The following is a 57,671-nucleotide window of genomic DNA, read 5'->3' as shown; positions in this document are numbered from 1 at the left end:
CCGCGGACGCAGTCGGACCCGGCCGAAGGCCTCCTCGTTGGCGGCGAGGGTCCGTTCCCGTCCCGCGCCCCCCTCGATGAAGTCCCAGACGTCGGGGGCCAGTTCCGCGCGGGCCAGGGCCGCGTAGTCAGCCAGGGTGTGCGGTTCCCGTACGCCGCCGTCCGCCGGCCGGCCGCTCACCCGGCGGCCAGCCGGTCGCGTTCGACGGCCTCGTACAGGGCCCGGATGTTGGCGCTGCCGAAGCCACGGGAGCCCTGGCGCTGGATGAGTTCGAAGAAGAGGGTGTTGCGCTCGTAGGGCGAGCGGCTGAACAACTGCAGCAGGTAACCCCATTCGTCGCGGTCGGCGAGGATCTGGGTGGCCCGCAGCTCCTCGATCTTCTCCCGCATACCGGTGAACCGGTCGGCGAGCATGTCGTAGTAGGTGCCCGGGGTACTGAGGAACTCCACGCCCCGGTCGCGGAGTTCGCGTACCGACGGGATGATCTCGTCGACCAGGAAGGCCAGGTGCTGGACACCGGGCCCGCCGTTGCGGTCGAGGAACGCGTCGAGCTGTCCGGGGCTCTTCGTCGGGTCCGGCGCGACCAGGGTGAAGGTGACGCGCCCCGACTCGCTGCGTACGACGATCGAGTCCATCGCCTGATCGCCGACGGCGACGTACTCGGAGGAGTACCGGGACATCCCGAAAGCGGCGTCGTAGTAGTCGGCGTAGTCCCTGAGCGCGCTGCCCTCGACGCAAACCGCGATGTGGTCGAGCAACCGTATCCGGCCCGGGGTGTCGCCCGTCTCCTGCCCCTGGGGCGCGGTCTCCCAGGCGCGTCCGGGGGGCCGGGACTCGGGGTCGAAGGGGCGCGGCAGCAGCGTGTGGGTGACGCCCCCGAACGCCGAGACCACCGGGTTGCCGTGGGCGGGAGCGAAGGACTCACCGCCCGCCGCGACGGCCGCATCCCGGGTCTTCGTCACGTCGTCACAGGTCAGCGCGATGTCGGCGATACCGTCCCCGTGCTGGTCGAGGAATTTCCAGATCCCCCTGCCCGACGTGACGATCACCCGGCTCTCGCCCTGCCGCAGCAGGATGGAGCTCCGGTCGGCCTCCACGCGGTCGGCGACCCGGGTGAAGCCCATTCCCGAGACGAAGTAGTCGATGGTGGACGGCGCATGACTCGTGTAAAGCTCGACGTGCGCCGTGTCGTGCACTGTCATGGAGGTGCCTCCTCAGGAACCGGGGACCGGGGACCGGGTCGGGAGGACCGACGGCCCGGCTGTCGTGGGACTACCAGCGCCATTCCTGCTGGCCATAGAGGTGCCCGGCCTTGATCCCGCGGTCCTTGCACCAGGTCATGAACTCGTCGATCTGCTTGATCTGGTACGTGTCCTCGGTGTACGTGGTCGCCATGACGTGGCCCAGCCAGGGCTCCTCGCCCATGGCGTACACGTACGCCTCCTTGGCGCCGAGTTCGACCATGATGTCGGCGGCCTGCGCGGCGTTGGAGCCGGACAGCTTGCGGGAGTTGCTCATCTTCTTCGTGACCGGTTTGGTGAGCAGCGCCTGGTAGAGCCAGGTGAGGGGGGCGCCGTCGCACTCCATGCCCAGGAAGGCGATGTCGGCGGTGCCCAGGTGCCGCTTCACATAGCGGTAGAGCAGCGGGTCGATGCCTGAGGAGTCCGCTCCGATGAAGACCTTCTTGCCGGCGAACTCGGCCCAGTACGTGGACTTGCCGCGGATGTCGAGGTCGCAGTGCTCACCGAGGAACGGGGTGGCGGTGACCTTGCCGCCGGGGAACTCCACCTCGTCGAAGTCGTCGACCTCGACGACCGGGAAGCCCTGGTGCTTGAGCATCAGGGCCATGGACGGGTCGGCGAGGTTGCCGCGCGAGGCGCGCGGGACGACGACCGCGCCGACTCGGCCGCGCAGCTGGAGCAGCGTCTCCAGGACGATGTGGTCCTGGTGGCCGTGCGTGATCACCACGAGGTCGATGAAGTCGGGCAGGTCGTCCAGGGTGTACCGGTCCCCGGCGGTGTTGTCCGCGCTGATGAACGGGTCGGTCACGATGGCGGCTTCGGGTGTCTGCAGGACCAGGCAGGCGTGTCCGAAGTAGCGGATCCGGCCGCCGGCGTCGATGTGCCGGTCCTCGGCCAGGCTCGGCCGGTCGCTCAGCATCCCGGACAGCCTGGTGCTCTGGGCGTCGTCGAGTTCCAGGGCGTCGCGCAGATGGGACAGCGTGGTGGGCCGTACCCGGGACTTGAACAGCTCTTCCAGGCCCGCGTGGCGGAAGGGGATGTCCAGCTCCAGCACGTCCGGGGAGGGCAGACGCGGGGTGCTGAGGATGAAGGGGCGCTCGATGCCGGTCTCGAAGGACAGCTGCACCGACTGGCGTTCCTCCTGGTAGATGTCGCTGTGATAGGCCAGCGGTTCCAGGAAGCGGATCTGTGCCTGGTTGTCGGTGTCGTACGCCAGCTCCACCAGGCCGCCCAGCTCCTGCGGCAGCTTGGGGTACAGCGGAGTCAGGTCGAAGCCGGTCGCGTTGCCCCGCAGCAGCTCCTGGCCCTCGGCGATGGCCTCGGCGAACCGCAGCATCCCGGCGCGCTCGCGCTTGATGGTGGCCAGCAGGTCGCGCACCTCGTCGGCGCGTTCCTCGGGGATGTTGATGAAGTAGCCGCCCCGCAGTTCGGGGTTGTGGCTGGCCGCGACGTGCACCTTCGGGGACTGGAGGTAGGACTCCAGCAGCGGCACCTGCAGGAATGCCAGGTTCATCGCCGCCTGGATCGGGGCCAGCGTGTGCGGCCAGACGTAGAACCTGTCCACGAGTGGTTCGACTATGACCTTCGGCCGCAGGTACAACTGCTCATCAGCCATCAGACTTCCGCCCCTCCAGGCATTACGAACGACAAAGGGTTTCCGGTACGTGCTGGTTTCCTGGAATTGCCGGCGCGCCGGTCACGGCCGCGTGGGCCCGCCGTCCCCGGCGACCCGCTCCAGGACCGCCATGGCACTGGTGAGTTTCATCCTGGCCTGGGCCCAGGCGATGGACCGCGGCCCCTCCAGGACGGCGCCCGAGACCTCCTCGCCGCGGTGTGCGGGCAGGTCGTGCATGAACTTCGCGTCGGGCCAGCGGCTCAGCAGCCGTTCGTCGACGTGGAACGGCCGGAACCTCTCCCGCCAGTCGGGGTCGGCCTTGACCGTGCCGGTGGTCTGCCAGCGGGTCGTGTAGACGACGTGCGCCTCGGCCGGCAGGTCGTCGAGGTCATGGGTCTGCCGGACCGTGCCGCCCACCGCCGCGGCCCGTTTCGCGGCGTCGTCCAGGACCTGCGCGTCCAGCCCGTAGCCGGACGGGGTGGCAAAGGTGAGACGGCAGTTCGGCATACGGGAGAGTCCGTACGCCAGTGCCGACGCCGTGTTGTTGCCCTCGCCGAGGTAGAGCAGCGACAGTCCGTCGAGCGAGCCGAATTCCATGAGCATCGTCGCGAGGTCACAGATGCCCTGCGTCGGGTGTTCTTCCGCGGCCATCGCGTTGATGACGGGCAGCTCGCCCGCCCGGGACATCTCCCGCAGTTCGTCGAGGGGCCCCGCGGTGCGGACGACGAGCGCGTCCAGCATGGAGCCGAGGATGCGCCCGGTGTCCTGAAGGGACTCCCCCGTCGCCGTCTGCAGGTCGTCCGGCCCGTACATCAGGGGGAAGCCGCCCAGTCGTACGGTGCCGGCGCCGAAAGCGGTTCTGGTCCTGGTCGACGTCCTGGTGAAGAGGACTCCGACGACTTTGTCCCGCAGGGGCCGCTCGTGCGCGCTCTGGTCGTGGTACAGGTCACGGGACCGGGCCGCCAGGCGTTCCAGGTCCTCCCTGGTCAGGTCGGACAGCGTCAGCAGCCCGCGCTGTGGTGCGAACATGGTTCCCCGTTCTTGTTCGGAGAGTGCGCTTGCCGTGCTGTTCGGCGGGATCACGGCCGCGTGCCCACTCGACGCCCGCGTCGATGCCGACGCCCGCGATGCCGTGGGCCGCCCGCCAGTCGGCCCGGTAGATCGTGCTGCGGTAGCGGTCGGCGCCGTCGGGACACAGGCAGACCAGTTCGGCCGTCCGCGGGTCCTGCCGGAACATGCGCAGCGCGGCGGCAACGGTCGCGCCGGAGCTGCCGCCGACACCGATACCGGCCTGCTCCGACAGCCACAGACAGGCCGAGACGGCTTCGGTCACCTCGACGTGCAGCGCCTCGGTCGTGGCCGGATCGAGGAAGTTGGACGGGCAGCTGGCGCCGATCCCGGACAGGAGCCGCCGGCCGGGGTCCCCGCCGAGTGCCGCCGAGCCGTGCACGTCGACGCCGACGAGCCGCCAGGCCGCACCCGTCGCCTCGACGAACCTCGACAGTCCTGCGAGGGTGCCGCCGGTGGAGACCGGCACCAGGACCGTCGCGGGACCCGGCACCTGGGCACGCAGTTCGGGCGCCGTGGTGACGAAGTGTGCGTTGGGGTTCGCCTCGCTCCGGTACTGGTTCGTCCAGACAAGACCGGGGCGGGCGAGCAGTTGTGCCCGCACGTACCGGATGCGGTTCAGCAGAAAACCCCCGGAGGAATCCGGTTCGTCGACGACCGTCACCCGGGCGCCCAGCCCGTGCATACGGTCGATGAAGAACGAGCTCGTCCGGGGGTCGACGACAGCGTTCAGGGGAATTCCGCGGGTCTCGCACTCGGCCGCCATCGCGACTCCGAGATTTCCGGAGGTCGATTCGATGATACCGGCTTCGCTGTCGATCGAGTCCGCCACATGGTCGATGAGGGAGGCGGCGATCCGGTCCTTCAACGAGCCGTAGGGATTGGCCGATTCGAGTTTCAGCCGCAGCCGTCTTTCGATTCCGTCGACTTTGATGTACAGGTCGACGATCGGGGTGCGGTCGACGACCCCGTTCTCTCTGACGGGCGGTTTTCGTATCGGTCCTGGAGAGCCTGCAGCTCCCATGCGACAGTCACATCCGATCTTCTTGAGTGCTCGTGACGGGTCTCCTCACGGCCCCCGAAGCGCCGGATGGAAATCGGTCAGGCGACGACCTCGGACATTTCCACGACGACCAGGCGGCCCGTGCCCCGGAGCGTCGCCAGATCGATGTCGGCGACACAGCGGACCGGGTCGTCGTTGAGGACCAGCGTGCCCTCGACGTGGACCGTCCCGCTGCCTCCCTCGAAGTCGGCGCCGGCGTAGTCGGATGCCTCGCGGTCCAGGCGTATGCCCAGGTCGGTGCCGCCACGGGTCTCGGTGAACTTCACGAACACCGTCCCGATGTCCTCCAGCCGGACGCGCAGCTCCTCCAGTGTGGGCTTGGGGCCGCCGACCGCCACCGGCTGTTCGTCGCTCAGCCGCTGCGTCAGTTCATCCATGGGTCACCTCTCGGGGGCTCAGTTCTGCTCGGACTCGGCATAGGCGAAAGCCAGGTCCTCAGGTATTCGGAACTTCAGCGTGGTCTCGCAGAATTCACGCCACTCCGGAGTGTCCTCCGTGAACAGTCTCTTGTCCTTGTCGACTCCGACAGGGCTGATCATGACGGTGAATTCGTCACAGAGGAACACCGTCGTGTCGTCGGTCATTTCACGCTCTTCCGCTCGCACGCCGGCCGACCAGCCCGGAAAGCGACGCAATTCACCCAGCAGGTAGGACTTGCAGTACTTCCTCACCGGAACCTCCGAAAGCGGGCCGACGGCGAACTCTCCCACGTGCGGCGCCGGGTGAACCGAGCGAAGTCGGTCCTTCGGGAAACCGCGGAACGTGGTGTCGCGTTATTAGGCGCTCTCAGCGTACGACAAGCGTTCCGGCCGATCTATAAGTGCGGGGTGACAGGAACGGCGGTCTGAACGTTCAACTGCGCGTGTGCGCCGGTTGAACGCCCAGACCGCCGAATCCCGCCCGGGGGGGCTGTGTGCGGAGGTCGGTGTGCGGAAGTCCGTGTGCGGTTGGGTCCGCCCTTACGCGTCCCGGGCGCGGAGCAGCCAGCCGCCGGCGGTCATCGCGCCGACCGCCCACAGGGCCAGCACGCCGAGGCCCTGCCAGGGCCCGATGGGCAGGTCGCCGACGTCGACGGTGGTCTGGACGGCGAGGCCGGCCGTCATCGGGGAGATCTGCTGGAGGTGGCGCTGCCAGTCGGGGTCGGCGACCACCTGGGCGAGGATCGGGAAGACGAACAGCAGGGCGAGGACGATGCCGATGGCGGTCGCCGAGTTCCGTACCACCAGGGCGATGCCGAGGCTGAGCAGGCCGATCAGCACGAGGTAGAGGACCGAGCCCACCGCGGCCCGCAGCGTCGCCCCGTCGGTCAACGACAGGGGCGGGAAGCCGTGTTCCTCGGTGAAGCCGCGGCCGGGCTGCACGAGGCCACCGACCAGCAGGGAGCCGAGGACGGCGACCGTCCCGGCCACCAGCATCACCGCGGTGAGTACGGCGGACTTCGAGAAGAGGACCGTGAGCCGGCGCGGTACCGCCGTGAGCGTGGTGTGCATCATGCCGGTGCTGTACTCGTTGCCGACCATCAGCACGGCCACGATCGCGACGACGACCTGGCCGACCAGCACACCGGTGAGGCTGAGCCGCGTCGGGTCCCCGCCGCAGCCGTCGGCGTCGCACCGGGAGGTCATGGCCACCGCGGCACCGACCGCGAGGGTCAGCGCGACCACGGCGAGCGTCAGCCAGCTGTTGCTCGCGTCGGTCCGCAGCTTCGTCCATTCGGCCCGTCCGGCGGATTTCATACGTCCCTCCGGCGGAGCAGGACCACGGCGGCGGCGAACGACGCCGCGGCGTAGGCGCACAGGACGGCGAGCCCGGCCCAGGGGGCCAGCGGGAAGTACCCGGACGAGGGCGAGTAGACGGTGACGACCTGGTCGTAGCGCTCGATGCTCTGCTGGATGGCGAATCCGGCGGCGGGAGTGACCCTCAGCAGCCACTGCGAGGCGCCGTCGGGCAGTACGGACGCCGTCGCGAGGAGGTAGGGCAGCACCATGCCGACGACGACCACGGTGATGGCCACGGCGCTGCGCCGCAGGATGGCGCCGACGGCGAGGGCGAAGACGCTCGCGGCGGCGAGCAGCAGGCCCGTACCGACGATGACGCGCAGTTCGGTGGCGGCCGGGACCGTCAGTACGGGGAAGCCGTTGGATTCCGAGCGCTGTCCGCCGAAGGGGACCATCACCGCGGCGGAGACCACGCCGACGACGAAGGCGAGGGAGCCGATCACCAGGCCCTTGGCGACCAGGACGCGGCCCCGGCGCGGGCTGGCGGCGAGGGTGAGGCCGATCATGCCCCGCCGGTATTCGACGGTGATGTAGCCCGCGCCCACGACGACCATGATGATCAGTCCGGCGAACGCGCCGACGAGGAAGTTCTCGATGGTCCGTACGCCGCTGGTGGCGGGGCCGCCGACGACGGGGGCGATGTCGCCCGCGCCGGTCACCTTGAAACCGCTGCCCTCGGGGGTGGCTTGGCCCTTGGTGTCCTGGCTGTAGCTGGCGGAGGTGCCCGCGTCCTTGCCGACCTGGTCGCTCGCCCAGGAGCCGCCGGTCCACTGGCCGCCGAGGGCGATCCGGTCGAAGGTGCCGGTGGCGACGGCCGGGGCGAATCCCGTGCCGGTTCCGGTCTCGTCCTTGATGGACGGGGAGGTCACGAACAGTCCGACCTCCGGTGTCCGCGACAGCCCGGTCAGATCCGCGTGGCCCACCTCGGTCCACTTGGACCCGTCGGCCGACTCGTAGCCGGTGAGGGTGTCGCCGGTGCGCTGGAGGCGCAGCCAGCGCGGTGCCTCCTGGGAGGCCGCGCCGGCCGCCCCGGCGGTGTCGTGCGTGTAGTCGTACTGCATCCGCACGCCGTGGCTGCCGGTGACCATCATCGCCGCGTACGACGATCCCTGGTCCAGGCCGTCCTTCACGATGATGCCGGCCTTGGCCCAGGGGGCGAGGCCGCTCCTGCTGTCGTTCGGGTTCGTCGAGACGACACCGGCCAGTGAGGAGACCGCGACCGTGATGCTGCCGTCGCCCTGGAGCTTCTGGTGGACGAAGTAGAAGCTGTCGTTGACGGCCTCGCCGCCGGGGCCGACGGGGAGCGCGGAGCTGCCGTCGGGGTCGGACTTGTTGCCCGCCGCCGTGGCGAGCAGGCCCACCAGGCAGATGATCAGCACCGCCCCGACAGTGCTCCGCACCCAGCCCCGCACCGTGCGGAACTTGGTCCATTCCGAGTGGAGGAGCTGCGCGAAGCCGCCCCGGCCCGGCCGGGTGGCCGTGCGCGGCGGTGTCAGCGTGGAGGTCATCGGCCGGCCTCCTCGGGCACGACCCCGCGGTACTGCACGGCGTCCCGGGTGAGCTCCATGTAGGCCTCTTCCAGCGAGGCGCGGTTCTCGGAGATCTCCGAGAACGGCACCGCGTTCTGGCTGAGCAGCGACACCACGTTCTCCGCGGGCAGGCCGGTCACGCTGACCGTGTCGGCCCCGGTGGAGCTGACGGTGGCACCCGAGCGGGCCAGGACCGTCATGGCCTGGTTGAGCGCGGACGTCCGCAGGGTGACCCTCCCCTGGGACATCGACGCCAGCAGCTCGCGCACGCTCATGTCGGCGACGACCTTGCCGCGTCCGACGACCACCACGTGGTCCGCGCTGTCCTGCAGTTCGCTCATCAGGTGGCTGGAGACCAGCACGGCCCGCCCCTGTTCGGCCAGTGAGGCGAGGAAGCCGCGCATCCACATGAACCCCTCGGGGTCCAGGCCGTTGAAGGGCTCGTCCAGCATGATCACCGGGGGGTTGCCGAGGAGGGCCGCCGCGATGCCGAGGCGCTGCCGCATGCCCAGGGAGAAGCCGCCCGCCTTGCGCTGGGCCACGTCCTGGAGGCCGACCTGCCGGATCACCTCGTCGACCCGCTCGGCGCCCAGCCCCTGGGAGTGGGCCAGCCACAGCAGGTGGTGGCGGGCGGTCCGGCTCGGCTGCACGGCCGCCGCGTCCAGCAGCGCCCCGATGTGGGTGAGCGGGGTGCGCAGGTCCTGGTAGCGGCGCCCGCCGACCAGTGCGGTTCCTCTGTCGGGTTTGTCCAGGCCGAGGATGACGCGCATGGTCGTGGACTTGCCGGCGCCGTTCGGACCGACGAAGCCGGTGACCTGCCCCGGCCTGACGGCGAACGTCATTCCGTCCAGCGCCTGGGTGCTCCCGAAGCGCTTGCGCACGTCCGTGACTTCGATCGTCGCGTCCGACCCATCGATCGTTTTCTCCATACCCGCAGACTAGGGAGCGGGAGGTGGTCAGGTCGTCACGGCCGGGAGCCATGTTCGGTGCCACTCACAGGAGCCAGTACGAGGACCGCCCGTCCCCCACAGGAGGGACGGGCGGAGTCATACCTCAGGAGGACGCCTACAGTTCGAACGCCTCGTACTCTCCGCCGTCGTCGGCTCCGACGGCCGCCGCGATCGCAGCGATGGTGGGCTCCTCGAAGACCGTGGCGAGCGTCAGGTCCACGCCGAAGACGTCACGGATGCGGGAGACCAGCTGGGTGGCCAGCAGGGAATGCCCGCCGAGGTCGAAGAAGCTGTCCTCGACACCGACGCGTGCCACGCCCAGGAGTTCGGTCCATGTCTCGGCGAGGATCCGCTCGGTCCCGGTGCGTGGTGCGACGTACGCCCGCGCCGTCGCCGCCCGGGCCCCGTCGGCGGGCTCCGGGAGCGCCGCCCGGTCCACCTTGCCGTTCGTGGTGAGGGGCAGCTCGGCCAGTTCGACGAAGACCGACGGGACCATGTACGTCGGCAGCCGGTCGCCCGCGTAGGCCCTCAGTTCCTCGACGGAGGGAATCCCGTCGGCCTGGTCGGCCGGCACCAGGTAGGCGAGCAGCCGCCGGTCGGTGTCGCGACCGCTCGCGGTGACCACGGCCGTCCGCACCATCGGGTGGGTGGTGAGCAGCGCCTCGACCTCCCCGGGCTCGATCCGGAAGCCGCGCACCTTGACCTGGTCGTCGGTGCGGCCGAGGAACTCGAGCTGTCCGTCCGGCAGCCACCGCACCCGGTCGCCCGAGCGGTACATCCGTGTTCCGTCGCCTGTGAAGGGGTCGGGCAGGAAGCGTTCGGCGGTGAGCGCGGCCCGGCCGAGATAGCCGCGCGCCAGTTGCGCACCCGCGATGAACAGCTCTCCCGCGACACCGACCGGCACCGGCCGCAGCCGCTGATCCAGCACGTACACCCGGGTGTTGGCGACCGGGCCGCCGATCGGCGGTGCCTGCCCGCGGTCCGGCGCACAGCCGGCGACCGTGGCGCAGACCGTCGTCTCGGTCGGACCGTACGCGTTGAACAGGCGTCGCCCGACGGACCACTGGGCGGCAAGCCGTCCGTCGAGCCGTTCACCCGCCGTGATCAGGGTGGACACCCCGCTGAACCCGTCCGGGCCCAGGGCGTCCAGCAGGGACGGCGGCACGGTGGCCACACTCACTCCGGTACGGGCGGCGAGCGCTGCCAGGCGGCCGGGTTCGGCGCGGTCCGCCGCCTCGGCGACGACCAGGGTGCCCCCGGACGCCAGGGCCATCAGCAGCTCCCACACCGAGGCGTCGAACCCGAACGGCGCGAACTGCAGGACCACATCGCCCGGGCCCGTCCCGAGTGCCTCGCGCTGGGCGGTGACCAGACTGACCGCTCCCCCATGGGTGACCTGCACGCCCTTGGGCCGTCCTGTGGATCCGGACGTGTAGATCACGTACGCCGACTGGTGCGGGTGCACGGGTACTTCGGGCGGGGCCGAAGGCATGGCGAGCAGAGAACTCCGCACCGCGGGATCGTCCATGACGATCGTCCGCGTCCTGCCGACGGGCAGCTCCTCGATCACCTCGTCGGTGCCGAGCAGCACACCCGCGCCGCTGTCGGCGAGCATGAACTCCAGTCGGTCCACCGGGTATTCGGGGTCGAGCGGCAGATAGGCGCCACCGGCCAGCCAGACCGCGAGGACGGCCACGATCATGTCGACCCCGCGCGGCAGGCACACCGCCACCACGGTCTCGTCGCCGACGCCCGCGCCGCGCAGAACATGCGCCAGCCGCCCCGACCTGTCCAGCAGCTCGCCGTATCCGACCGACGTCTCCCCGCACCTCACGGCGGTCGCACCGGGCTCCCGCGCCGCGGCGGCCACGATCAGTTCGTGCACGCCGCCCACCGCGGGCAGCGCCCGAGCGGTGTCGTTCCAGCCGTGGACCAGTACGTCGTGCGTGTCCTCGTCCAGCAACGGCAGCTCGCCGAGACGCCGCTCGGCGTCCTGGGCCACCGCGTCCAGCAGCGTGCCGAACTGTGCGGCCGTCCGCCCGACCGTGCCGGGGTCGAACAGCGCGGTGCTGTACTCGATCTGCCCGTTCAGCGCACCGCCCGCGTCCGTCAGCACCAGCCGCAGGTCGAAGCGGGTGGTCATACCACTGCCGGTGTCGCCGAGGAAGGAGTCGGCGCCAGGACTGTCGTCCGGACCCGGGTCGAGAGACGCCCGTCCGTCCTCGACCGGTCCGCCCTCTGCGGCCCGACCTCCCCCGCCGGCCCTTCCATCCTCGGTGAAGTAGTTGAACAACACCTGGAACAGCGGGCTTCTGGACCGGTCCCGCTCGACGACCAGGTCGTCGACCAGCTGCTCGAACGGAAGGTCCTGGTGCGCGTACGCGTCGAGCGCCATGGAGCGGACCCGCCCGAGCAGTTCCGTGAATGTCGGATCGCCGGACAGGTCGGCCCGCATGACGAGGGTGTTGACGAAGAACCCGATCAGTTCCTCGGTCTCGGCCCGGTTCCGGTTGGCCACCGGAGTACCCACGACCACGTCGTCCGTGCCGGCCTGGCGGCTCAGCAGGACGTCGAAGGCGGCCAGCAGCGTCATGAACATCGTCGTGCCGCTGCGCCGGGCCAGCGCCCGCAGTGACTCCATCGTCTCCGCGCCGACGGTGAACCGGGTGGACGCGCCGGCCGGTGACCACACCGCCGGGCGCGGACGGTCCGTGGGCAGTTCCAGCACCGGCGCGCCGCCCAATTGACCGCGCCAATACGCCAGTTGCCCGTCCAGCACCTCGCCGGTCAGCCACTGCCGCTGCCAAACCGCGAAGTCCGCGTACTGCACGGCGGGCGCGGGCAGCGACGGCGTACGCCCCGCACGCAACTCGTCGTACAGATAAGCCAGTTCGCGCTGGAAGATCCGCGTGGACCATTCGTCGGACACGACATGGTGCATCGACAGCGCCAGGACGTGCTCGTCGGGCGCCACCCGGATGAGCATGGCGCGGATCAGCGGGCCGTCCGCCAGGTCGAACGGCGTCGCCTCGTCGGCCGCGACCAGTTTCCCGGCCGCGTGCAGCGGGTCGCCCTCGGTCGAGACGTCGATCAGCGGAAGCGGGAAGGCCGACGGCGGGTCGATCAGCTGGTGGGGTACGCCGTCCGGGCCGGCCACCAGCCGGGTCCGCAGCACCTCGTGCCGGGCGACGACCGCGCCCAGGGTGGCCTGCAGGGCGGGGACGTCGAGGTCAGGGCCCATCCGCACCCGCATCGGGAGGCTGTACTCCAGCGACCCGGGCTCCAGTTGGTCCAGGAACCACAGCCGCTGCTGGGCGAACGACAGCGGCAGTTCGCGGTCCCGGCCGACCGGCGTCACCGGCCGCACCTCCACCTGCCCGGCCGATTCGGCGATCGCCGTCGCCAGTCCGCGTACCGTCGGGTGGTCGAACAGCGTGGCGAGCGGGATCTCCGCTCCGATGACGTCCCGGACGCGGGAGACGATCTGGGTGGCCAGCAGCGAGTGCCCGCCCAGCTCGAAGAAGTTGTCCTCGGCGCCGACGCGGTCCACGGGCAGCAGACCGTGCCAGATCCCCGCGAGCAGCTCCTCCACCGCGCCCGAGGGAGCGACGAACCCGTCCACGTCGGTGCGGCCGGTCTCCGGTGCCGGCAGGGCGGCCCGGTCCAGCTTCCCGTTGGGTGTCAGCGGCAGTGCCGCCACCTCGACGAAGACCGACGGCACCATGAACTCGGGGACGCTGCGCCGGACATGCTCGCGCAGTTCGGCGGTCGCCGGGATGCCCTCCGCCGGGTTGTCGGGGACCAGGTGGGCGACCAGCGCCCGGTCCGCCGCCTCGCCCCATGTCGTCACGACCGCCGACCGCACGGCCGGGTGTCCGGCGAGGACCGCCTCGACCTCACCGGGCTCGATGCGGAATCCGCGTACCTTCACCTGGTGGTCGACGCGGCTCAGGAACTCCAGACGTCCGTCGGCCCGCCAGCGCACCTGGTCGCCGGACCGGTACGCCCGGGACCCGTCACCGGCGTACCGATCCGCCACGAACCGCTCCGCCGTCAGCGCGGGTCGGCCCCCGTAGGCGCGGGCCAGGCTCGCCCCGGCGATGAACAGCTCACCCGCGACGCCGACCGGCACCGGGTTCAGCCGGTCGTCCAGCACCAGCAGCCACACGTTGGTGAGGGGCTCGCCGATGGGGACCAGACCGCCCGGCGACCAGTCCGCCGTACCCCCCGGGCCGTCGTCCGGCCGCCGGCACACCGTGCTGGCCGCGTCGATGGTGTTCTCCGTCGGGCCGTACAGGTTCGCCACGACGGCCGTGGCGTTCCTCGTGTGGAAGTGGGCCACATCGGACGCGGACAGCGCCTCGCCGCCGCAGAACACGGCACGCAGCGACGGCAGCGACGAGGGCCAGGTGTGCGACACGAACAGTTTGAACAGCGAGGGCACGAACTGGACCACCGCGATCTGCCGGGACTCCAGCAGCCCCACCAAATAGTCCAGGTCTCCGTGCCGCCCCGGCTCGGCGATCACCAGCTCGGCGCCGTTCGACAGGGGCCAGAACAGCTCCCACACCGATGCGTCGAACGTCAGCGGCGTCTTGTGCAGCACCCGCTCCGACGCGCCCAGCTCATGGCGGTCCTGCATCCACGAGACACGGTTGAGGACACCCCGGTGGGTGATCTGAACGCCCTTCGGACGTCCGGTGGAGCCCGAGGTGTAGATGACGTACGCGAGTTGCTGCGGGTGCGCCTCCACACCCGGTGACGTGGCCGGCAGCAGCGCGAGTTCCGCGCGCGTGTCCGGGTCGTCCAGCCACACGACCGCGTCCATTGCGCCGCCCGCGGCCAGGCCGGCGGCCACCGCCCGGTGTCCGACCAGGGTCGACGCGCCGCTGTCGGCGAGCATGAACTCCAGGCGCTCCCGCGGGTAGTCCGGGTCCAGCGGGAGGTAGGCGCCGCCCGCCTGCCACACGGCCAGCACCGCCGCGACCATGTCCGGGCCGCGCTCCAGGCACAGCGCCACCACCGACTCGGCACCCACACCCACGCCACGCAGGTGGTGCGAGAGCCGATTCGCCCGCGCCATCAACTGGCTGTAGGTGAGCGTGAGTTCGCCGGACACGACGGCCACCGCGTCCGGGGTGGCGGCTGCCCGTCCCGCGATCAGCTCGTGCATACCGGCCACCGCGGGCAGTTCCGCGACGGTGTCGGTCCACTCGTGCAGCAACAGGTCCCGCTCGGCGGCCGTCAGCAGCGGCAGCTCGCCCACTCTGCGGTCCGCGTCGACGGTGACGGCCTGGAGCAGCGTGACCAGGTGCCCCGCCATCCGCTCGATCGTGCCGGCGTCGAACAGGGCGGTGCTGTACTGGATCTCACCGGCCAGCGCGCCCTCGTCCTCACCGAGGTTCACCATCAGGTCGAACTTCACCGGCCGGGACCCGGGAACGGACGGACCGCCTCTGCCTTCGGTGGTGTAGCCGAAGAGCGCCTGGAAGAGCGGTGTACGGGACCGGTCGCGCTCCACGACCAGATCGTCCACCAGTTGCTCGAACGGCAGGTCCTGATGGGCGTAGGCCCCCAGCGCGGTCTCGCGCACCCGGCGCAGCACCTCCGTGAAGGACGGGTCGCCCGACAGGTCCGTGCGCATGACCAGGGTGTTGACGAAGAACCCGATCAGGTCCTCGGTCTCGGCCCGGTTCCTGTTCGCCACCGGGGTGCCGACCGCGACGTCCTCCGTGTCGGCATAGCGGGCCAGGAGGACGTCGAAGGCGGCGAGGAGCGTCATGAACATCGTCGTACCGTGCTCACGGGACAGCCTGCGCAGGGCGTCCGCGGTCTCCGCCGGGACGCTGAACCTCGCCACCGATCCGTCGGTGGAGCGCACGGGCCGGCGGGGCCGGTCCGTAGGCAGGTCCAGAACCGGCACGCCCGCCAAATTCGCCCGCCAGTAGTCGACTTGACTGTCGAGGACCTCCCCGGTGAGCCAGTTCCGCTGCCAGGCGGCGAAGTCCGCGTACTGAAGGGCGAGAGGCGGCAACGGGTCAGGCTCCCCGGCCCTGAACGCCTCGTACAGCGCCAGCAGCTCGCGCTGCAGGACACGGTCCGACCACTCGTCGAAAGCGACGTGATGCATCGAAAGGGCCAGTACGTGCTCGTCCGGGGCCAGCCGGACGAGGGTGGCTCGGACGAGGGGCCCCTGGGCGAGGTCGAAGGGCGTCAGGGCCTCCTCGATGATCAGGGCCTCCGCGTCACCCCGGGGATCGTCGCCGTCCGACACGTCCAGCCGCCGGAGAGGGAGCGGGGCCGGCGGGTCTACGAGCTGGTGCGGTACGCCCTCGGCGTCGGCCACCAGCCGGGTACGCAGGACCTCGTGCCGGACGACCACCGCGTCCAGCGCCGCCCGCAGGGCCGTGACATCGACGTCCCCGGTCAGGCGCAGCCGGGTCGACATGTTGTACTCGGGCGATCCCGGCTCCAGCTGGTCGAGGAACCACAGCCGCTGCTGCGCGAACGACAGCGGCAGCGGGAGCGCGCTGTCGCGGGCGACGGCCGTCATCGGGGGCGCCGCGTCCCGGGCTGAACGGTCGAGGACCGAAGCGAGGCCGCGGACGGTGGGGGCGTCGAACAACGCGGCGAGGGACACCTCGACACCGAAGGCCTCCCTGATGCGGGAGACGGCCAGGGTGGCAAGGAGGGAGTGCCCGCCGAGGTCGAAGAAGCCGTCCGTGGCACCGACCCGCTCCACGCCCAGAACCTGCGCCCAGATTCCGGCGAGCAGTTCCTCGGTCGCCCCGGACGGCTCCGAGAACCCATCGAGGCCCGCGCGGGAGGCGTCCGGTGCCGGGAGAGCCGCCCGGTCGATCTTTCCGTTCGGGGTCAGGGGCAGCGCGGCCAGCTCGACGAACAAGGACGGGTCCATGTAATCCGGCAGAACCCGGCGAACGTGCTCACGCAGCACGTCCGGGGCAGGAATGCCCTGACCGGGGTCGGCAGGGACCAGGTAGGCGACCAGCCGGCGTTCGGCTCCCTCACCATGCCCGGTGACCACGGCCGCGCTCACCTGTGCCAGGCCGGTCAGCACGGTCTCGATCTCACCCGGCTCGATCCGGAAACCCCGCACCTTCAACTGGTCATCTGCCCGGCCCAGGAACTCCAGACGACCATCCGCCAGCCACCGCACCCGGTCACCCGTCCGATACAACCGGCCCCCGCCAGCGGTGAACGGGTCGGACACGAACCGCTCGGCCGTCAACGCCGGGCGCCCCAGATAACCGCGGGTCACCCCGCCACCACCGATGAACAGCTCGCCCGCCACCCCGATCGGGACCGGGGCGAGTCGCTGATCCAGCACATACACCTGCGTGCCAGCGATCGGCGACCCGATCGCCGGAACACCGCCCCCGACGGGATCACACACCGACCAGATCGTGGTCTCGGTCGGCCCGTACATGTTCCACACCCCGGCCGTCCGCTCCACCAACGCCCCCGCCAAGGAGAGTGGCAGCGCCTCACCACCACACAACGCCCGCAGACCCGGCACACCCTCCCAGCCGTCCGACACCAGCATCTGCCACGTCGCCGGCGTCGCCTGCATCACCGTCACCCCGGCCCGCACCAACTCCCCCGCCAACGCGCCCGGCATACCTGCCATCTGCCCATCGGCGACCACCACCCGGGCGCCCGACACCAGCGGCAACCACAACTCAAGCCCCGCGATGTCGAAGCCCGGCGTCGTCACCGCCAGCAGCACATCCCCGGCGCCCAGCCCCGGACGCTCAGCCATCGCCGACAGGAAACTCGCCAGGTTGCCGTGCGTGACCTGCACACCCTTCGGCCGACCCGTCGACCCCGACGTATACAACACATACGCCAACTGGTCACCAGAAACGGCGACTTCAGGAGCTGATGAGCTACAGGCGGCCAGCGTCTCCACCGTCTGCGGATCGTCCAGCCACACTGCCGACCCGACCCGCCCACTCACCGGCAGATGCCCCGCCACCGCCCGATGACCCACCAGCACCGACGCACCACTGTCCGCCAGCATGAACTCCAACCGCTCCACCGGAAAATCAGGATCCAACGGCAGATACGCGGCCCCCGCCTGCCACACCCCCAGCGCGGCGACCACCATGTCCACCCCGCGAGGCAGGCACAGCGCCACCACCGACTCGGCACCCACACCCATCTGGCGGAGATGATGCGCCAGCCGGCTCGCCCGCGCCAGCAACCCGCCATACGTCACCGACACACCACCCGACACCACCGCCACCACATCCGGCGACACCACCGCCCGCCCCGCAATCCACTCATGCACCCCCGCCACCGACACCGGCACCGGCAAAGCCGCCGCCGAGTCGTTCCACCCACCCGTCAGCTCAACCCACTCCGACTCCTCCAACAACGGCAGCTCACCCACCCGCCGATCCGCGTCACCAGCCACAGCCCCCAACAGCGTCACCAGATGCGCCGCCATCCGCTCCACCGTCACCGCATCGAACAACGCCGTACTGAACTGGATCCCTGCCTTGAGCGTGCCGTCGCCGGCCTCCTCGACCATCACTCACAGGTCGAACGGCACGGCAACCTCACCCGCCTGTGTGCCAGGTTCCTGATCGACCTCGGCGGCGCCTCGAACGGCCTCACCCTCTCCGGCGCCGTAGCTGAAGAAGACCTGGAACAGCGGCGTTCGGGACCGGTCCCGCTCGGTGACCAGTTCGTCGACGAGTTGCTCGAACGGCAGATCCTGATGCGCATACGCGCCCAACGCCGTCTCCCGGACCCGCCCCAGCAACTCACGGAACGACGGATCACCGGACAGGTCCGCCCGCATCACCAGCGTGTTGACGAAGAACCCGATCAGGTCCTCCGTCTCGGCACGGTTCCGGTTCGCCACCGGCGTGCCCACCACCACATCCTCCGACCCCGCGTACCGCCCCAGCAGGACATCGAGCGCGGCAAGCAGCGTCATGAACATCGTCGTGCCGCGCTCCCGGGACAGCGCCCGCAGCGCGTCGGCCGTCTCCGCCGGGACGACGAACGGAGCCATCGCTCCTTCGGCGGACCGTACCGGCGGACGCGGCCGGTCGGTGGGCAGTTCCAGTACGGGCGCGTCGGCCAACGTCGCTTTCCAGTAGGCCCGTTGAGCCTCCAGCACCTCTCCGTCCAACCACCGCCGCTGCCATGCCGCGAAGTCCGCGTACTGCACCGGCAGCGGCGGCAACGGATCCGGCTCACCCGCACGGAACGCCTCGTACAACGCGGACACCTCACGTCGCAGGATGCGCGCCGACCATTCGTCGGACACCACGTGGTGTGTCAGCAGTACGAGCAGGTGCTGATCCTCGTCGAGGCGAATCAGCGCGCCCCGGATCAGGGGTCCTGCCGCCAGATCGAACGGTGCCGCCGCATCGGCCAGCGCCAGCCGCTCGGCCTCTCGCACGGGATCGAAGGAATCGGAGACGTCGACCACCGGCAACGGGAACGTATTCGCCGGGTCGATCACCTGGTACGGCGTTCCGTCGGTACCAGCCACGAGCCGGGTCCGCAGCACCTCGTGCCGAGCCACCACCGCGTCCAGGGCCGCTCCCAGGGCGACCACGTCCAGGTCCCCGTCCCCGTCCCCGTCCCACGGCATGTACAACGGCAGGTTGTATTCGACCGAGCCGGGTTCGAGCTGGTCCAGGAACCACAGACGCTGCTGGGCGAACGACAGCGGCAACGGCTCGTCCCTGCTGACGACCGTCCACTGCGGCTCCGCCCCGCTCGGTGCCACGGAGTCGAGCGCGGCCCCCAGCCCCGCGATCGTCGGACGATCGAAGAGGGTGGCCAGGGCCAGCTCGACGCCGAACACCTCCCTGATCCGGGAGACCACCTGGGTGGCGAGCAGCGAATGCCCACCCAGCTCGAAGAAGTTGTCCGTGGCCCCGACCCGGTCCACACCGAGAAGGTGCTGCCAGATGCCCGCCAGTAGCTCTTCGGAAGCCGTGGCAGGGGGTACGAAACCGTCCAGCTCCGGCCGCACACCGTCCGGCGCCGGCAACGCGGATCGATCCAGCTTGCCGTTGGGGGTGAGAGGGAGGGCCGGCAGCCTCCGCTGGACATGCTCCCGCAGCTCATTGACCGCCGGAATGCCCTGCGCGGCGTCCTCCGGAACCAGGTAGGCGGCCAGGCGTCGATCCTCGGTGTCACCGAAGGCCGTCACGACGGCTGTGCGGACCTGGGGATGCGCGGTGAGTACGGCTTCGATCTCACCGGGTTCGATACGGAACCCACGCACCTTGACCTGGTCGTCGGCGCGTCCGATGAAGTCGAGGGTGCCGTCGGCCAGCCAGCGGGCCCGGTCATCCGAGCGGTACATACGCGTGCCGTCGGCAGCGAACGGGTCGGGAAGGAAACGTTCGGCGGTCAAGGTGGGCTGGGCGCGGTAGCCGCGGGCGACCTGCGGGCCCGCGATGAACACCTCACCGGCCACGCCGACCGGCACGGGATTCAGCCGCGCGTCCAGGACGTAGAGGCGAGCATTGGCGACGGGGGCACCAATGGGCGGGGCTGTCAGAAGATCCGGGGTGACTGCGCCGGTGGTGACCATCACGGTCGCCTCGGTGGGACCGTACGTGTTCACCAACGTGCGCCCCGAAGCCCACGCCTGCGCCACCGGCTGAGTCAGCCGCTCCGCACCCAGCAACAGCGTCCGGATGCCAGACACCTCATCCGGGTCCAGGACCGCGAGCAGCGAGGGCACCACGCTCGCCGCGCTGACCCCCTGCGCGCCGATCATCCCTGTCAGAACTTCAGGAGCCGTGCGCTCGGCACTGCCGGCCACCACCAGCGTGCCACCCGAGGCGAGGGTGACGGCCACGTCCAACACCGCCGCGTCGAAGCTGAACGACGCGAACTGCAACACCCGTACACCCGGCTCCGCGCACAGCACCGGAGCCAGGGCAATCACCATGCCCACCACACTGCGATGCGCGACCTGCACACCCTTCGGCCGACCCGTCGAACCAGACGTATAAATCACATACGCCAACTGATCCGGCCGCACAGGAACCTCGGGCACGGTGACCGGCAGGTCCTCGGTGGTGGTCGGCTCATCCAGCCAGACCACCGACTCCACCGACAGACCACCGGCCGCCCCGCGACGTCCGACCAGCACCGTCACACCGCTGTCGGCAAGCATGAACTCCAGCCGCTCAGCCGGGTAATCGGGGTCCAGTGGCAGATACGCGGCCCCCGCCTGCCACACCCCCACCATCGCCACGACCATGTCGACCCCACGCGGCAGACACAGCCCCACCACCGACTCGGCCCCGACTCCCAGCCCTCGCAGACGACGCGCCAACCGCCCGGCGCGCGCCATCAAGCCGTCATACGTCAGCACGGCCCCATCAGCGACCACAGCCACCGCGTCCGGACCGGCCAGCGCCCGCGAAGCGATCAGCTCATGCACCCCACCCACACCCGGCAGCGGCACACCGCCAGCATTCCACTCCTCGACCACCCGCAGCCGCTCATCCCCGCCCAGCACCGGCAGCTCACCGACACGCCGACCCGCGTCCTCCGCGATGCTCTTCAGCAGGTTGAGGACATGCCCCACCATGCGTTCCACCGTCACCGCGTCGAACAGCGCGGTGCTGTACTCGATCTGCCCCGCGAGTCCCCCGCCCTCCCTGTCGCCGAGTCGCAGCGTCAGGTCGAACTGGACCGTGCGTGAGACATGCGCGAGAGGGCTCGTGGAGGGGCCGTTCGACTCCGGAGCTCCCCCTGTGTCATAGCTGAAGAACGTCTGGAACAGCGGTGTACGGGACCGGTCCCGTTCCGTGACCAGGCCGTCCACCAGTTGCTCGAAGGGCACGTCCTGGTGCGCGTACGCACCCAGCGCCGACTCCCGCACCCGGCCCAGCAACTCCGTGAACGACGGATCACCGGACAGATCAGTCCGCAGCACCAGCGTGTTGACGAAGAAACCGATCAGCTCCTCCGTCTCGGCACGGTTCCGGTTCGCCACCGGCGTGCCCACCACCACATCCTCCGACCCCGCATACCGGCTCAACAGCACGTCGAAGGCCGCCAGCAACGTCATGAACATCGTGGAGCCATGTGCGCGCGAGAGCACCCGCAGCGCCTCGGCCGTCTCCTCCGGGACGGTGAACGCGGCCATGGCTCCCGCTGACGTTCGGGTCGGCGGGTGGGGCCGGTCCGTGGGCAACTCCAGTAGCGGCAGGTCGGCCAAAGTGTCGCGCCAGTAGGAGAGTTGGCCCTCCAGTACGTCTCCGGTCAGCCACTCCCGCTGCCAGACCGCGAAGTCCGCGTACTGCACCGGCAGCGGCGCCAGCGGGTTCGGCTCGCCGGCGCGGAACGCCTCGTACAGGGCGGACAGCTCACGCCGGAAGAGACGCTCCGACCATTCATCGGTGACGATGTGGTGCATCGCGAGTGCCAGCACATGTTCGTCGGACGCGAGCCGGATCAGGGTGGCACGGACGAGGGGCCCATGGGTGAGGTCGAAGGGTGTGGCGGCGTCCGACGTCATCAGGGCTTGCGCGGTCGCGACCGGGTCGACGGCGCCGGACACGTCGACGACGGGCAGCGGGAAGGGGGCGGGCGGGTCGATGATCTGATGCGGTACGCCGTCGGTGTCCGCCACCAGCCGGGTCCGCAGGACTTCGTGGCGGGCCACCACCGCGCTCAGTCCCGCGCCGAGGATCGCCACGTCCAGGTCTCCGGGCCAGGGCAGGGGGGACGGCAGGACATAGCCCGTGGATCCCGGGTCCAACTGGTCGAGGAACCAGAGCCGTTGCTGCGCGAACGACAACGGTGACGGCAGGGACAGTTCTTCGTGCCGGGTCCGGTCGACGGGGGTGATCGGCGGTGGCGTGACTCCCGTGCCGAAACCGTCAGTGCCCCTCCCCGAGGCGTCCATCGCCGTGGCCAGGCCCCGTACCGTGGGGTGGTCGAACAGCGCCGACAGCGGCACCTCCAGCCCGAACACCTCTCGGATGCGGGAGACCACCTGGGTGGCGAGCAACGAGTGGCCGCCGATCCCGAAGAAGTCGTCGGCAACTCCGATCGCGTCCGCCCCGAGGACATGTGCCCAGATCTCCGTGAGCAGTTCTTCCGTCGCACCCGAGGGAGCCACGTATGCGTGCGTCTCGGAGCGCGTGGCGACGGGACCGGGCTGCGGCAGTGCGGCGCGGTCGAGCTTGCCGTTGCGGGTGAGGGGCAGCTCGGTCAGCTCGACGAACGCCGCCGGGACCATGAAGTCAGGCAGGCTCTGCCGCAGAAGGTCACGCAGCTCGGCCACCTCCGGCATACCTTCGGCCGGGTCGGCGGGGACCAGGTGCGCCACCAGGCGACGGTCCGTACCGTCCCCGAACGCCGTCACGACGGCCGACCGTACCTCCGCGTGGGCAGCCAGAACGGCCTCGATCTCGCCGGGCTCGATGCGCACACCACGTACCTTGACCTGCTGGTCCGCGCGGCCCAGGAACTCCAGCTGGCCGGCTGCCGACCAGCGCACCCGGTCGCCGGAGCGGTACATCCGCGAGCCGTCGCCCGCGAACGGGTCGGCGACGAATCGGTCGGCTGTGAGCGCGGGACGGCGTCCGTAGCCGCGCGCGATACCCGCGCCGCCGATGAACAGCTCGCCCGGGACACCGACCGGCACCGGCTTGAACCGGTCGTCGAGCACGTAGACCCTCGTGCCCGCGATCGGCAGGCCGATCGGCGGTACGGACGATGTCACCGGCTCCCTCAACAGGGCGGCGACGCTGGTGATGGTCGCCTCCGTCGGTCCGTACACGTTGTAGACGGGCACCGAGGTGTGTGCGAACCATGCGGCGAGCGTCCGTGCGGGCATCGCCTCGCCGCCCATGATGAGCAGGCGGAAGTCCGGTCCGAGGGTTCCCTCAGCGAGGCCGGGGATGAGCATCTCCCACAGCGCGGGGGTGATGTCGACCGAGGTCACAGCCTGTGCGCGGATCTCCCGCAGCACGCGTTCCGGTGTCCACTGCTCCGCCCCGCCCAGCAGCAGGCGTCCGCCGTGCACCAGCGTGGCGAAGAGCTGTTCCTGGGCCGCGTCGAAGGTGAGGGACGCCAGCTGAAGGGTGACGTCCGCCGGTGTCAGTTCGTAGCGGCGGCCCATCTCCTGGAGTTCCCGGCTCCATGAACTGTGCTGCACCAGCACACCCTTGGGCCTACCGGTCGAGCCGGAGGTGAAGATGACGTACGCCAGGTTCTGCGGTGTGACTCCCGTCCGCGGGTTCTCGACGCCATACGTGTCGATCGTCGGCCAGTCGGCGTCGATGAGCAGTTGCGGGGCGGGTACGGATTCCAACCGCTCCGCGGACGTGGCCCGGGTGATCAGCAGCGAGGCACCGGACGACTCGACCATGTGGGCGAGCCGCTGGAGGGGCTGGCCGGCGTCGAGGGGCAGGTAGGCCGCGCCGGCCTTCATGATGCCGAGCAGCGCGACAAGGGCCTCGGGGCCGCGCGCCAGGCATACACCCACCACGTCCTCCCGTCGGATACCCAATGCCTTTATCCGGTGCGCGAGTTGATTGGCCTTCGCGTTCAGTCGGCCGTATGTGAGGTGGTGGCCGCTCTGCAGAACAGCGACGGCGTCGGGGGTGCGGTGCGCCTGCTCCTCGAAGAGTGTGGGCACGGGGCGCTCTTCGGTGTGGGTCTCCGCTCCCGTGCCGAGGGCGCGCAGATTCTCGTGCTCCGTCGCGGAGAGCAGATCGAGCGTGCCGATCCGACGCGCGGGGTCCAGCACGGACCGCAAAACGACAACGAGGTGATCGGCCATTCGCCGCACCGTGGTCGCGTCGAACAGCGCCGTGCTGTACTCGAACTCTCCGGTCAGCGCTCCGTCACCGGTATCCCTGAAGGTCAGCGCCAGGTCGGAGAGGGCGAGGTCCCGTGACATCGTCACTTCACTGTGGTGACCGTCCTGAACGTCGTCCGGGCTGCCGTGCGCGTTGCGGTTCGGGTTGCCGTGCGGGCCGGCGTGCGGGCCGGCGTCGCCGTCTTTCGCGTCGGGCGCCGTGCCTCCCGCCGCCTCACCGTCCCGCACGTAGTTGAAGTACACCTGGAACAGGGCCGTGCGGGAGCGGTCGCGGTCGGTGACCAGGTCGTCGACGAGCTGCTCGAAGGGCAGGTCCTGGTGCGCGTACGCGTCGAGCGCCATGTCCCGTACGCGTCCGAGCAGTTCGGTGAACGTGGGGTCGCCGGACAGGTCGCTGCGCAGTACGAGCGTGTTGACGAAGAAGCCGATCAGGGCCTCGGTCTCGGCCCGGTTCCGGTTCGCGACCGCCGTGCCGACCGCGACGTCCTCGGTGTCGCAGTAGTGGCCCAGCAGGATGTCGAGGGCGGTCAGTAGCGTCATGAACATCGTGGAGCCGTGCGCACGCGACAGCGCCCGCAGCTCCTGAGCGGTCTCCGCAGGAACCGTGAACTGTGTCGTCGCCCCGACCGAAGAACGGATCGGCGGCCTGGGCCGGTCGAGCGGCAGTTCCAGCTCTGTCGAGCCCGCCAACTGGGTTCGCCAATAGTCCAGTTGCCGTTCCAGCACTTCCCCGGTCAACCACTCACGCTGCCAGACCGCGAAGTCCGCGTACTGCACCGGCAGCGGCGGCAACGGATCCGGCTCACCCGCGCGGAACGCATCGTAGAGCGCCGCCACCTCCTGGCTGAGAATCCGGGCCGACCACTCGTCGGAGACGACGTGGTGCATGGCCAGCGCCAGTACGTGCTCGCCGAGACCCAGCCGGAGCAGTGCGGCGCGCAACAGCGGCCCGGCCTCAAGGTCGAACGACTCGGCCATGTCCCTGGTGACCAGCCGCTCGGCCTCACCCAGCGGATCGTCGCTGCCTGACACGTCGATCACCGGCAAGGGGTGGGGCGCCGGCACGTCGATCACCTGGTGCGCCACTCCGTCGGCCCCGGCCACCAGCCGGGTCCGCAACACCTCGTGCCGTGCCACCACGGCGTCTAGCGCGGCGCCGAGTGCGGCGACGTCCAGCACACCGTCCAGCCGGACGGGCAGCGCGACGTTGTACTCCGTCGAACCGGGGTCCAGCTGATGCAGGAACCACAACCGCTGCTGGGCGAACGACAGAGGCAGCGGCCGGCTCCGGTCCGTCGCCGTCATCGGCGGGACGCCTCCCTGCGCGGCACCCTCGACGGCTGCGGCCAGCGCCCGTACGGTCCTCCGCTCGAAGAGGACGGCGAGCGGCAACTCGACGCCGAACACTTCCCTGATACGCGACATCACCTGCGTGGCCAGCAACGAGTGACCACCGAGATCGAAGAAGCCGTCCTCGACCCCGACCCGCTCCACACCGAGAACCTGCGCCCAGATCCCTGCGAGCAACTCCTCGGTCTCGCCGGCCGGGGCCACGAAGCCGTCCAGTTCCGGCGGTGCGGAGGGGTCGGGGGCGGGGAGAGCGGAGCGGTCGAGTTTGCCGTTGGGGGTGAGGGGGAGGGTGGCGAGTTCGATGAAGGTCGCCGGGACCATGAAGGCCGGCAGCCGCTCACCGGCGAACTCCCGCAACACAGCGATGGAAGGAATGCCGTCGGCCTGGCCGGTGGGAACCAGGTAGGCGGCCAGGCGTCGCTCCTCGGTGTCCCCGAAGGCCGTCACGACGGCGGTGCGGATCTGCGGATGCGCGGTGAGTACGGCTTCGATCTCGCCGGGTTCGATACGGAACCCACGCACCTTGACCTGGTCGTCGGCGCGCCCGATGAAGTCGAGGGTGCCGTCGGCCAGCCAGCGGGCCCGGTCACCCGACCGGTACATACGCGTGCCGTCGGCGGTGAACGGGTCGGGAAGGAAGCGTTCGGCGGTCAAGGTGGGCTGGGCACGGTAGCCGCGGGCGACCTGCGGGCCCGCGATGTACAGCTCACCGGCCACGCCGACCGGCACGGGATTCAGCCGCGCGTCCAGGACGTGGAGGCGAGCGTTGGGAACCGGGCGGCCGATGGGCGGGGCTTCGCGCACGTCCGGGGACACCTCGCCCGTGGTGACCATCACGGTCGCCTCGGTGGGCCCGTAGGTATTCACCAGCGTACGGTCCTGTGCCCAGGCCTGCGCCACAGGGTGAGTCAGGCGTTCCGCACCCAGCAGCAATGTCTGGATACCGGACACCTCGCCCGGGTCCAGGACACCGAGCAGGGAGGGCACCACGCTCGCTGCCCCGACTCCCTGCGCGCCGATCATCCCCGTGAGAACTTCAGGGGCCGTGCGCTCGGCACTGGTGGCCACCACCAGCGTGCCACCCGAGGCGAGCGTCACCGCCACATCCAGCACAGCCGCGTCGAAGCTGAACGAGGCGAACTGCAGCACGCGTACACCTGGCTCCGCTCCCAGCACCGGGCTCAGGGCGGTCACCATGCCCACCACACTGCGGTGCGCGACCTGCACACCCTTCGGCCGACCCGTCGAACCAGACGTGTAGATCACATACGCCAACTGATCCGGTCGCACAGGAACCTCGGGTGTGGTGACCGGCAGGTCCTCGGTGGCGGTCGGCTCATCCAGCCAGACCACCGACTCCACCGACAGGCCACCGGTCAATCCTTGATGTCCGACCAGCACCTTCACACCGCTGTCGGCGAGCATGAACTCCAGGCGCTCCGACGGGTAATCAGGGTCCAGCGGCAGATACGCCGCCCCCGCCTGCCACACGGCCAGCATCGCCACGACCATGTCGACCCCGCGGGGCAGGCACAGCCCCACCACCGACTCGGTGCCCACCCCGAGGCCCCGCAGACGATGCGCCAACCGGCCGGCACGCGCCATCAAGCCGCCGTACGTCAGCACCTCACCGTCCGACACCACCGCCACCGCGTCCGGACCCGCCAGCGCCCGCGCAGCGATCAGCTCATGCGCTCCACCCACACCCGGCAGCGGTACGGCATCGGCGTTCCACTCCTCGACCACCCGCCGTCGCTCGACGTCAGGCAGCACCGCCACCTCGCTGACGCGTCGACCGGCGTCCGTCGCCACGGCCTCCAGCACTGACACCAGATGCCCGGCCAGCCGTTCCATGGTCGCCGCGTCGAACAGTGCGGTGCTGTACTCGATCGCACCTGCGAGCCCGCCGTCGCGGTCTCCCAGCATCAGCGACAGGTCGAAGTTCACCGGGGTCGTGGGCGGCGTGGCCGGCCCGGATCCGTCGGTACCAGTACGAGCACCGGTGCCAGTGCTGGTGCCAGTGCCGATGCCGTTACCTGCGTCGTCGGGGGTGTAGTTGAAGAAGACCTGGAAGAGTGCCGTACGGGACCGGTCCCGTTCCACGCCCAGGTCGTCCACGAGATGTTCGAAGGGCAGGTCCTGATGGGCGTAGGCGGCCAGGGCAACGCTTCTCACCCGGCCGAGCAACTCCTTGAAGGAGGGGTCACCTGACAGGTCCGCCCGTATCACCAGCGTATTGACGAAGAACCCGATCAGGTCCTCCGTCTCGGCGCGGTTCCGGTTGGCGACCGGCGTGCCCACCACCACGTCGTCCGTGTCGGCGTACCAGCCCAGGAGGACGTCGAAGGCGGCCAGGAGCGTCATGGACATCGTCGTACCGTTCTTGCGCGACAACCTCCGTAAGGCATCCGCCGTGTGCGCGGAGACAGCGAACTCGGTGACCGCTCCCTCGGTGGACCGGACGGCCGGACGCGGCCGGTCCGTGGGGAGTTCGAGAGCGGCCAGGCCGGTCAACTGCCGTCGCCAGTAAGCGAGATGCTCCTCCAGTACGGGCCCGGTGAGCCAGTCCCGTTGCCATACCGCGAAGTCCGCGTACTGCACCGGCAGCGGCGGCAACGGATCCGGCTCACCCGCTCGAAACGCCTCGTACAGGGTGGTGAGTTCACGACGAAGGATCCGCACCGACCATTCGTCGAAGGCCACGTGGTGGATGGCGAGCGCCAGCACGTGCTCGTCGGAGGCGACCCGGATGAGTGTGGCGCGGACGAGGGGCCCGGCGGCCAGATCGAAGGGTGTCATCACCTCCGCCTCCACCAGTTCCCGCGCGGCCGTCGCCGGATCGGCGTGCCAGGACACGTCGGTCGCGGAGAGCGGCATCGGCGCAGGTGGGTCGATGACCTGCTGGACGACCCCGTCGACGTCGGGCACCAGCCTCGTCCGCAGGACTTCGTGCCGCGCGAGCACTCCGCTCAGGGCTGCGATCAGGGCCTCCACATCGAGGTCCCCGGACCATCGCACCAGGAGCGGCACGTTGTATTCCGGTGAGCCGGGATCCAGTTGGTTCAGGAACCACAGTCGCTGCTGGGCGAAGGACAGCGGCAGGGGCTCGTCACGGCTGATCCGGGTCACGGGCGGTGCCGCGATCCCCTTGACCGAGTTCTCCACCGCCGTGGCCAGCTCATGGACCGTGGGCCGGTCGAACAATGCGGAGAGAGGTGTCTCGACCCTGAACACCGTGCGGATGCGGGAGACGACCTGGGTGGCCAGCAGCGAGTGCCCGCCGAGTTCGAAGAAGTTGTCGTGTATGCCGATGCGGTCGACGCCGAGGACCTGTGCCCAGATGCCGGCGAGCAGTTCCTCGGTCGCGGTGGCGGGCGCGAGGTAACCGTCGAGCTCCGGACGCCGGCCGTCGGGCTCGGGCAGCGCGGCCCGGTCGACCTTCCCGTTCGGGGTGAGGGGGAGTTCGTCCAACTCGACGAAGACCGACGGGATCATGAAGTCGGGCAGTCGGTCACCGACATACGCCCGCAGGTCACCCACCGAGGGAAGGCTCTCGCCCGGGGACGCCGGCACCAAGTAGGCGACCAGTCGGCGGTCCTCGTCGTCGCCGTTTGCCGTCACGACCGCGGTCCGGATGTTTTCGTGGCCGGTGAGAACCACTTCGATCTCGCCGGGTTCGATGCGATACCCGCGGACCTTCACCTGCTCGTCCGCCCGGCCCAGGAACTCCAGCTCCCCCTCCACCAACCACCGCACCCGATCCCCCGACCGATACATCCGCGACCCATCCCCCGCAAACGGATCCCCCACAAACCGCTCCGCCGTCAACGCACCCCGACCCCCATAACCCCGCGCCAACTGCCCACCCGCAACAAACAACTCACCCACCACACCCACCGGCACCGGCCGAAGACCCCCATCCAGCACATACACCCGCGTATTCGCCAACGGCCCACCAATCGGCACCGGACCATCCACCACACCCACCCGGCCCAACTCACAAAACGTCGAATCGACCGCCGCCTCCGTCACCCCATAACCCGTCAACAACCGCACCCCCGCACCCAACACCGAACGCGCCCGCACCACCCCACCCCAACGCCACACATCCGTCGTCACTACCACCAACCGCACACCACCCACACCCCCACCCCCCAACCCCGGCCCCGGCCCCCAACCCTCCTGCTCCTGCTCCTGCTCCCTGCTCCACATAAGAAACCAACTCATCCACATACCGGCACACTCCAACGCCTCCACACCCACACCCCGCAACACCCCCACCCACTCACCCACATCCACCTGCAAACCAACCCGCCCCCACCACCAACACCCCACCCGAACACAACGCCCGCACCACATCACCCGAAAACACATCAAAACTCGCACTCGCCACCGTCAACCAACGCAACCCCACCCCCACACCAAAATGAGCAACCTCCCACCCCACAAACACCCCCACCAACGCCCCATGCGACACCCACACACCTCACACCCTGTCGAACCCGACGTATAAATCACCGAAGCCAACCCACCCGACACCACCGACACACCAAGCACCCCACCCGACAACCCCGCCAACACCCCCCGCACCACCGGATCATCCAGCACACCACAGCCCCTACAGCACCCTCAAGCCCAAGACCCCCCGCCACACTCCGATGACCCACCAACACCTCCGCGCCACTGTCGGCGAGCATGAACTCAAGCCGCTCCACCGGATACTCCGGATCCAGCGACACATACGCCGCCCCCGCAACCCACACCCCCACCACCGCAACCACCAGATCCACACCACGCCCAAGACACAACCCCACCACCGACTCAGCCCCCACCCCCAAACTCCGCAAATGACGACCCAAACGACGCGCACGCCATCAACCCGCCATACGTCAACACCACACCATCAGCAACCACCGCCACCGCATCAGGCGACACCTCAGCCCGACCAGCAATCAACTCATGCACCCCACCCACACCCGGCAACACCACCTCCGGACCACTCCACCCCCGCACCAACGCCTCCAACTCACCCCCCGACACCAACGACACATCGGCCACGCGCTGTCCGGCGTCCTCGGCGACGGCGTCGAGGACGGTGGACAGGCTCCGGGCCAGCCGTTCCGCCGTCGCGGGGTCGAAGAGCGCGGTGCTGTACTCGATCTCGCCCGAGAGCGCGCCTTCGCCGGCGTCGCCGAACCTCAGCGTCAGGTCGAACAGAGTGTTCCGCGGTGCCGTGTCCCCGTCCTTGACCCGCACCTCGTCCCTCGGGTGGCCGTCCCCCTGTCCCAGCAGTCCCGCGCCGTCCTGTGCGTCCTCAAGGGCGTAGTTGAAGAAGACCTGGAAGAGCGGTGTGCGGGAGCGGTCCCGCTCGGCCACCAGCGCGTCCACCAGCTGCTCGAAGGGCACGTCCTGGTGGGCGTACGCGTCGAGGGCGGTTTTCCGTACGCGGTCGAGGAGTTCGCCGAAGGTCGGGTCCCCGGACAGATCGGTGCGCAGCACCAGGGTGTTGACGAAGAAGCCGATCAGGTCCTCGGTCTCGGCGCGGTTCCGGTTGGCGACCGGTGTGCCCACCACCACGTCGTCCGCTCCGCAGTAGCGGCCGAGCACCACGCCGAAGGCGGCCAGCAGCGTCATGAACATCGTGGCGCCGCTCGCACGCGACAGCGCCCGCAGCGCATCCGCGGTCTCCGCCGGGACGGTGAACCGGGTGGCCCCTCCCTCGGAGGAGCGCGTCTGCGGCCGGGGACGGTCGGTCGGCAGCTCCAGTACCGGAAGCGCGTCCAGCTTGCCGCGCCAGTAGTCGAGTTGGCCGTCCAGCACCTCTCCGGACAGCCACTCGCGCTGCCAGACCGCGAAGTCCGCGTACTGCGCGGGCAGCGGGAACAGCGGGTCGGGCTGCCCGGCACTGAACGCCTCGTACAGGGACGTCAGTTCGCGTCGCAGGATCCTGCCCGACCACTCGTCGAAGACGACGTGATGCATCGCCAGCGCCAGGATGTGCTCACCGGCGGCCAGTCGGACGAGCGCGGCCCGGATCAGCGGCCCCGTCGCCAGATCGAAGGGTGCTTCCATGTCCCGCGCGATCAGCTGTTCGGCAGCCCTGAGCGGATCGGCGTCACCGGACACATCGACCACCGGCATCGGGATCCCCGACGGCGGCTCGATGACCTGGTACGCCACACCGTCGATGCCGTCGGAGAGCCGGGTCCGCAACACCTCGTGCCGTGCCACCACAGCGTCCAAGGCCGCTCCCAGCGCGGCGACGTCCAGGTCACCGTCGAGCCGGATGGGCAGGGGCAGGTTGTACTCGGTCGAGCCCGGCTCCAGGTGGTCCAGGAACCAGAGCCGCTGCTGGGCGAACGACAACGGCAGCACCTGGTCGCGGCCGACAGCCCGCACCGGCGGTACCGCCAGGCCTCGCGCGGCACCCTCCACCGCGTCGGCCAGGTCCCGCACGGTCGGACGGTCGAACATCGTGGCCACGGGTACGTCGGCCCCGAACACGTCCCGGATACGGGAGATCACCTGCGTGGCGAGCAGGGAGTGGCCGCCCAGCTCGAAGAAGTTGTCGGTGGCGCCCACCCGGTCCACGCCCAGCAACTGCGCCCAGAGTCCGGCCAGCAGTTCCTCGGTCGTGCCTGAGGGTGCCACAAAGACGCCCAGCGCCGCCCGCGCACCCTCCGGATCCGGCAGTGCGACCCGGTCCAGCTTCCCGTTCACCGTCAACGGCAACGCCGCCAGCTCGACGAACACCGACGGCACCATGAAAGCCGGCAGCCGCACACCAGCAAACTCCCGCAACTCACTCACCGGCGGCACACCCACACCCTGATCAGCCGGCACGAGATAGGCAGCCAGACGCCGGCCCTCACCCTCGCCATACGCCGTCACCGCAGCCGTACGGACCAGCGGATGACCGGCAAGCACCGCCTCCACCTCACCCGGCTCGATACGGAACCCCCGCACCTTGACCTGACCATCCACCCGCCCCACGAAATCCAACCGCCCATCCGCCAACCACCGCACCCGGTCCCCCGACCGATACATCCGCGAACCGTCCCCCACAAACGGATCCCCCACAAACCGCTCCGCCGTCAACGCACCCCGACCCCCATAACCCCGCGCCACCCCACACCCAGCAATAAACAACTCACCCACCACACCCACCGGCACCGGCCGAAGACCTCATCCAGCACATACACCTGCGTATTCACCAACGGCCCACCGATCGACGGCACAATCAACACCCCAACCCCATCCACCAACCCCGCACACGCACCGCCGACTCCGTCGGCCCATACCCCACCACCAACCGACGCCCTGACCCCAACGCCCCACCACCTCCCCACCCACCCGCCCGGAACCCACAAACAAACACCCCACCCCCAACCACCCACCCGGCTCCAACACCCCCAACAACGACGGCGACACACTCGCCACCCCACCCCCTGCGCAACTCCACCAAAACCCCAACAAACCCGGCACCACCCGTTCCACCTCAGTGGCAGCCACCACCAACACCCCACCCGCAACCAACGTCACCACCACATCCATCACCGCCGCATCAAAACTCAACGACGCAAACTGCAACACCCGCACACCAGGACCCACACCCCACACCGACCCCAACGCCAACGCCAGATTCACCACACCACCATGAGCAACCTGCACACCCTTCGGCCGCCCCGTCGAACCCGACGTATAAATCACATACGCCAACTGGGAGCCGTGCACGAAGGCTTCGGGCGCGGTGGACGGCAGGCCCTCGGTGACAGCGGGATCGTCCAGCCACACCACCGTCGTCGTCGGCCATCCCCGGACCATCTCGGCCAGCCCGGTCACCGACCGGTGCCCGATCAGCACACTCGCCCCGCTGTCGGCGAGCATGAACTCCAGCCGCTCAGACGGATACTCGGGATCCAACGGCAGATACGCACCGCCCGCCTGCCACACACCCAGCACAGCCACAAACATGTCCACCCCACGCGGCAGACACAGCCCCACCACCGACTCCGCACCCACACCCCGACCCCGAAGGAGATGCGCCAACCGACTCGCCCGCGCCAACAACCCGCCATACGTCAACGACACCCCGCCCGACACCACCGCCACCGCATCCGGCATCGACAACGCCCGCGCCACGATCAGCTCATGCACCCCACCCACCCCAGGCAAAGACACCACCTCACCCTGCCACCCACCCACCAACCGACCCCGCTCAGCGGAGTCGAGGATGGCGAGGTCGCCGATCCGCTGGTCGGCGTCCATGGCGGCGGAGGTCAGGAGGGTGACCAGGTGTGCCGCCAGCCGCCGCACCGTCACCTCGTCGAACAGCGCGGTGCTGTACTGGATCTGGCCGCCCAGTCCCCCGTACGGACCCGCGGTGTCGGTGTCGGTGAAGCGCACCACCAGGTCGAACTCTGCCTGGGACGCGGGCGAGAGCTGGGCACCGGAGTAGCCGAAGCAGACGGGGAAAAGCGTGGTGTCCGGCTGGTCGGTTGCGGTCTGCCGCACCCGACCCAGCACCTCACGGAACGTGGGGTCACCCGACAGGTCCGTGCGCGTCACCGTCGTGCCCGCCACCAGCGAGACGTCGTCCGTGGCGGCGTACCGGCCGAGCAGGGTGCTCAGCGCCGTGCACAGAGTCGCGCCCAGGTCGCCGGACACGACCCGCAATCGCTCCGTCGTGTCGGCCGGCACCTGGAACTCGATCACCGCGGAATCGGCGGACCGCGCCGATGTGCGCGGACGGTCCGTGGGCAGGTCCCCCACCGGCTGATCGGCCAGTCGGCTGCGCCAGAAATTCAGTTCGCTGTTCATGACGCCCCCACTAAGCCCTTCGAGCTGCCGCACCACGGTTACCGGGATTCGGTTTTCAGTGCTGGTCCAGGAAATCGATGATGGCCGCGTTCACCTCGCCGGGTCGTTCGAGATAGCCGAAGTGTCCGCAGTCAGGTATTTCCACGTAATCGCATTCGGGGATCGCCTCGGCGACTTCGGCCGCCAGGTGGGGCGGCGTGACGAAATCGTCGCTGAACCCGATGACGCGGCACGGCGCGGACACTTCTTGCGCCGGTCCTCGTCCGTGTTGATCCAGGTCTGGCCGATGGAGTTCTCGGCACCGGCCAGCCGGAACGTCTCCAGCCACAGGGAGACGGCACTGTCGTCCCTCAGCGTGGCGGGCGAGAGCATCTGCAGCACCGACATGGCCGCCTCGTAGTCGGGCGGCAGTTTCACTCCGCTCTGCATGAGTGCTCGGTCCGCCGTCCCGAGAGCGGCCCGGAGTGCGTCCGAGCGCGATTTGGTGGCGATCAGGACGGCGCACCGGACCAGTTCCGGATGGCTGATGGCCAGTTCCTGCGCGATCATCGCCCCCAGGGAGACCCCGACGATCCGGCAGGGCGCGGCGTCGAGGGCCTCGATGAGGCCCTTGGTGTCGGCGACCATGTCGGCGATGGTGTATTTCCCCGGGGGGATGTCCGAGGGGGCGATGCCGCGGTTGTCGAACGTGATGGCCTGGTAGCCGGCCTCGTTCAGTGCGGGGGTCTGGTGCAGGGTCCAGACCCGGCCGGCGGCCGAGGAGCCCATGATCATGAGGACTCGTTCGCCCCGGCCCGACCGTTCGTAGGAGAGCCGGATGCCGTTGGTGAATACGTGCGGCATTTTTCCCTGACCCGTTATTTTCCGTCGAGTGCGATACGCAGGCTCTTGGGCCGCATGTCGGTCCAGTTCTCCTCGATGTACTTGTCGCATTCCTCCTTGGAAGCGGTCACGCCTGTCTCGTCCCAGCCGCCGGGGGTATCGAGGTCGGCGGGCCACAGGGAGTACTGCTCCTCGTGGTTGATCAGGACCTTGAATCGTGCCTCGGGGGTTTCGAAGTCAAAGCTCACGGTGCGCAAGGCGATCTCCTCTTCGGGACGTTGACCGAGAAAGTGAACTGCGGGAATGGAAGCGCGGGAATGGAAGCGCGGGGATGGAAGCGCGCAAATGCAGGCGCGGGAGTGGAAGTACTGGAGTCGAAGTACTGGAGTGGAAGTACTGGAGTGGAAGTACTGAGGTGAGCGGGTCGGCGCGGGTTGTCAGCGTCCCGGGCCCGCGATGTCGAGCACGGTGTCGTCGGCGGCCGTCTTCTGCCGGGCGAACTGTGTGTCGTAGAGATCGGCGTAGAGGCCGCCGTCGGACAGCAGTGAGTCGTGGGTGCCGCGTTCGCGTATCCGGCCCCCGTCGATGACGAGGATCTGATCCGCCTCGCGGATGGTGGAGAGCCGGTGGGCGATGACCACGGAGGTGCGGCCGGCCAGCGCTGTTCTGAGGGCCCGCTGGATGGCGGCCTCGGATTCCGAGTCCAGGTGGGCGGTGGCCTCGTCGAGTACGACGACGGGCGGGGCCTTGAGGAGCAGCCGGGCCAGGGCGATGCGCTGCTTCTCGCCGCCCGAGAGCCTGAATCCTCGGTCGCCGACGACGGTGTCGAGGCCGTTGGGCAGGGTGGCGACGGTGTCCCAGATCCGGGCCGCCCCGCAGGCTTCGACCAGGTCGCGTTCGGTGGCGTCGGGGCGGGCGTACATGAGGTTGGCCCGGATGGTCTCGTGGAACAGGTGGGCGTCCTGGGTGACCACGCCGACCGTGTCCTGGAGGGAGGCCAGGGTGACATCGCGGAGGTCGTGGCCCGCGATGCGTACGGAGCCGGAGACAGGGTCGTAGAAGCGCGGCATCAGGTTGGTGATGGTGGTCTTGCCCGCGCCGGACCGGCCGACGAGTGCCGTGAGTTTCCCGGCGGGCGCCCGGAAGCTGATCTCGTCGAGGATCAGGGCGTCGTCGCCGCGTTCCGAGGTGGGCAGGGTGATCGACTCCAGCGAGGCGAGGGAGACTTCGCCGGCCGCGGGGTAGCGGAAGGAGACCTTGTCGAACTCGATCTCCGGGGCGGCGGTGCCCGGGGCGCCGCCGCGGGCGGGCCGGCCGGTGGTGGCGCCGGCGCCCGGCAGCGCGGTGGCTCCCGGGCGTTCCTTGACCAGGGGTTCGAGGTCGAGGATCTCGAAGACGCGGTCGAAGCTGACCAGCGCGGTCATCGCGTTGGCCTGCACGCTGGACAGTTGCTGGATGGGTGTGTAGAGGCGGCCGACGAGCGTGACCAGGGAGACGAGGGTGCCGAGGGCGAAGGCGTCGTCGACGACGAGGAGTCCGCCGATCCCGAAGAGCAGCGCGAGGGTCACCGAGGCGGTGAGGCCCATGACGATGCCGAGGAGTTGTGCCGTCACGTTGGTCTTCACACCGATGTCGCGGACGTCGGCGGCCCGGCCCGCGAACACGGCGGACTCGTGGGCGGGGCGCCCGTACAGCTTGTTGAGCATCGCTCCGGCGACGTTGAAGCGCTCGCTCATCAGGGAGCCCATCTCCGCGTTGAGCTGCATGGTGCCCCGGGCGAGGCGCTGCATCCGGCGTCCGATGATCTTTCCGGGGAAGAGGAAGAAGGGGATCATCACCAGTGCGATGAGACTGAGCTGCCAGGAGAGGTAGAACATCGCGGCGAGGACGAGGACGAGCGTCAGCATGGTGTTGACGGTCTCGGCCATCAGGACGGTGATCGCCTGCTGTGCCCCGATGACGTCCGTGTTGAGCCTGCTGACGAGCGATCCGGTCTGGGACCGGGTGAAGAACGCGAGGGGCTGTGCCTGGACGTGTCCGAACACGGCTGTACGGAGGTCGTAGATGAGGCCCTCGCCGATCTGCGCGGAGAGTTTCGCCTGCCAGTACGTCGTGAGGGCTTCGAGCAGAGCCAGGGCGAGCAGTGCTCCGGCCACCGCGATCACGACGTCCGTCTTCCGCGGGGTGATGCCCTTGTCGATGATGACGCCGAACAACAGGGGGCTGGCCGCGGTGACGACCGCGCCCAGCGCGGACGCGGCTATCAGGAACAGCAGTCGAAATCGGTACGGTTTCGCATAGGGAACAATCCTCCGGACTATTCCGGGGCGAATTCTCTGATGGCCTTCCGGGCCCTGAGGATTTCCCTCGGGCGGCGGCTCGTCGGCCGGAGCCTGTACCGTCACTTTCACAGCGGGTATCTCCTCACGGAATTCTCTCGCATTGTTCCGGCACAGCTTCGCTCGGCTGCAAGCATCCCCGAGTGCGCTCAGAAGTGGCAATAGGTTCAGGTGCCGGTGAGCGTATTCAACTGACGCCGTGCCGCAGTTGAACACTCGGACGCACCGCCGAGGAGCGGTTTCCGGTGCGGGCTATTCCGGCTTGCGGGTGCCGGGTACGACGAGTCCCGTTTCGTATGCGGCGATCACGGCCTGCGTGCGGTCGCGCAGCGCGAGCTTCCCGAGGATGCGGCTGACGTGTGTCTTCACCGTCTCCTCGCTGACGACGAGCCGGGCGCCGATCTCCGGGTTGGAGAGGCCCTCGGCGACGAGCAGCAGGACCTCTCGCTCGCGTGCGGTGAGCGCCTTCATTCCGGGTGGCGGCGTGGCGTCGGGCCGTGCGGGCATCAGGGCGAACTCGCTGATGAGCCGGCGGGTGATGCCGGGGGCGAGCAGGGCGTCCCCGGCGGCGACCACGCGTACGGCGTCGAAAAGGCGTTCCGCGGTGACCTCCTTGAGGAGGAAGCCGCTGGCTCCGGCGCGCAGTGCGTCGTACACGTACTCGTCGAGGTCGAACGTCGTCAGGATGAGGACGCGCGGTACGCCGGCGCCGTCGGGCGAGGAGCCGACGAGCTGCCTGGTGGCCTCGATGCCGTCCATCTCGGGCATGCGGATGTCCATGAGGACGACGTCCGGCGAGACCTCGCGGCAGACCCGTACCGCTTCCGCTCCGGACGACGCGGTCTGTACGACGGTGAAGTCGGGCTGGCTGTCGAGCAGCGCGGCGAAGCCGGTGCGGACCACGACGTGGTCGTCGGCGACGACGACCCGGATCAGCGAGGTCGGGGTGTTCATGGGGTCTCTTCCGTCTTGGCGGGGAATCGCGCCTCGACGACGAACCCGCCGCCGCCGAACGCCGAACCGGTCTGTACGTCGCCGCCGACCGCCGACGCGCGTTCCCGCATGCCGAGGAGGCCGTATCCGCCGGTGGTCAGGTCGGGCGGCGGTCCCGGGCCGTTGTCGCGGACGCGCACGCGCAGGGTTTCGTCGGCGTAGGTGAGCTCCACGTCGACGGCGGCGCCGGTGGCGTGTTTGCGGGCGTTGGTGAGGGATTCCTGGACGATGCGGTAGGCGGCGAGTTCGATGCCCGGGTCCAGCGTCCGCGGCGATCCGCTCAGGATGAGGCGGATGGACGTGGCGGACGCCTTGCGTGCCTCTTCGAGCAGTTCGTGGAGCTGTCCCAGGTCGGGCTGGGGTCGCCGGTCGCCGCCGGTGACCGACTCGGTGTCCTCGCGGAGCACGCCGAGCAGCCGGCGCATCTCGTTCAGGGCCGCGCGGGCGGTGTCCCCGATGCCGAGCAGGCGTTCGGCGCCCTCGGCGGGCATACCGGCGGTGGCCATCCGGGCGGTCTCGGCCTGTACGGCGATCATGGAGATGTGGTGGCCGACGACGTCGTGCAGTTCACGGACGATGCGGACGCGTTCGCCGCGGGCCGCGTTCTCCCACTGGGTGCCGTCCATGACCGCGCGGATGGCGCTGTGCTGCCGGTTCTGCTCGTGGGAGCGGGCGACGAGTCCGGTGAAGGCGGCCAGCGGGGCCAGCGCCGCGACGAGCACGGCCCGTACGCGGTAGTCGGTGTCGTCGGGTCCGGTCAGGGCCAGCACGAGGAAGGGTGTGCCGAGCAGCGCGGCGGGCAGGAGGGAGCCGCCGCGGCCGAGCCGGTACTGGGCGACGAGCTGGGCGGCGAGCCCGGCGAGGGTCAGTGTCTCGAAGATCAGGAGCGAGCCGATGCTCGCCGCGGTGACGGTGAGCCCGGCGGCCAGAGGGCGCAGGAAAACCAGGGGCAGGGCCGTGGACAGGCACAACAGCCCGACCACCATGGCGAATTGCACGCCCGCCGCGCTGCCGTGCGGGCCGGCCTGCGCGGTGGCGTCGGCGAACAGCCGGGGAATCGAACCGTGGGCGCCGACGAACTCGGCGAGCGATTCCAGGACCGCGAGGAGCCCGAGGACGGCCCCGGACAGCGCACCCGCGTGCGGTAGTTCGGACACTCGCCGTCGCGTCGCGATCCAGGTGTCACGCCAAGCCTTCGCACGGTGCACGTCGGTCATTATGGCAGTCGGCGCTGTTCGGGATCGTCCCTCCACAAGGCGATGGCGCCGTCCCTCGTGCGGGGGACGGCGCCGTCCCCGGTCGGGGGGACCCGGTGGGGCCGGCAGGGTGCGGGCGGGGTCAGCCGCGGGCTTCGGTCAGTGCGAGCGTCAGGCGGTCCAGTCCTTCTCGGAGCAGGTCGGGTCTGCCGCCGAAGCCGACCCGGATGTGCTGCGGACGGCCGAAACAGGATCCGGGAATGACCAGGACGCCCCGCTTCTGGAAGAGCTCGTCGCAGAACGCGTCCGCGTCGGCGATTCCCGTCAGGCGGGGGAAGGCCGTGACGCCGCCGGCCGGTGGTACCAGCGATACGAGTCCGGGGTGGGCCGTCGCCCAGTCCGTCAGGGTGGTCCGGTTGATCCTGGCCTGGTCGAGGCGCGGCCGGATGAACGCGTCGGCGTTCTCCAGGACGCCCAGCGCGAGGAGTTCGACGAGGGGTGACACGTGCAGTGTGGTGTAGTCGCGGATGCGTACGCAGTCGGCGAGGAGCTCGGGGGGCGCCACGCACCAGCCGAACCGCAGGCCGGGCAGCCCGAACGCCTTGGAGAAGGTGCCGAAGCTGACGGCACGCCCGTACCGGGCGGTGATCTCCGGCAGCGGCGGGGCGTCGTAGGTGAGGTCGGTGAACGCGCCGTCCCACAGGACGTACGCGCCGACGCCCTCCGCGAGACGGACGAGACGCTCCTGCTGGGCTTCGGTGAGGGTGGCGCCCGTCGGGTTCTGCGGGAAGTTGACGATGACGGCCCGGGTGCGCTCGCTCATCAGCCCGGCGAGTTCGTCCAGCGAGGGCTGCCAGTCCCGGTCCGGGTCGAGCCGCCAGGTCTTGACGGTGCAGCCGAGCGCGACGGCGTACTCGACGAGCAGGTGGTAGCCGGGCTGGACGACCACGACCTCGTCGCCGGGGCGCAGCAGCGCGCTGAGGACGAGCGACACGGCCTCGCCGGAGCCGCTCGTCGTCATCACCTTGTCGGGGTCGACGCCCCCGCAGTGGCGGGCGACGGCGGCGCGTACCTCGGGTGCGCCGAGGGAGTAGCCGTCGTCGAACACCAGCCGGTCGATCTCCGCGTGGCGCAGGCCGGTCTTCGCGCGCAGTTCCGCCATGGAGTACGAGTGGAAACCGCTGGAGCTGATGTCGATCTCGGCGGTGAAGTAGTAATCGCGCAGCCAGTCTTCGAGCGGTGCGGACCGGAGTCTCATGTGTGCCCTCGTTCTCCGTGTCGGAGTGGCGGATGCGGATGCGCGGATGCGGATGCGACGGGTGACCGCCCGGTCCTGGCGGAGCCGGGCCTCCGGGCGGTCACCCGTCGGGCCTTGGGTTTCGGGCTCAGCGGCTGGCGCGGACCGCCCTGGCGTCCCGTGCGGCGCGGGACTTGCGCAGGTCGCCGGTGACGTTGACCCGCTTGAGCCAGCGGTCCGTCCCGTCGTGACGGGCCCTGAAGGGCTTGCGGCCGTGGACGACCCGGAAGTTGTCCAGGAAGCAGAAGTCACCGCTGGCGAGCGTGAGATCGAAGATCGCCTCGTCCATCGCCTTGACCAGGGTGTCGAGTGCGAAGCGCGCCTCGTCGTCCCCGTCCTCGACGCTCATGAAGTACGGGTCGGCCCGGAGGTAGGGCTGCTCCGGGTTGCCGAAGAGGACGGCCACCAGGTCGGGGTTGCGCTGCATCTCCTCGATGTCCTCGAAGGATTCGAGACGCTCCCCGTCCGGCACGGTGTTGTTCTTGCCGAGGTGCGACTCGTCGGGGCGGATGATGAACCGCTCCTCGAACAGGGTCTCCCGTACGTCCTGCGGCAGTTTGAGGTCGTCGGCGTAACCGACCGTCGTCGCGGCACCGTAGGGGTTGCGCAGGCAGGCGAACGACAGGAAGTCACCCCTGAGCGGGTGGAAGGCGTCCTCGGTGTGCCAGGTCAGCAACGCCTCGCTGCTGGAGCCCAGTTGCTCGTGCTCGTGGCCCTGGATGGGGATGATGTCGTGGATCATCCTGCCGTCCTGCTGGGTCGCCCAGCAGAACGGGTCGCCCAGGAGCGAGCTGCAGAGCATGAGGAGCAGTTCCTCGCGGTGGGCGGGCGAAGGCCCGGTCTGGCCCCGCCAGTGCGCAGGCGTGGGGCCGAGCCGGTCCTGGTCGACCTGGTAGCCGGATATGCACAGCACGCCTGAAAGCTGTTCCAGCCGGAAGGCGTTCAGGTGGAGTCGGACCCTGTTGGGGAGTTGGTGGGCGAGCACGGTGGCGCGGTGCAGCGCCTCCTCCGAGTCGAGGGTGGCGAATTCTTCCTCGAACTCGTCGACGAGCTCTGTCATCGCGCCGATTTCGGTCTCGTCGAGTTCCAGCCTGTCCATGCTGATTTTCCTCTCCGTACCTTGCGTACGACGAATTGGTTTCCGGATACGCCGTCGAGAGAATCTCTTCGGCCCGTTGAGAAGGTGCTGGCCGATACGGTGTCCGTCAGGGGGCACCGGCCGGTCGCGATCCTTCGACATCGACATCCGCACAATGGAACTGATTGCTGTGTGCTCTGCGCTGCCGCAGCGAACGCTGATTCGCACTCCTCACCGGGCGATGGCACGTTTTCTGGAAACGATCGCCGGTCAAAGCAGGAGCTGGTTATCTCAGCTGGTCGTGCTCGTCGTGCTCGTCGTGCTGGTCGAGGTGGTCGAGGTGGCTCGGTGGGCGTAGTGGTCGTGGAAGAGCCTTCCGGCCACGGCCACGTCGTGCAGTGACATGCCGAACGGGTTCACCACGATGCGGTCCTCGGCGGACCTGCGGCCCGTCGCGGCGCCGCTGATGAGGTCGCACAGCTCGGCGGCGACCTCGACGGCGGGCGCCGGGCGCCCGGCGCCGGTGGGTGTCCGGTGGCGCGGTGGCGGCAGTACGTCGCCCGAGCGGTGCATCCTGCCGAGCAGCCGCGTGGTGTCGGCGGCGACCAGGCTCCAGTCGTCCACGATCACCTGGTCGGCGGCCGTGAACGCCTCGGGGAGCAGGTCGTCCAACGACACGTTGACCGTGACGGTACCGGGGGCGATCCAGTCGGCCCGGACGTACCCGGTCGTCGTGGTGGTCACCGGGATGACCAGTTCCGCGTCGCGCACCGCCCGCTCGGCGGACGCGACGACGTCGAGGGCGACCGTACGGTACGTGTCCCCCAGGCGCTCGGCGAGGCGTAGGGCACGGTCGGGCACCTGGTCGTACAGGTGGACCTCGCGTACCGAGGGCCATCTGCGCAGGGCCAGGTCGAGATGCGCCTCGGCCAGGGCTCCGGCGCCGATCAGCCCGATGGAGCGGGCGGGCCGGGCCCACAGCAGTTCCGCGGCGAGGACGCTCACCGCGGCCGTGCGCCCGGCGGAGATGCGGGCCGCGTCCATCGAGCACACCGGCCGGGCGGTGGTGATGTCGAAGAGCAGGACGATGCCGCCGGCGCGGGGCAGACCGCGGTCGGGGTTGCCCAGACTCGCGTTGATGATCTTCGTCCCGGCGATGCGCCTGCCGTCGATCTCGACGAGGCCGGGCATGTTGAGACTGCGGCACGACTCACCCTGGTCGTTGGTCCACCGCAGACAGCTCTCCTCGGGCAGTACGGTCCGGTCGTCCGCGTGGGCCTGGAACACCTCGCGCACGACGTCGACGAGATCGACCTTGCCGAGCAGCCCGGTCACGTCCGCGTCGGTCAGCTCAAGCATGGAAGTGCCGCTCGGTGTACGCGATGTCTCGCACTGCCACGGGAGTACCTCCGGCACGGGCACGGGAAAGGGGTCCTTGCCGCAGCACTATGACCCGACGTCACACGGGCGATCAATGGTGTGTCCACCCGGCCGGTCGTTCAACTGCGGCCTCGCGCGGGTTGAACAGTCGCTGCTCGCCGCCGCGTCCGGCCGGGTGGATCGCGGGGCGCTTGACACGCCGTCGTCGGCGTCGTGACGATGACGCGGGCCGTGGAGTGCCGTAGGACTCGGGTGTCACCTCCCGCGGCTGTCACACGGTGGGCGAAAGCGTGTTCTCACGCTCCGGTCGGCGGTGCCCCGTCGGCCGGTACGGGACGAGGCGACAGGAAGTGACGCATGGCCAGGACGTCCGGTACGGCGGGAGCGATGTCCCGCCGTACCTTCGTGGCAGGGCTGGGGACCGCGAGCCTGGCGGGCGCGCTGGCCGCCTGTGGCCACAACGACAAGGAACAGGCCCCTCCGCGGGACAGCCCCTCGGACAGTCCCTCAGGCAGTCCTTCAGGCAGCCCGACCTCGTCGCCGAGCAGCCCCAGTCCCCCGACCAGCCCGACTCCGCCCGAAGGCAGCCCGACTCCGTCGTAGAGGCAGGTCAAGGTCCCCCGCATGGCTGAGCGTTCAAGAGTGCGCTACGACAAGAGCGCCCACGTCGCCCGGATCACGCTCGACAGGCCCGAGGTCCTCAACGCGATGGACCTCCGTATGCACGAGGAACTGGCGGAGATCTGGGACGACTTCGAGGGCGACGACGACCTGTGGGTCGCCGTGCTCTCCGGCGCCGGGACCCGCGCGTTCTCCGTCGGACAGGACCTGAAGGAACTGGCGCGCCGGGAGCGGGAGGGACAGGCCGCTCCCTCCACGTTCGGCAGCCGGGGGAAGCCCGGCTGGCCGCGGCTGACCGAACGGTTCGATCTGGCCAAACCGGTCGTCGCCAAGGTACGCGGCTACGCCTTGGGCGGCGGGTTCGAGCTCGCCCTGGCCTGTGATGTCGTCGTCGCCTCGCACGACGCGACCTTCGCCCTGCCGGAGGCCAGGCTCGGGCTGGTCGCGGGGGCCGGCGGAGTGTTCCGGCTGAGCCGTCAGCTGCCGTGGAAGACGGCGATGGGGCATCTGCTGACCGGGCGGCCGATGACCGCACAGCGCGCCTACGAACTCGGTCTCGTCAACGAGGTCGTGGCGTCCGGTGACCTCGACGACTCCACCGAGGCGTGGGTGGCGGACATCGTGCGCTGCGCGCCCCTGGCGGTCCGCGCCGTCAAGGAGGCCGCGACCAAGTCGGCCGCCCTGCCTCTGGAGGCCGCGTTCACCGCCCGGTACCCGTGGGAGGAGCGGCGGATGCACAGCAGTGACGCGGTCGAAGGCCCTCGCGCCTTCGCCGAGAAGCGCGAACCGCGGTGGCGGGCCCGCTGAGCCGCGCACTCACGGGGCCACCAGACTCCCGGGCTCATCGGGCTCATCGGGCTCACCGGACTCCCGGGCTCACCGGGCTCACCGGGCTCACCGGGCTCACCGGGCTCACCGGCGGCTGCGTACCAGCAGGTACAGGAAGTACGGCGTGCCGATCACGGCCGTCATCAGGCCCGCGCCCAGTTGGGCGGGGGCGATGACCGTGCGGCCGAGGAGGTCGGCCGTGCAGACGAGTGCGGCGCCCAGCAGGACGGCCACCGGCACCACCCGCACATGCCGTCGGCCGACCAGGGCGCGGGCCGCGTGCGGTGCCACCAGGCCCACGAAACCGATGGTGCCGGCCGAGGCGACGGCGGTCGCGCTGAGCAGGACGCTCACCACCAGGAAGCCGAGCCTGGCCCGGGACAGCGGCAGCCCCAGGAGGCGCGGGGTGTCCTCGTCGAGGGAGACGAGGTCCAGTTCGGTGCGCCGGGCGAAGGCGACGACCAGGCCGAGGACCAGCACGAGGGCGACGGGCAGCACGTCCGGCATGGTCCGGCCGTACGTCGAACCGGACAGCCAGGTCAGCGCCTTCGTGGCGTTGAACGGATCCGTGAGCACGATCAGCAGACTGATCAGCGCCGCGGTACCGGCGGCGACGCCGATGCCGACGAGGACCAGTCTGTTCTGCTGGTAGCCGCCCTTGGCGGCGAGTCCGAAGACGAGGACGGAGGTCAGCGCGGCGCCCGCGAACGCGGCACCGGCCACCGCCCACGTACCGGCGACGGGCGCGGTGGTGACGAGGAGTACGGCGCCCAGCGCGGCGCCGCCGGAGACGCCCAGGACGCCCGGCTCCGCGAGCGGGTTGCGGGTGACGGCCTGGACGAGCGTGCCGGCCAGGGCGAGCGCCGCACCCGCGCACAGGGCCGCGAGCACGCGGGGGACGCGGGTTTCGAGGACGAAGGACACGGCTCGGCCGGCCCGGCCCTGCGCCCAGTTCGTGAGGTCGCCGAGCAGGAGTTTGCTGTCGCCGAGCAGGGCGCCGGCGATCGCGACACCGACGACGACGGCGACGAGCCCGGCCAGTGTCACCAGGAACGCGGTCCGGCTGGGGATACGTATCCGGTCCGGGGCCTCGGCCGAGGAGGTGTCCCGCAGTCGCAGGGCCATCGCCACCAGGAAGACGGCTCCGACCAGACTGGTGACGACGCCGGTGGGCACGGCGACCGCCCGGTCCGAGGGGACGAGGGCCCGCAGCAGCACGTCCGACCCGAGGACCAGCGCCGCGCCCACGAGTCCCGCCACGGGCAGGGTCGTACGGGCGCGGGCGAAGCCCTTGAGTCTGCGGGCGAGCGGACGCACCAGGGCCGGCGCGCACAGGCCGACGAAGCCGATGGGACCGGCGAGGGTGACGGCCGCCGCGGACAGCAGCGACGCGAGGACGACCACGGTGACGCGGGTGGCGCGGACCGGGACGCCGAGGCCGCGTGCGGCGTCGTCGCCGAGGGCGAGGGCGTCCACGCGGCGTGCGACCAGCAGCAGCCCGACGATCCCGGCCAGGACGACGGGCAGCATCTGCAGGACGCCGTCGAAGCCGTTCTGGCTGATGCTGCCCTGGTTCCACTGGTAGAGGCCCTCGGTCTGCTCCGGGAACAGCAGGAGCAGGCCCTGCGTCACGGAGTTGAGGCCCAGGGCCAGCGCGGTGCCCGCGAGGACCAGCCGTACGGTGCCGGTGCCGAGGCCGGACAGGGCGAGGACGACGGCCGCGGCGAGGAGTCCGCCGACGAAGGCGACCGAGGACGAGGCGAGCAGCGGCAGCGAGACGCCGGTGGCGCCGACCAGGCCGAGCGCCAGATACGAACCGGCGTTCACCGCGAGGGTGTCGGGTGAGGCGAGGACGTTGCGGCTGACGGCCTGCAGTACGGCGCCCGCCACGCCGAGGACGACGCCGACCAGGATGCCGGCGGCCATCCGCGGCAGCCGGGAGGCGATCACGACGGACGTGTCGGCCCCCTCGCCCTGCCCGGTCAGGGCCCTGAACACCTCGGCCGGTCCGACGTCGGCGGTGCCCTGGGTGATGTCGACGACCCCGAGGGCCACGACCAGGAGGACGAGCGCGGCCGTCACCGCGGTCGCGCCCGCCCGGGACGCGGCCGTCGACGGGCGGGTGACGGGGGAGGTTGCGTTGACGGCCATGGCTCCGTTGCTTCTGTTTCGCCGACTTCTGTGTCCGGCGCTGTTCCGTCTTCTGGCGCTGCTTCGTCTTCTGGCGCTACTTCGTCAGCGCGGCGACGAGGGCGTCGATGTACGCCGACATCGACCCGGGGCCGCCGAACATCCAGATGCCGTCGTCCAGGCGGTGCACGTCACCGGCCTTCACGAACGGCAGGGACTTCCACACGGCGTTCTTCGCGAGCACGCCGGTGAACGGGGTGGCGCTCTTGTCGCCGTCGTTGCCGATGTAGGCGAACTGCGTGCCCTTCGGCAGTTCGGTGAGTCCTTCGACGTCCGTGGACCCGAGACCGTAGGCCGCGTCGCCCTTGACCTTCCACGCGTTCTTCAGGCCCAGGCGCTTGTTGACGGATCCGATGAGGGAACCGTCCGTGTACGGGCGCAGGGTGACCTGGTTGGAGGTGACGTAGCCGTCGGCGAAGGCGATGTCCGTGCCCGTGAGGTCGGCGTCGGCGAGGGCCTTCTTCCCCTCGGTGATCTTGGCTTCGAAGTCCTTGCGCGCCGTCTCGGCCTTGTCGGTGGTGCCGGTGGCCTTGGCGATCAGGTCGAGGTTCTCCAGCATCTGCCCGATCTGGTCGGAGCCGTCGGCCGACTTGATCTCCAGCACCGGGGCGACCTTGCGCAGTTGCTTCACGGCCGCGGGCGCCAGGTCCGAGGAGGCCAGGATGAGGTCGGGCGCGAGGGCGGCGACGGTGTCCATGCTGGGCTCGCCGCGCGTGCCGATGTCCTTCGGGTCGTTCTTCAGCGGGACGGCGGAGTCCCAGGTGTTGTAGCCCTTGACGTCGGAGACGCCGACGGGGTCGACGCCGAGCGTGATGAGGTTCTCGACCTCGTTCCACTCGGTGGCGACGACCTTGGTGGCCGGGCCGTCGAGCTTGAGCTTCTTGCCGCCGCCGTCGGTGAGGGTGATGGCCTCGGACGTCTTCTCGGTCTTGTCGGCGGCGGGCTCGGTGCTGCCGCAGGCGGCGAGGGTGAGCGCCGCGGCGGTGGTGGCGGCCGCGGTGAGGAGGAGGCGTCTCATGAGGTGGTGCCGAGCCTTTCGGTTCGAGTGCTGCGGGTGTGCCGGGTGTGGTGACGGCCGATCGGGCGGGTGCGCAACCGGCCGGTGAGGGGGTCGTGGTCGACGTCGATGCGGATGCCGTAGACGTCGGTGAGGCGTTCCGGGGTGAGGACGTCCTCGGGCGGGCCGTCGGCGACGATGCGGCCCGCTTCGAGCAGGGTGATCCGGTCGGCGATGGCCGCCGCCTGGTCGAGGTCGTGCAGGACGACTCCGACGGCGATGCCGTGGTCGTCCGCCAGGTCGCGGATGAGGTCGAGGAGTTCGATCTGGTAGCGCAGGTCGAGGTAGGTCGTCGGCTCGTCGAGCAGCAGCACGCCGGTCTCCTGGGCGAGGCAACTGGCGAGCCACACCCGCTGCAGCTGGCCGCCGGAGAGGTGGTCGGCGCCGCGTTCGGCGAGGTCCGTGACGCCGGTCAGAGCGAGCGCGCGGTCGATCGCGGCGGAGGCGTCCGGGTCGGGGCGGCCGAAGCGGCCCCGGTAGGGGTAGCGGCCGAACTCGACGACGTCCCGCACGGTCAGTCCGCTGGGGGTGGGGCGGCCCTGGGTCAGCAGGGCGACGTGCCGTGAGAACTCACGGGCGCTCAGGGCGAGGCCGTCGGTCTCGGTGTCGATCCTGAGCGTGGCGTGGCGGGCCCGCTGGAGACGGGCGATCGTCCGCAGGAGCGTCGACTTGCCGCTGCCGTTGGGGCCGACCAGGACGGTCACCTCGCCGGGCCGCAGGGCGACCGCCGCGTCGTGCACGACGGCGACGCCGTCGTACGCGACGGTCACGCTCGTGGCCGACAGTTGGTGACCGCGAAGACGCGGGGTGTCGGCTGTTTCTTCACCAGATCTCACCTGACGAAGGTTAGCCTACCCTTATTTTTGCTGGGCGGGGGGTGTCCGCACGGGGGTTCGAGCGGTGCGCGGCCGACCGGCCGGACCGCCAGTCGGCCGGTCAGTCGGCCGGTCAGCCGGTCAGTGGGTGGGCCACGACTCCGGGTTCCACACTCCCGAGCGCCGCAGCGACGCCGGGCAGTGCAGGTAGATCTCCTCGATGTCCAGGACCAGGGCCAACGCGGGGCGCTGACCCTTCACGGTCATGGCGTCGAAGAACGGGGCGTCGGTGAGGATGCGGGCGCGGCCGTTGACCCGCAGCACCTCTTTGCTGCCGGGTATCAGGTAGAGCAGACCGGCGTGCGGGTTGTCGAGGATGTTGTGGAAGCTGTCGCCCCGCCGGTTCCCCGGCCGGTCGGGCAGGGCGAGCGTGCCGGAGTCGATGACATGCGTGAAGCCCGCGGTGTCGCCGCGCGGGGAGACGTCGCAGTTGCCGTGCGAGTCGGAGGTGGCCAGCAGACAGAACGGCGAGCGGGCGATGATGTCCCGGTCCTGGTCGGCGAGCCGGTCGTGGACCTTCTCGATCACGATGGGCCAGGGTTCGCCGAGCAGCTCGCGCAGCTCGGCGCTCGACCCCAGTTCGACCCAGCCTTCCTCGTCGTTCCCGGTGACGGCGTCCGGGCCCTGTCCAGCGGTGTCGATCGTGTACGGCAAGGCCGACTCCAAACATACGTGCGTCCGGCGGGTACAAGTAGTTGCACGCAGAACATTATCCGACGTTGTTAGGCATGCCTTACTTGAGAGACGCCAGAGGCAGCGGCGTACCGCATGGACTTCCCGTACGGACGTCTCGTGCTCAGGAGGCGAGCACGGCGCGTCCCTCGGCGATGATGGCCGCCAACTCCTCGATCTCCGCCGCGCCGAGGGAGGTCAGGGGCGGGCGGACCGGCCCCGCCTTGCTGCCCTCCAGAGTCACCCCCGCCTTCACCAGGGCCACCGCGTAGCCGGGGACCCGCTGACGGAGCCTGACGAGGGGGTGGAAGAAGGCCCGCTGCAGCGCGTCGACCCGCTGGGTGTCGTCCTCCTCCACCGCGCGGTGGAAGGCGAGGGAGATGTCGGGGGCGAAGGCGAACGCGGCCGAGGAGTACAGCTTCACGCCCAGGGCGCGGTAGGCCGGCTGGCTCGCCTCGGCGGTGGGCATCCCGTTGAAGAACTGGAACTCCTTGCCGGACGCGCTGAGCGACTCACGTACGGCCGGAATGATCCGGGCGACGAGGTCGAGGTCGCCGGTGCCGTCCTTGAAGCCCGTGACCGTGGGCAGTTGGGCCACTGCCGACGCCGTGTGCTCGTCGAAGCGCGCGTTGCCCCGGTTGTAGACGATCACCGGCAGGGAGGTCTCCTCGGCGACCGCGCGGACGTACGCGACCAGGCCCGCGGCGGGCGAGTCCACCAGGTAGGGGGGCATCAGCAGCAGGCCGTCCGCACCGGCCTCGACGGCGGCGCGGGCGAAGCGGCGGGCCAGCCCGAGCGCGCCTCCCGCCCCGGCGTACACCGGGACCCGTCCGGCCACGGCGTCGACGGCGGTCCGGACGACCGCGGTGAACTCCTCGACGTCCAGGGCGTGGAACTCGCCGGTGCCACAGGCGACGAACACGCCGCCGGGGCCGGCGTCGGCGCCCGCCGCCACGTGCTGGTGCAGGGCGGCCAGGTCGACCTCGCCGGCATCGGTGAAGGGGGTGACGGGGAAAAAGAGGACGCCTTCGAGCATGGGGGTCTTCAACTCCTGGGGCAGTGGGGCGAGAAGGTGGGGTGAGGGGGCGCGGGCGCCGGGTCAGCCGGCCGTGGCGGCGCCCGCGCGCACCACGTTGATGAGCGGGCGGCCCTGCTGCAGGCGGTTGATGTTGTCGGCGATCTCCACCGCGCGGGCGGCGAAGGTGTCGGTGGTGTGGCCCGAGTGGTGCGGGGTCATGAGCACGTTGGGCAGGTCGTGGAACGGCAGCCGGCTCGGCGCCTGCGGCGGACCCGACCACCACACGTCCAGCGCGGCCCCGGCGATGACGCCGGTGTCGAGGGCCTCGTAGAGCGCGTCCTCCTGGACGACCGGACCGCGGGCCACGTTGACCAGCAGGGTGCCGGGTCCCATGGCCGCCAGTTCGGCGGGGCCGATCAGGCCGCGGGTGGCGGGGCCGAGGGGAACGGTGACCACGACGACGTCGGAGTCGGCCAGCAGGTCGGGCAGCCGCTCGTCGCCGCCGATCCAGTCGGTTCGCAGATCGGCGGGGACCGGTGCGGAGGGGTCGCGCCGCACGGCCCGCACCCGCATGCCGACCGCCTGGAAGAGGCGGGCGACCTCGGTGCCGGTCTCGCCGAAGCCGATGATGCCGATCCGGCGTCCCTCCAGCGTCGTCCCGAACGGGAGTCGGGGGTCGACGGCCACGTTGCGCCATTGTCCCGCCCGCAGTGCGCGGTCGGCGCCCAGGACGTCGCGGGACAGCATCATGACGGACATGAGCACGTGCTCGGCGATGGAGCGGCCGTGGTGGTGCGTGGTGGTGACCGACACCTGCGGGCCGAGCGCGTCCAGTGGGATGCCGTCGTACCCGGCGCCGACGACATGGACGAGGCGGAGCCGTTCGGCGCGCCGGGCGTCCTCGGCGGACAGCCGCGAACCGACGAACACCTCGGCGCCGGGGATGGCCTCGGAGATCCGTTCCGGGGCCCAGTCGAAGACTTCGAGCCAGGTGTGCGGGCCCTGCGCACGGGCCTGGAGCGGTTCGTGGAAGCGGCTCAGGATGCGGTGGTTGAGCATGATGTGCACGGTCGGGTCACCACCGGGGGGTCTTGGTCGAGAAGGACGGGTCCACGGTGCGCATGTAGCCGGTGTCGTCGCGGTCGCGCAGTCCGCAGTCGAGGTACTGCCGGTGGAGTCGGGCGAGCGCGTCCCGGTCCAGTTCCACGCCCAGGCCGGGTGCCGTCGGGACGGTGACGCGGCCGTCGGTGAACTTCAGGACCCCGGTGTCGACGACGTCCTCGTCCGGCTGCTTCCAGGGTGTGTGCGTGTCACAGGCGTAGGTGAGGCGTGGGGTGGCCGCCGCGAGGTGGGTCATGGCCGCGAGGCTGATGCCGAGGTGCGAGTTGGAGTGCATCGACAGGCCGAGGCCGAAGGTGTCGCAGATCGCGGACAGTTGCAGGCCGCGCCGGAGTCCGCCCCAGAAGTGGTGGTCGGACAGGACGATGCCGACGGAGCCGCGGGCCACGGCCGGCGCGAGGTCGTCGAAGGAGACGACACACATGTTGGTCGCCAGGGGTGTCGGCGTCCCCGCGGCCACGGCCGCCATGCCGTCGAGGCCCTCGGTCGGGTCCTCCAGGTACTGCAGGTCACCGTCCAGCTCGCGGGCGACGCGCAGCGATGTCTCCGTACTCCAGGCGGCGTTGGGGTCGAGGCGCAGGGGCAGGTCGGGGAAGGCCCGGCGCAGGGCCTTGACCGCCGCGATCTCCTCGTCCGGCGGGAAGACACCGCCCTTGAGCTTGATGGAGGAGAAGCCGTACGTGTCGATCATGCGGCGGGCCTGGTCGACGAGGCCCGCCGGGTCGAGGGCGGCACCCCAGTCGTCGTCCGGCTGCCCGGGGTGTGCGGCCCACTTGTAGAAGAGGTAGGCGCTGTAGGGGACGGAGGGGCGGACGGCGCCGCCCAGCAGGTCGCTGACCGGCCGGCCGAGCAGCTTGCCCTGGATGTCCAGGCAGGCGACGTCGAAGGGTGACATGACCCGGTCGACCGCGCTGCTGCCGGTGACCATCCCGGACATGCCGTCGCCGCCGGAGGTGTCCTCGCCCAGTGCGCGGGTGGTGCGGGCGATCAGGTCGTTGAGGTTACAGACGTCGAGGCCGGTCAGTTCCCCGGCGGCGCGGCGCAGCCGTTCGAGGTGGACCGTGCCGCCGTAGGTCTCGCCGATGCCGGTGACGCCGGACTCGGTGGTCAGCTCGACGATCGTGCGCAGCGCGTAGGGCTCGTGCACCCCGACCGTGTTGAGCAGTGGGTAGTCCTTGAAGGCCACGGGGGTCACGGTGACGTCGGCGATGCGTGCTGCGTTCCCTGCCATGAATGCCGTCCTCATATGTAGTCCGCGTTCTCATTTGTAGACAGCATCCATGTGGCTGTCAATGGCCGATCACGGAACCGGGGTGAGCAGGACCCCCTCCGCCATGAACCGCCGGACGTTGCCCAGGACCAGGTCGGCCATGGCCTGCCGCGTCTCGTGCGTGCCGCTGGCGACGTGCGGCAGCAGGAGCACCCGGTCCGACTCCAGCAGCTCCGGCGGCACGTTCGGCTCGTCGGCGAAGACGTCGAGCGCGGCGCCGGCGATCCGCCCCTCCCGCACCGCCGCGACCAGGGCCGGTTCGTCGACCACGCTGCCGCGCGCGACGTTGACCAGGAAGCCCCGGGGGCCGAGCGCGTCGAGCACCTCCGCCGAGACCAGCCCCCGGGTGCCCGCCCCGCCCGCCACCGTGACGACGACCGCGTCGCACTCGGCGGCCAGCTCCGGCGCGGTCGGAACGTGGCGGTAGGGAACGTCGGCCACCGGCACTCGCGAGCAGTACGCGATGTCCATGTCGAAGCCTTCGAGGCGGCGCGCGACGGCCCGGCCGATCCGGCCGAGCCCGAGGATGCCCACGCGCTTGCCGCTCACCCGGGAGGTCAGCGGGTAGGACGCCGCACCCCACCGACCTGCCCGTACGTACCGGTCGGCCGCCGACAGTTCGCGCATGACGTCGATCAGACCGCCGACGGCGAGGTCGGCCACGCAGTCGTTGAGCACGTCGGGGGTGTTGCTGACGACGATGCCGCGCGCCCGGGCGTGGGCCACGTCCGTGGTCTCGTAGCCGACGCCGAAGTGGACGATCGCGCCCAGTCGCGGCAGCGCGTCCATCAGGGAGTTGGCGACACCGAACCGCGCGCTGGTCACCGCGGCCACCACGTCACCGGCCTCCTCGCGCAGGTAGGCGGCGGGGTCGGGCAGTTCGTGCAGCCGCACGGTGCGGTGGCGCTCGGCCAGCGCCCTCTCCAGGGCGGGGAGCAGCGGGGACACCTGGAGAAGGGTCCCCGGGGCGACGGCCGGGTCATCGGGGGTGGTGGAGTGGGACATGGTGGTACTCCCGTCAGGGCTGGGGTTTCATGGACGTGCGGTCCTCGGCGGGCACCCGTGAGGGCCGGGGCCGGACGGTGGTCGTCCGGCGACGGGCGGTGACGGCGCGGGCGCCGCGGCGCCCGGCAGGGAAGACCCGGGCGCCTCACCGGCAACGACTCCGAGAAGATCCGTGACCGCGCATCCCTTGACGCTGCCACGGTGCCGGTTTAGCTTCGGCGTTCACAGATGCGGACCGAGTACGTCAGTGTAAACAGCTCAGGAGGTCGGCCCGAACTCGGAACGCGACACATCAGCACTCCCCCGGAGATACGCCGACGATGAAGTCCCCCGTTTCCTCCCTTCCGCCCGGCCGACGGCGGCCCCGCACGACGACCGCCCTGCTGTTGGCGGGCACGGTGCTGGTGTCCAGTGGCTGCGCCGTGGCCAACAGCGCCGGCGGTGACGCCGGCCAGGCCGACGGCCGCACCCTGCGCGTGGTGCTCACCCAGGAACCACCGACGCTGGAGCCCTGCGAGGCCTCCCTGACGAGCACCGGCGTCGTCGTCCGGTCCAACATCACCGAGCCGCTCGTCGAACGCGATCCCGACTCGGGCGAACTGCGTCCGCTGCTCGCGACCGGCTGGAAGCAGACCGGGCCGCGCACCTGGAGCTTCGACACCCGCGGCGGGGTGACGTTCCAGAACGGTGAACCGTTCACCGCGAAGGACGCCGCCTTCTCCATCGACCGGGCGGTCAACTCCGGCCTCGCCTGCAATGTCGAGGGCTATGTCTTCGGCGACGACGACCTGAAGGTGAAGGCGGTCGACGACAACCGGCTGACCGTCACCACACCCGAGCCCGACCCGATCCTCCCGCTGCGTCTGAGCTTCGTGGAGATCGTGCCGCGCTCCACCGGCACCGAGGCCAAGGTGCGCGTCCCGATCGGGACCGGCCCGTACGCCGTCCGCTCGTGGCAGGCCGGCACCGCGATCTCCCTCAGCCGCAACGAGGACTACTGGGGCAGGGCTCCGGCCTTTCCCCGGGCCCGTTACGTCTGGCGCAGCGACGCCAGTGTCCGGGCCGCCATGATCGACAAGGACGAGGCGGAGATCGCCGTCGCGCTCGACTCGATGGAGGCGGAGAAGGACACGACCGTCTCCTACCCCAACAACGAGACGACCGCGCTGCGCCTCGACGGCCGCGAGGCGCCGCTCGACGACCTGCGGGTGCGCCGGGCCATCGACCTGGCCGTCGACCGCCAGGGCATCATCGACGCCCTGCTCGGCGGACTGGCCGAACCCGCGGGCCAGCTCGTACCGCCCGGAGTGGTCGGACACAGCGACGCGATCGAGCCGACCCGCCAGAACGTGGACGAGGCCCGCGCCCTGGTGAAGGAGGCGAAGGCCGACGGCGTACCCACCGGCCGCACGATCACCCTGGTCGCCCGCAACGGCATGTTCTCCGGAGTGTCGGAGACGGCGGAGGCGCTGCAGTACCAGATGGAGGAGATCGGGCTGAACGTGAAGGTGCGCATGGCCGACACGGCCACCCAGCTCCAATACCAGCTGAGGCCGCTGCCGAAGAACGTCGGACCCATCGCCCTGCTGATCATGCACGGCAACCAGGCGGGTGACGCGGCCTTCACCGCCAGTCAGTACCTGCTCAGCGACGGACCGCAGTCCACCTTCGGCACCAAGGACCTCGACCGGCGGATCGCCGACGCGGGGCTGCTGTCCGGCGAGAAGCGCCAGCGGGCCTTCGCCGACCTGCTCGCCGACCAGAACGACTCCGTCGTCCAGTACACCCACATCGCCCATATGACCGGACTGCTCGGGCTGTCACCGTCGATCCGGTACGAACCGAACTCCGCCACCGGCGACGAGATGCGGCTGGCCGAGGTCGCTCCCGCCGAGGGGGCGAAGGACTGACATGATCCCCTTCCTGCGCAAACGCATGATCTCCAGCGCCATCCCGCTGTTCTGTGTGGTGCTGGGCGTCTTCTTCCTGGCCCGGATGACCGGCAACCCGGTCGACCTCTATCTCCCCCTGAGCGCCACCGCGGAGCAGCGGGCCGAGTTCTCCGCCGCCCAGGGCTTCGACCTGTCGATCCCCGCGCAGCTGTGGAACTACCTCGTCGACGCGGCGCACCTGGACTTCGGCACCTCGCTGCGGACCGGGCAGCCGGCGACCGAAATGGTGCTGGACGCCTTCCCGGTGACCCTGCAGCTCGCCGGGGTGACCATGCTGCTCGCGATCACCGGAGCGCTGCTGGTCGGCAGCATCGCCGCCTACCGCCCCAACTCCCTGGTCGACCGGATCGCCAGCCTGCTGTCCATGACGGCCGCCAGCATCCCCGACTTCTGGTTCGCCATCATGGGTGTGCTCGTCTTCGGGGTGAGCCTCGGCTGGCTGCCGACCTCCGGCACCCTCGGCGGACCCGAGATCTGGGTCCTGCCCGTCGCCACCCTCCTGATCCGCCCCTTCGGCGTGCTGGTGCAGGTGGTGCGCGGCAGCATGGTCGGCGCGCTCTCCGCCCCCTACGTCAAGATCGCCCGCAGCAAGGGCGCCACTCCCCGGCGGGTGATCTTCGGGCACGCCCTGCGCAACGCGGTGACGCCGGTGCTGACCGTGGCGGGCGACCTGGCGGTGGGCCTGGTCAACGGCGCGGTGATCGTCGAGACGATCTTCGGTTGGCCGGGCATCGGCAAACTCATGATCGACTCCATCCTCCAGCGCGACTTCGCGGTCCTCCAGGCGGCCGTGCTCCTCACCGCGGTGACGATCTTCGCGCTCAACATCCTGGTCGACGTCTGTCACGCGCTGACCGACCCCCGAGTGCGACTGGCGGTGCCGGCGTGAGCGAAGGAAGCACCATGCCCCGAGAAGAACCCACGGCCGCGCACCCCGCCGCGGACCCCGCCGCGGGCACCGCCGCGGCCGACACCACGGCGGAGACCGCCGCCGAGACTGCGAACACCACCGCTGCCGATACCGCCGCCGACGGGAGATCCGCGCCCCACCGGGCGAACTGGTGGCGCATGCTGGGCCGCGACCGCGCGGCGGCCGTCGCCGCCGTCGTCCTGTCCCTCGTCGTCCTCGTGGCGCTCTTCGGGCGGCTCGTCATCGGCGACCGCGCGCAGCGCCAGGACCTGGACGCCTCCCTGCGGCCCCCGTCCCTGGGCGACGGGGTGTACGGACTGTTCGGCACCGACGTCCTCGGGCGCAGCGTGCTGGCCCGGCTGGTCGACGCCGCCGCGACGACCCTGTCCGTGGCCGTCCCCGCCGTACTCTGCTCCCTGCTGATCGGCTCGGCACTCGGCCTGTGGGCCGGTTACCACGGAGGCCGCCGCGAGAGCCTCGCCCTGCGGGTCGCCGACGTGATCCTCAGCTTCCCGTCCCTGCTGATCGCCGTGGTCGTGCTGTACGTCTTCTCGCCGAGCGCGCTGAACCTCGTACTGATCCTCGCGGTGGCCCGGATACCGGTGTATCTGCGCACCGCGCGGGCGGAGGCCGCAGAACTGCGCAGCCGGCTGTTCGTGGACGCGGCCCGCACCTTCGGCACCCCCAGCCGGCACATCATCCACCGGCACATCCTGCCGATCGCCCTGCCGACCCTGCTGACGGTCGCCACGCTCGACTTCTGCTTCGTCATGCTCACCGAGTCCTCGCTCAG

General features: G+C 70.2%; 34 protein-coding genes and 2 pseudogenes (2 of these 36 running past the window's edge). 4 read left to right on the top strand and 32 right to left on the bottom strand.

The features are described 5' to 3' along the window. The 24 genes and pseudogenes from K3769_RS41035 to K3769_RS00445 form a co-directional block, all read right to left on the bottom strand. Positions 1-180, bottom strand: a pseudogene (locus tag K3769_RS41035) (alpha-hydroxy acid oxidase) (its annotated part extends 852 nt beyond the left edge of the window); the annotation flags it as partial. Next, on the bottom strand, positions 177-1,202 hold the full coding sequence (gene hppD, locus K3769_RS00550) for a 4-hydroxyphenylpyruvate dioxygenase (RefSeq protein ID WP_267024407.1): 1,026 nt from the start codon (positions 1,200-1,202) through the stop codon (positions 177-179). The pseudogene K3769_RS41035 and the gene hppD, both read right to left, overlap by 4 nt. A gap of 70 nt (positions 1,203-1,272) precedes the next feature. Next, complete coding sequence (locus tag K3769_RS00545) at positions 1,273-2,856, bottom strand: MBL fold metallo-hydrolase (RefSeq protein WP_267024406.1); 1,584 nt, start codon at positions 2,854-2,856, stop codon at positions 1,273-1,275. 81 nt (positions 2,857-2,937) lie between these two features. Then, on the bottom strand, positions 2,938-3,885 hold the full coding sequence (locus tag K3769_RS00540; protein ID WP_267024405.1) for an ornithine carbamoyltransferase: 948 nt from the start codon (positions 3,883-3,885) through the stop codon (positions 2,938-2,940). Continuing rightward, complete coding sequence (locus K3769_RS00535) at positions 3,803-4,948, bottom strand: pyridoxal-phosphate dependent enzyme (RefSeq protein WP_267024404.1); 1,146 nt, start codon at positions 4,946-4,948, stop codon at positions 3,803-3,805. Before K3769_RS00535 ends, K3769_RS00540 begins: the two co-directional genes overlap by 83 nt. Before the next feature lie 77 nt (positions 4,949-5,025). Then, positions 5,026-5,364, bottom strand: a complete 339-nt coding sequence (locus K3769_RS00530; protein WP_267024403.1) for a hypothetical protein — start codon at positions 5,362-5,364, stop codon at positions 5,026-5,028. Positions 5,365-5,382: 18 nt separating this feature from the next. Continuing rightward, positions 5,383-5,697 carry a hypothetical protein gene (locus K3769_RS00525; protein ID WP_267024402.1) on the bottom strand — a complete coding sequence of 105 codons (315 nt, stop codon included), beginning with the start codon at positions 5,695-5,697 and terminating at the stop codon, positions 5,383-5,385. Positions 5,698-5,946: 249 nt separating this feature from the next. Next, complete coding sequence (locus tag K3769_RS00520; protein WP_267024401.1) at positions 5,947-6,723, bottom strand: ABC transporter permease; 777 nt, start codon at positions 6,721-6,723, stop codon at positions 5,947-5,949. Next, a complete protein-coding gene (locus K3769_RS00515; protein WP_267024400.1) occupies positions 6,720-8,273 on the bottom strand; it encodes an ABC transporter permease subunit in 1,554 nt (517 codons plus the stop codon). The genes K3769_RS00520 and K3769_RS00515 overlap by 4 nt, the downstream gene beginning before the upstream one ends. After that, positions 8,270-9,223, bottom strand: coding sequence for an ATP-binding cassette domain-containing protein (locus K3769_RS00510; RefSeq protein ID WP_267024399.1), 954 nt, complete (start codon positions 9,221-9,223; stop codon positions 8,270-8,272). The genes K3769_RS00515 and K3769_RS00510 overlap by 4 nt, the downstream gene beginning before the upstream one ends. Before the next feature lie 136 nt (positions 9,224-9,359). Beyond that, a complete protein-coding gene (locus K3769_RS00505) occupies positions 9,360-17,798 on the bottom strand; it encodes a non-ribosomal peptide synthetase (protein WP_267024398.1) in 8,439 nt (2,812 codons plus the stop codon). A gap of 3 nt (positions 17,799-17,801) precedes the next feature. Then, the gene (locus tag K3769_RS00500; RefSeq protein ID WP_267024793.1) at positions 17,802-29,648 is read right to left on the bottom strand and encodes a non-ribosomal peptide synthetase; all 11,847 of its coding nucleotides are present in this window, start codon (positions 29,646-29,648) and stop codon (positions 17,802-17,804) included. A gap of 302 nt (positions 29,649-29,950) precedes the next feature. Continuing rightward, entirely contained in the window at positions 29,951-30,250 is a 300-nt protein-coding gene (locus tag K3769_RS41030) for an AMP-binding protein (RefSeq protein ID WP_372514853.1), read from the bottom strand. Positions 30,251-30,257: 7 nt separating this feature from the next. Next, a complete protein-coding gene (locus K3769_RS00495; protein WP_372514837.1) occupies positions 30,258-32,420 on the bottom strand; it encodes a condensation domain-containing protein in 2,163 nt (720 codons plus the stop codon). 201 nt (positions 32,421-32,621) lie between these two features. Then, positions 32,622-34,256, bottom strand: a complete 1,635-nt coding sequence (locus K3769_RS00490; protein WP_267024397.1) for an AMP-binding protein — start codon at positions 34,254-34,256, stop codon at positions 32,622-32,624. Positions 34,257-34,346: 90 nt separating this feature from the next. Beyond that, positions 34,347-35,099: an alpha/beta fold hydrolase gene (locus K3769_RS00485; protein WP_267024396.1), complete on the bottom strand. Its 753-nt coding sequence runs from the start codon at positions 35,097-35,099 to the stop codon at positions 34,347-34,349. Positions 35,100-35,113: 14 nt separating this feature from the next. Further along, a complete protein-coding gene (locus K3769_RS00480) occupies positions 35,114-35,326 on the bottom strand; it encodes an MbtH family protein (RefSeq protein WP_267024791.1) in 213 nt (70 codons plus the stop codon). Positions 35,327-35,515: 189 nt separating this feature from the next. Beyond that, a complete protein-coding gene (locus K3769_RS00475; protein WP_267024395.1) occupies positions 35,516-37,489 on the bottom strand; it encodes an ABC transporter ATP-binding protein in 1,974 nt (657 codons plus the stop codon). Positions 37,490-37,669: 180 nt separating this feature from the next. Further along, entirely contained in the window at positions 37,670-38,371 is a 702-nt protein-coding gene (locus tag K3769_RS00470) for a response regulator (protein ID WP_267024394.1), read from the bottom strand. Continuing rightward, positions 38,368-39,567, bottom strand: a complete 1,200-nt coding sequence (locus K3769_RS00465) for a sensor histidine kinase (protein ID WP_267024393.1) — start codon at positions 39,565-39,567, stop codon at positions 38,368-38,370. The genes K3769_RS00470 and K3769_RS00465 overlap by 4 nt, the downstream gene beginning before the upstream one ends. Before the next feature lie 181 nt (positions 39,568-39,748). After that, the gene (gene vioD, locus K3769_RS00460) at positions 39,749-40,864 is read right to left on the bottom strand and encodes a capreomycidine synthase (RefSeq protein ID WP_267024392.1); all 1,116 of its coding nucleotides are present in this window, start codon (positions 40,862-40,864) and stop codon (positions 39,749-39,751) included. Between the two features lie 127 nt (positions 40,865-40,991). Beyond that, a complete protein-coding gene (gene gntD / locus K3769_RS00455; RefSeq protein ID WP_267024391.1) occupies positions 40,992-42,002 on the bottom strand; it encodes a guanitoxin biosynthesis L-enduracididine beta-hydroxylase GntD in 1,011 nt (336 codons plus the stop codon). 270 nt (positions 42,003-42,272) lie between these two features. After that, positions 42,273-43,340, bottom strand: coding sequence for an ornithine cyclodeaminase family protein (locus tag K3769_RS00450; protein ID WP_267024390.1), 1,068 nt, complete (start codon positions 43,338-43,340; stop codon positions 42,273-42,275). A gap of 317 nt (positions 43,341-43,657) precedes the next feature. Then, positions 43,658-43,987: a hypothetical protein gene (locus K3769_RS00445; protein ID WP_267024389.1), complete on the bottom strand. Its 330-nt coding sequence runs from the start codon at positions 43,985-43,987 to the stop codon at positions 43,658-43,660. Between K3769_RS00445 and dpgD the strand changes: the two genes are divergently transcribed. Next, positions 43,986-44,789, top strand: a complete 804-nt coding sequence (gene dpgD, locus K3769_RS00440; protein ID WP_267024388.1) for an enoyl-CoA-hydratase DpgD — start codon at positions 43,986-43,988, stop codon at positions 44,787-44,789. The two genes, K3769_RS00445 and dpgD, sit on opposite strands and share 2 nt — an antisense overlap. A 105-nt stretch (positions 44,790-44,894) precedes the next feature. Here dpgD and K3769_RS00435 read toward each other — a convergent pair. The 8 genes and pseudogenes from K3769_RS00435 to K3769_RS00400 form a co-directional block, all read right to left on the bottom strand. Then, a pseudogene (locus K3769_RS00435) lies at positions 44,895-46,964 on the bottom strand (iron ABC transporter permease); the annotation flags it as partial. A gap of 73 nt (positions 46,965-47,037) precedes the next feature. After that, on the bottom strand, positions 47,038-48,018 hold the full coding sequence (locus tag K3769_RS00430) for an iron-siderophore ABC transporter substrate-binding protein (RefSeq protein WP_267024387.1): 981 nt from the start codon (positions 48,016-48,018) through the stop codon (positions 47,038-47,040). Then, on the bottom strand, positions 48,015-48,893 hold the full coding sequence (locus K3769_RS00425) for an ABC transporter ATP-binding protein (RefSeq protein ID WP_267024386.1): 879 nt from the start codon (positions 48,891-48,893) through the stop codon (positions 48,015-48,017). The genes K3769_RS00430 and K3769_RS00425 overlap by 4 nt, the downstream gene beginning before the upstream one ends. 120 nt (positions 48,894-49,013) lie before the next feature. Then, on the bottom strand, positions 49,014-49,586 hold the full coding sequence (locus K3769_RS00420; protein WP_267024385.1) for an MSMEG_1061 family FMN-dependent PPOX-type flavoprotein: 573 nt from the start codon (positions 49,584-49,586) through the stop codon (positions 49,014-49,016). A gap of 142 nt (positions 49,587-49,728) precedes the next feature. Then, positions 49,729-50,664 carry a 5-dehydro-4-deoxyglucarate dehydratase gene (locus K3769_RS00415; protein ID WP_372514852.1) on the bottom strand — a complete coding sequence of 312 codons (936 nt, stop codon included), beginning with the start codon at positions 50,662-50,664 and terminating at the stop codon, positions 49,729-49,731. 39 nt (positions 50,665-50,703) lie between these two features. Further along, entirely contained in the window at positions 50,704-51,681 is a 978-nt protein-coding gene (locus K3769_RS00410; protein ID WP_267024383.1) for a 2-hydroxyacid dehydrogenase, read from the bottom strand. Between the two features lie 16 nt (positions 51,682-51,697). Continuing rightward, positions 51,698-52,972, bottom strand: coding sequence for a glucarate dehydratase family protein (locus tag K3769_RS00405; protein ID WP_267024382.1), 1,275 nt, complete (start codon positions 52,970-52,972; stop codon positions 51,698-51,700). A gap of 69 nt (positions 52,973-53,041) precedes the next feature. Continuing rightward, positions 53,042-54,016, bottom strand: coding sequence for a 2-hydroxyacid dehydrogenase (locus K3769_RS00400; RefSeq protein WP_267024381.1), 975 nt, complete (start codon positions 54,014-54,016; stop codon positions 53,042-53,044). Positions 54,017-54,336: 320 nt separating this feature from the next. Here K3769_RS00400 and K3769_RS00395 point away from each other — a divergent pair, with 320 nt between their 5' ends. The 3 genes in view from K3769_RS00395 to K3769_RS00385 are tightly spaced (at most 14 nt apart) and all read left to right on the top strand, a layout consistent with a single transcriptional unit that may run on beyond the window. Next, positions 54,337-55,926 carry an ABC transporter substrate-binding protein gene (locus K3769_RS00395; protein ID WP_267024380.1) on the top strand — a complete coding sequence of 530 codons (1,590 nt, stop codon included), beginning with the start codon at positions 54,337-54,339 and terminating at the stop codon, positions 55,924-55,926. Between the two features lies 1 nt (position 55,927). Beyond that, positions 55,928-56,857, top strand: coding sequence for an ABC transporter permease (locus K3769_RS00390; protein ID WP_267024379.1), 930 nt, complete (start codon positions 55,928-55,930; stop codon positions 56,855-56,857). A gap of 14 nt (positions 56,858-56,871) precedes the next feature. Next, a protein-coding gene (locus tag K3769_RS00385; protein ID WP_267024378.1) for an ABC transporter permease crosses the window boundary here: on the top strand, positions 56,872-57,671 show its 5' portion. 253 nt of this gene lie beyond the right edge of the window; 800 of the gene's 1,053 nt are visible here — the first part of the coding sequence; the start codon lies at positions 56,872-56,874; its stop codon lies beyond the right edge, outside the window.

This window comes from Streptomyces ortus, from assembly GCF_026341275.1.
GTDB lineage: Bacteria > Actinomycetota > Actinomycetes > Streptomycetales > Streptomycetaceae > Streptomyces > Streptomyces ortus.
The sequence above is the reverse complement of the archived record's forward strand: the minus strand, read 5'-3'. Positions and strand labels throughout refer to the sequence as shown.

Bases quoted from the DNA above. Each gene is read 5' to 3' on its own strand.
- hppD (WP_267024407.1), bottom strand. From the start codon at position 1,202: ATGACAGTGCACGACACGGCGCACGTCGAGCTTTACACGAGTCATGCG.
- K3769_RS00545 (WP_267024406.1), bottom strand. From the start codon at position 2,856: ATGGCTGATGAGCAGTTGTACCTGCGGCCGAAGGTCATAGTCGAACCA.
- K3769_RS00540 (WP_267024405.1), bottom strand. From the start codon at position 3,885: ATGTTCGCACCACAGCGCGGGCTGCTGACGCTGTCCGACCTGACCAGG.
- K3769_RS00535 (WP_267024404.1), bottom strand. From the start codon at position 4,948: ATGGGAGCTGCAGGCTCTCCAGGACCGATACGAAAACCGCCCGTCAGA.
- K3769_RS00530 (WP_267024403.1), bottom strand. From the start codon at position 5,364: ATGGATGAACTGACGCAGCGGCTGAGCGACGAACAGCCGGTGGCGGTC.
- K3769_RS00520 (WP_267024401.1), bottom strand. From the start codon at position 6,723: ATGAAATCCGCCGGACGGGCCGAATGGACGAAGCTGCGGACCGACGCG.
- K3769_RS00515 (WP_267024400.1), bottom strand. From the start codon at position 8,273: ATGACCTCCACGCTGACACCGCCGCGCACGGCCACCCGGCCGGGCCGG.
- K3769_RS00510 (WP_267024399.1), bottom strand. From the start codon at position 9,223: ATGGAGAAAACGATCGATGGGTCGGACGCGACGATCGAAGTCACGGAC.
- K3769_RS00505 (WP_267024398.1), bottom strand. From the start codon at position 17,798: ATGGTCGAGGAGGCCGGCGACGGCACGCTCAAGGCAGGGATCCAGTTC.
- K3769_RS00500 (WP_267024793.1), bottom strand. From the start codon at position 29,648: ATGTGGAGCAGGGAGCAGGAGCAGGAGCAGGAGGGTTGGGGGCCGGGG.
- K3769_RS00490 (WP_267024397.1), bottom strand. From the start codon at position 34,256: ATGAACAGCGAACTGAATTTCTGGCGCAGCCGACTGGCCGATCAGCCG.
- K3769_RS00485 (WP_267024396.1), bottom strand. From the start codon at position 35,099: ATGCCGCACGTATTCACCAACGGCATCCGGCTCTCCTACGAACGGTCG.
- K3769_RS00470 (WP_267024394.1), bottom strand. From the start codon at position 38,371: ATGAACACCCCGACCTCGCTGATCCGGGTCGTCGTCGCCGACGACCAC.
- vioD (WP_267024392.1), bottom strand. From the start codon at position 40,864: ATGAGACTCCGGTCCGCACCGCTCGAAGACTGGCTGCGCGATTACTAC.
- gntD (WP_267024391.1), bottom strand. From the start codon at position 42,002: ATGGACAGGCTGGAACTCGACGAGACCGAAATCGGCGCGATGACAGAG.
- K3769_RS00450 (WP_267024390.1), bottom strand. From the start codon at position 43,340: ATGCTTGAGCTGACCGACGCGGACGTGACCGGGCTGCTCGGCAAGGTC.
- dpgD (WP_267024388.1), top strand. From the start codon at position 43,986: ATGGCTGAGCGTTCAAGAGTGCGCTACGACAAGAGCGCCCACGTCGCC.
- K3769_RS00445 (WP_267024389.1), bottom strand. From the start codon at position 43,987: ATGCGGGGGACCTTGACCTGCCTCTACGACGGAGTCGGGCTGCCTTCG.
- K3769_RS00430 (WP_267024387.1), bottom strand. From the start codon at position 48,018: ATGAGACGCCTCCTCCTCACCGCGGCCGCCACCACCGCCGCGGCGCTC.
- K3769_RS00410 (WP_267024383.1), bottom strand. From the start codon at position 51,681: ATGCTCAACCACCGCATCCTGAGCCGCTTCCACGAACCGCTCCAGGCC.
- K3769_RS00405 (WP_267024382.1), bottom strand. From the start codon at position 52,972: ATGGCAGGGAACGCAGCACGCATCGCCGACGTCACCGTGACCCCCGTG.
- K3769_RS00400 (WP_267024381.1), bottom strand. From the start codon at position 54,016: ATGTCCCACTCCACCACCCCCGATGACCCGGCCGTCGCCCCGGGGACC.
- K3769_RS00395 (WP_267024380.1), top strand. From the start codon at position 54,337: ATGAAGTCCCCCGTTTCCTCCCTTCCGCCCGGCCGACGGCGGCCCCGC.
- K3769_RS00390 (WP_267024379.1), top strand. From the start codon at position 55,928: ATGATCCCCTTCCTGCGCAAACGCATGATCTCCAGCGCCATCCCGCTG.